This window comes from Streptomyces sp. a15, assembly GCF_059026085.1.
In genome coordinates this window covers 1-53,313 of sequence record NZ_JBWLKM010000061.1, presented here as the reverse complement: position 1 = coordinate 53,313, position 53,313 = coordinate 1, and the positions used below count along the sequence as shown (strand labels likewise).

The 53,313-nt window shown below is 71.4% G+C and carries 49 protein-coding genes and 1 pseudogene; 26 read left to right on the top strand and 24 right to left on the bottom strand.

The genetic code is table 11. The features are described 5' to 3' along the window. Positions 1–69: 69 nt before the first annotated feature. Positions 70–726, bottom strand: a complete 657-nt coding sequence (locus tag AC5P09_RS38270) for a M15 family metallopeptidase (RefSeq protein ID WP_493878303.1) — start codon at positions 724–726, stop codon at positions 70–72. A gap of 105 nt (positions 727–831) precedes the next feature. Between AC5P09_RS38270 and AC5P09_RS38265 the strand changes: the two genes are divergently transcribed. Continuing rightward, positions 832–1,860 carry an SDR family oxidoreductase gene (locus AC5P09_RS38265; RefSeq protein ID WP_493878302.1) on the top strand — a complete coding sequence of 343 codons (1,029 nt, stop codon included), beginning with the start codon at positions 832–834 and terminating at the stop codon, positions 1,858–1,860. 29 nt (positions 1,861–1,889) lie between these two features. On the opposite strand, the gene AC5P09_RS38260 is transcribed toward AC5P09_RS38265, so the two are convergent. The 3 genes and pseudogenes from AC5P09_RS38260 to AC5P09_RS38250 all read right to left on the bottom strand — a co-directional run bounded on the left by AC5P09_RS38260 (position 1,890) and on the right by AC5P09_RS38250 (position 4,039). Then, complete coding sequence (locus tag AC5P09_RS38260) at positions 1,890–2,219, bottom strand: hypothetical protein (protein ID WP_493878301.1); 330 nt, start codon at positions 2,217–2,219, stop codon at positions 1,890–1,892. Between the two features lie 279 nt (positions 2,220–2,498). Continuing rightward, positions 2,499–3,485 (bottom strand): annotated as a pseudogene (locus AC5P09_RS38255) (NAD(P)/FAD-dependent oxidoreductase); the annotation flags it as partial. A gap of 281 nt (positions 3,486–3,766) precedes the next feature. After that, the gene (locus tag AC5P09_RS38250) at positions 3,767–4,039 is read right to left on the bottom strand and encodes a hypothetical protein (RefSeq protein ID WP_493878300.1); all 273 of its coding nucleotides are present in this window, start codon (positions 4,037–4,039) and stop codon (positions 3,767–3,769) included. A gap of 287 nt (positions 4,040–4,326) precedes the next feature. Here AC5P09_RS38250 and AC5P09_RS38245 point away from each other — a divergent pair, with 287 nt between their 5' ends. Further along, a complete protein-coding gene (locus AC5P09_RS38245; RefSeq protein WP_493878299.1) occupies positions 4,327–4,704 on the top strand; it encodes a hypothetical protein in 378 nt (125 codons plus the stop codon). A 275-nt stretch (positions 4,705–4,979) separates the two neighbouring features. Here AC5P09_RS38245 and AC5P09_RS38240 read toward each other — a convergent pair whose 3' ends face one another. Next, the gene (locus AC5P09_RS38240) at positions 4,980–5,972 is read right to left on the bottom strand and encodes a phosphotransferase family protein (protein WP_493878298.1); all 993 of its coding nucleotides are present in this window, start codon (positions 5,970–5,972) and stop codon (positions 4,980–4,982) included. A gap of 284 nt (positions 5,973–6,256) precedes the next feature. Between AC5P09_RS38240 and AC5P09_RS38235 the strand changes: the two genes are divergently transcribed. From AC5P09_RS38235 to AC5P09_RS38220, 4 genes are all read left to right on the top strand, one after another. Beyond that, positions 6,257–6,751, top strand: a complete 495-nt coding sequence (locus tag AC5P09_RS38235) for an FBP domain-containing protein (RefSeq protein ID WP_493878297.1) — start codon at positions 6,257–6,259, stop codon at positions 6,749–6,751. A gap of 93 nt (positions 6,752–6,844) precedes the next feature. Continuing rightward, positions 6,845–8,107: an FUSC family protein gene (locus AC5P09_RS38230; RefSeq protein ID WP_493878296.1), complete on the top strand. Its 1,263-nt coding sequence runs from the start codon at positions 6,845–6,847 to the stop codon at positions 8,105–8,107. Positions 8,108–8,161: 54 nt separating this feature from the next. After that, the gene (locus AC5P09_RS38225) at positions 8,162–9,205 is read left to right on the top strand and encodes a hypothetical protein (protein WP_493878295.1); all 1,044 of its coding nucleotides are present in this window, start codon (positions 8,162–8,164) and stop codon (positions 9,203–9,205) included. 131 nt (positions 9,206–9,336) lie between these two features. Next, complete coding sequence (locus AC5P09_RS38220) at positions 9,337–10,545, top strand: lactonase family protein (RefSeq protein ID WP_493878294.1); 1,209 nt, start codon at positions 9,337–9,339, stop codon at positions 10,543–10,545. Here the strand turns inward: AC5P09_RS38220 and AC5P09_RS38215 are convergent. Both AC5P09_RS38215 and AC5P09_RS38210 read right to left on the bottom strand, forming a co-directional pair. Next, positions 10,513–11,238 (bottom strand): DUF2470 domain-containing protein, encoded by a 726-nt coding sequence (locus AC5P09_RS38215; RefSeq protein WP_493878293.1) that lies wholly within the window; start codon positions 11,236–11,238, stop codon positions 10,513–10,515. The two genes, AC5P09_RS38220 and AC5P09_RS38215, sit on opposite strands and share 33 nt — an antisense overlap. A 112-nt stretch (positions 11,239–11,350) precedes the next feature. Beyond that, entirely contained in the window at positions 11,351–11,953 is a 603-nt protein-coding gene (locus AC5P09_RS38210) for a TetR/AcrR family transcriptional regulator (RefSeq protein ID WP_493878292.1), read from the bottom strand. Between the two features lie 108 nt (positions 11,954–12,061). Between AC5P09_RS38210 and AC5P09_RS38205 the strand changes: the two genes are divergently transcribed. Further along, positions 12,062–13,582 carry a cytochrome P450 gene (locus tag AC5P09_RS38205; RefSeq protein ID WP_493878291.1) on the top strand — a complete coding sequence of 507 codons (1,521 nt, stop codon included), beginning with the start codon at positions 12,062–12,064 and terminating at the stop codon, positions 13,580–13,582. Here the strand turns inward: AC5P09_RS38205 and AC5P09_RS38200 are convergent. Beyond that, a complete protein-coding gene (locus AC5P09_RS38200; RefSeq protein ID WP_493878290.1) occupies positions 13,544–14,374 on the bottom strand; it encodes a pentapeptide repeat-containing protein in 831 nt (276 codons plus the stop codon). The genes AC5P09_RS38205 and AC5P09_RS38200 overlap by 39 nt on opposite strands. Positions 14,375–14,573: 199 nt before the next feature. Between AC5P09_RS38200 and AC5P09_RS38195 the strand changes: the two genes are divergently transcribed. Further along, the gene (locus AC5P09_RS38195) at positions 14,574–14,774 is read left to right on the top strand and encodes a DUF5999 family protein (protein ID WP_493878289.1); all 201 of its coding nucleotides are present in this window, start codon (positions 14,574–14,576) and stop codon (positions 14,772–14,774) included. Between the two features lies 1 nt (position 14,775). Here AC5P09_RS38195 and sigJ read toward each other — a convergent pair whose 3' ends face one another. The 10 genes from sigJ to AC5P09_RS38145 all read right to left on the bottom strand — a co-directional run bounded on the left by sigJ (position 14,776) and on the right by AC5P09_RS38145 (position 25,537). After that, the gene (gene sigJ / locus AC5P09_RS38190) at positions 14,776–15,669 is read right to left on the bottom strand and encodes an RNA polymerase sigma factor SigJ (protein ID WP_307678907.1); all 894 of its coding nucleotides are present in this window, start codon (positions 15,667–15,669) and stop codon (positions 14,776–14,778) included. A gap of 82 nt (positions 15,670–15,751) precedes the next feature. Next, a complete protein-coding gene (locus AC5P09_RS38185) occupies positions 15,752–16,366 on the bottom strand; it encodes an FxLYD domain-containing protein (protein WP_493878288.1) in 615 nt (204 codons plus the stop codon). An 80-nt stretch (positions 16,367–16,446) separates the two neighbouring features. Next, a complete protein-coding gene (locus AC5P09_RS38180) occupies positions 16,447–17,748 on the bottom strand; it encodes an alpha/beta fold hydrolase (protein ID WP_493878306.1) in 1,302 nt (433 codons plus the stop codon). Positions 17,749–17,858: 110 nt separating this feature from the next. Continuing rightward, positions 17,859–18,884 carry a LacI family DNA-binding transcriptional regulator gene (locus tag AC5P09_RS38175; RefSeq protein WP_493878287.1) on the bottom strand — a complete coding sequence of 342 codons (1,026 nt, stop codon included), beginning with the start codon at positions 18,882–18,884 and terminating at the stop codon, positions 17,859–17,861. An 89-nt stretch (positions 18,885–18,973) separates the two neighbouring features. Further along, entirely contained in the window at positions 18,974–20,398 is a 1,425-nt protein-coding gene (locus AC5P09_RS38170) for a BNR repeat-containing protein (protein WP_493878286.1), read from the bottom strand. 55 nt (positions 20,399–20,453) lie between these two features. Next, complete coding sequence (locus tag AC5P09_RS38165; protein WP_266451106.1) at positions 20,454–20,777, bottom strand: L-rhamnose mutarotase; 324 nt, start codon at positions 20,775–20,777, stop codon at positions 20,454–20,456. Between the two features lie 14 nt (positions 20,778–20,791). After that, positions 20,792–21,877, bottom strand: a complete 1,086-nt coding sequence (rhaS, locus tag AC5P09_RS38160; RefSeq protein ID WP_493878285.1) for a rhamnose ABC transporter substrate-binding protein — start codon at positions 21,875–21,877, stop codon at positions 20,792–20,794. Between the two features lie 13 nt (positions 21,878–21,890). After that, the gene (locus AC5P09_RS38155) at positions 21,891–22,916 is read right to left on the bottom strand and encodes an ABC transporter permease (protein ID WP_493878284.1); all 1,026 of its coding nucleotides are present in this window, start codon (positions 22,914–22,916) and stop codon (positions 21,891–21,893) included. After that, positions 22,909–23,991: an ABC transporter permease gene (locus AC5P09_RS38150; protein WP_493878283.1), complete on the bottom strand. Its 1,083-nt coding sequence runs from the start codon at positions 23,989–23,991 to the stop codon at positions 22,909–22,911. The genes AC5P09_RS38155 and AC5P09_RS38150 overlap by 8 nt, the downstream gene beginning before the upstream one ends. 28 nt (positions 23,992–24,019) lie before the next feature. Next, the gene (locus AC5P09_RS38145) at positions 24,020–25,537 is read right to left on the bottom strand and encodes a sugar ABC transporter ATP-binding protein (protein WP_493878282.1); all 1,518 of its coding nucleotides are present in this window, start codon (positions 25,535–25,537) and stop codon (positions 24,020–24,022) included. A 248-nt stretch (positions 25,538–25,785) separates the two neighbouring features. On the opposite strand from AC5P09_RS38145, the gene rhaI reads away from it, so the two are divergent. The 6 genes from rhaI (at position 25,786) to AC5P09_RS38115 (ending at position 33,501) form a co-directional block, all read left to right on the top strand. Further along, positions 25,786–26,955 (top strand): L-rhamnose isomerase, encoded by a 1,170-nt coding sequence (gene rhaI, locus AC5P09_RS38140; RefSeq protein ID WP_493878281.1) that lies wholly within the window; start codon positions 25,786–25,788, stop codon positions 26,953–26,955. Positions 26,956–27,064: 109 nt separating this feature from the next. After that, complete coding sequence (locus AC5P09_RS38135) at positions 27,065–29,104, top strand: bifunctional aldolase/short-chain dehydrogenase (RefSeq protein WP_493878280.1); 2,040 nt, start codon at positions 27,065–27,067, stop codon at positions 29,102–29,104. 8 nt (positions 29,105–29,112) lie between these two features. Next, positions 29,113–30,549 (top strand): rhamnulokinase, encoded by a 1,437-nt coding sequence (locus tag AC5P09_RS38130; protein WP_493878305.1) that lies wholly within the window; start codon positions 29,113–29,115, stop codon positions 30,547–30,549. 71 nt (positions 30,550–30,620) lie between these two features. Beyond that, positions 30,621–31,376, top strand: a complete 756-nt coding sequence (locus AC5P09_RS38125) for a (Fe-S)-binding protein (RefSeq protein WP_493878279.1) — start codon at positions 30,621–30,623, stop codon at positions 31,374–31,376. Continuing rightward, the gene (locus AC5P09_RS38120) at positions 31,373–32,860 is read left to right on the top strand and encodes a LutB/LldF family L-lactate oxidation iron-sulfur protein (RefSeq protein ID WP_493878278.1); all 1,488 of its coding nucleotides are present in this window, start codon (positions 31,373–31,375) and stop codon (positions 32,858–32,860) included. The genes AC5P09_RS38125 and AC5P09_RS38120 overlap by 4 nt, the downstream gene beginning before the upstream one ends. Next, complete coding sequence (locus AC5P09_RS38115; protein WP_493878277.1) at positions 32,857–33,501, top strand: LutC/YkgG family protein; 645 nt, start codon at positions 32,857–32,859, stop codon at positions 33,499–33,501. Before AC5P09_RS38120 ends, AC5P09_RS38115 begins: the two co-directional genes overlap by 4 nt. A gap of 149 nt (positions 33,502–33,650) precedes the next feature. Here AC5P09_RS38115 and AC5P09_RS38110 read toward each other — a convergent pair whose 3' ends face one another. Next, positions 33,651–34,229 carry a hypothetical protein gene (locus AC5P09_RS38110; protein WP_493878276.1) on the bottom strand — a complete coding sequence of 193 codons (579 nt, stop codon included), beginning with the start codon at positions 34,227–34,229 and terminating at the stop codon, positions 33,651–33,653. Between the two features lie 179 nt (positions 34,230–34,408). Between AC5P09_RS38110 and AC5P09_RS38105 the strand changes: the two genes are divergently transcribed. The 5 genes from AC5P09_RS38105 (at position 34,409) to AC5P09_RS38085 (ending at position 39,965) form a co-directional block, all read left to right on the top strand. Next, positions 34,409–35,194, top strand: coding sequence for an ABC transporter ATP-binding protein (locus AC5P09_RS38105; protein ID WP_493878275.1), 786 nt, complete (start codon positions 34,409–34,411; stop codon positions 35,192–35,194). A 3-nt stretch (positions 35,195–35,197) separates the two neighbouring features. Beyond that, the gene (locus tag AC5P09_RS38100) at positions 35,198–36,508 is read left to right on the top strand and encodes an FtsX-like permease family protein (protein ID WP_493878274.1); all 1,311 of its coding nucleotides are present in this window, start codon (positions 35,198–35,200) and stop codon (positions 36,506–36,508) included. Between the two features lie 137 nt (positions 36,509–36,645). Next, positions 36,646–37,503 (top strand): AAA family ATPase, encoded by an 858-nt coding sequence (locus tag AC5P09_RS38095; RefSeq protein WP_493878273.1) that lies wholly within the window; start codon positions 36,646–36,648, stop codon positions 37,501–37,503. Then, positions 37,500–38,858, top strand: coding sequence for a vWA domain-containing protein (locus AC5P09_RS38090; RefSeq protein WP_493878272.1), 1,359 nt, complete (start codon positions 37,500–37,502; stop codon positions 38,856–38,858). Before AC5P09_RS38095 ends, AC5P09_RS38090 begins: the two co-directional genes overlap by 4 nt. A gap of 132 nt (positions 38,859–38,990) precedes the next feature. Beyond that, positions 38,991–39,965, top strand: coding sequence for an NAD(P)-dependent alcohol dehydrogenase (locus AC5P09_RS38085; RefSeq protein ID WP_493878271.1), 975 nt, complete (start codon positions 38,991–38,993; stop codon positions 39,963–39,965). A gap of 21 nt (positions 39,966–39,986) precedes the next feature. Here the strand turns inward: AC5P09_RS38085 and AC5P09_RS38080 are convergent, their stop codons facing one another. The 3 genes from AC5P09_RS38080 to AC5P09_RS38070 all read right to left on the bottom strand — a co-directional run bounded on the left by AC5P09_RS38080 (position 39,987) and on the right by AC5P09_RS38070 (position 42,190). Next, on the bottom strand, positions 39,987–40,346 hold the full coding sequence (locus AC5P09_RS38080) for a cupin domain-containing protein (RefSeq protein WP_493878270.1): 360 nt from the start codon (positions 40,344–40,346) through the stop codon (positions 39,987–39,989). 150 nt (positions 40,347–40,496) lie between these two features. Further along, positions 40,497–41,474, bottom strand: coding sequence for a threo-3-hydroxy-L-aspartate ammonia-lyase (locus AC5P09_RS38075; protein ID WP_493878269.1), 978 nt, complete (start codon positions 41,472–41,474; stop codon positions 40,497–40,499). Beyond that, positions 41,471–42,190, bottom strand: coding sequence for a helix-turn-helix transcriptional regulator (locus AC5P09_RS38070; protein ID WP_493878268.1), 720 nt, complete (start codon positions 42,188–42,190; stop codon positions 41,471–41,473). The genes AC5P09_RS38075 and AC5P09_RS38070 overlap by 4 nt, the downstream gene beginning before the upstream one ends. Positions 42,191–42,390: 200 nt before the next feature. Here AC5P09_RS38070 and AC5P09_RS38065 point away from each other — a divergent pair, with 200 nt between their 5' ends. The 4 genes from AC5P09_RS38065 to AC5P09_RS38050 all read left to right on the top strand — a co-directional run bounded on the left by AC5P09_RS38065 (position 42,391) and on the right by AC5P09_RS38050 (position 48,947). Then, positions 42,391–43,560: an MFS transporter gene (locus AC5P09_RS38065; RefSeq protein WP_493878304.1), complete on the top strand. Its 1,170-nt coding sequence runs from the start codon at positions 42,391–42,393 to the stop codon at positions 43,558–43,560. 61 nt (positions 43,561–43,621) lie between these two features. Continuing rightward, positions 43,622–45,382: a glycoside hydrolase family 35 protein gene (locus AC5P09_RS38060; RefSeq protein ID WP_493878267.1), complete on the top strand. Its 1,761-nt coding sequence runs from the start codon at positions 43,622–43,624 to the stop codon at positions 45,380–45,382. Further along, positions 45,382–47,763, top strand: coding sequence for a beta-galactosidase (locus tag AC5P09_RS38055; protein ID WP_493878266.1), 2,382 nt, complete (start codon positions 45,382–45,384; stop codon positions 47,761–47,763). The genes AC5P09_RS38060 and AC5P09_RS38055 overlap by 1 nt, the downstream gene beginning before the upstream one ends. A 119-nt stretch (positions 47,764–47,882) precedes the next feature. Next, the gene (locus AC5P09_RS38050; protein ID WP_493878265.1) at positions 47,883–48,947 is read left to right on the top strand and encodes a LacI family DNA-binding transcriptional regulator; all 1,065 of its coding nucleotides are present in this window, start codon (positions 47,883–47,885) and stop codon (positions 48,945–48,947) included. Positions 48,948–48,963: 16 nt separating this feature from the next. Here AC5P09_RS38050 and AC5P09_RS38045 read toward each other — a convergent pair whose 3' ends face one another. Next, entirely contained in the window at positions 48,964–49,929 is a 966-nt protein-coding gene (locus tag AC5P09_RS38045; RefSeq protein ID WP_493878264.1) for a pirin family protein, read from the bottom strand. Positions 49,930–50,065: 136 nt separating this feature from the next. Here AC5P09_RS38045 and AC5P09_RS38040 point away from each other — a divergent pair, with 136 nt between their 5' ends. Both AC5P09_RS38040 and AC5P09_RS38035 read left to right on the top strand, forming a co-directional pair. Further along, positions 50,066–50,509, top strand: coding sequence for a MarR family winged helix-turn-helix transcriptional regulator (locus tag AC5P09_RS38040; RefSeq protein ID WP_493878263.1), 444 nt, complete (start codon positions 50,066–50,068; stop codon positions 50,507–50,509). 62 nt (positions 50,510–50,571) lie between these two features. Next, complete coding sequence (locus AC5P09_RS38035) at positions 50,572–50,919, top strand: tetratricopeptide repeat protein (RefSeq protein ID WP_493878262.1); 348 nt, start codon at positions 50,572–50,574, stop codon at positions 50,917–50,919. A 105-nt stretch (positions 50,920–51,024) separates the two neighbouring features. Here the strand turns inward: AC5P09_RS38035 and AC5P09_RS38030 are convergent, their stop codons facing one another. Beyond that, positions 51,025–52,446, bottom strand: coding sequence for a PepSY-associated TM helix domain-containing protein (locus AC5P09_RS38030; protein ID WP_493878261.1), 1,422 nt, complete (start codon positions 52,444–52,446; stop codon positions 51,025–51,027). 149 nt (positions 52,447–52,595) lie between these two features. Here AC5P09_RS38030 and AC5P09_RS38025 point away from each other — a divergent pair, with 149 nt between their 5' ends. After that, the gene (locus tag AC5P09_RS38025; protein WP_493878260.1) at positions 52,596–53,240 is read left to right on the top strand and encodes a peptide deformylase; all 645 of its coding nucleotides are present in this window, start codon (positions 52,596–52,598) and stop codon (positions 53,238–53,240) included. The last annotated feature ends 73 nt before the right edge of the window (positions 53,241–53,313 follow it).

Below are 53,313 nucleotides of genomic sequence, written 5' to 3'. Positions count from 1 at the left end.
CTTTCGGCCGGTGCGGCGAGAGTGCGTGCCGGGCGCCGTGGGTGCTGTGCGGGACTTTCGAAACACCCCCTAGGACGCGTCGAGTTCCCGGGGCCCGTAGAGCGCGGCCGGAGCGCCGGTCGCCAGGGCCCAGTAGCGGTCCCCGTACGACCAGTGCCACCACTCGGTCGGGTAGTTGACGAGCCCGGCCGCGCTCAGGGCCCCGCCGAGCACGGCGCGGTTGGCCCTGGCCTCGTCGGTGATGCCGTCGGCCGCGGTGTAGCAGGCGCCGGCGCTCTCTTCGGGGCTGGCGTTCATGGGGGTGCCGAGGTCTAGTTCGCGGCCGTCGGTGTCGGCGAGCGTGAGGTCGACGGCCGCGCCCGCGGTGTGCGGGGCGATCTCCGGCGGGGACACGTAGCGGCTGGCCGCCGAGCGGATCCGGTCGGCGGGCCAGTCCGGGTGCCCGGCGCGCAGTTCGTCCGCGTACTGCTCGAAGTAGGACCGCTGGAGGGCCGGCGGCCGGTATCCCTCGACGAAGAGCAGGCGCAGGCCCTCGGGCAGCAGGGCCTGCGCCCGCAGGAGCCGGTCGAGGACGCCCTGGCGCAGGTGGACCTCGGCGCCCTGGGAATCCTGGTGCTTGCGGTCGTCGACGAGAAGGGACCCCCTCACGTCCACGAGAGCGTCACCGCACTCGTCGACCGGAACGGCGGCGACCCTGGGGTCGGACATCAGGATGATCTCGCTCATGACGTGATCCTCTCCCGTCCGGAATCCGGGCCGTGCGCCGCGTGCATCACCGGTGGCCGGGTACTCGGGCAACCCCGTCGGACCCGCGGTCGAGAGGAGCCGAAGGTGAGCAGTGCAACGGGCAGCAGGATCGTGGTCACAGGAGCCACCGGGAACGTGGGCACCAGCCTGGTGCGCCTCCTCTCCGAGGACTCGAAGGTCGGGTCGGTGCGGGGGCTGGCCCGCCGGCTCCCCGACTGGGAGCTCTCGAAGACGGAGTGGTCGGCGGTCGACCTGGCGTCCGACCAGTCCGATCTGGTCAGGGAATTCGAGGGCGCCCATGCGGTCGTCCATCTCGCGTGGGCGTTCCAGCCGACGCACGACCCGGCGGCGACCTGGCGCACCAACGTGCTCGGCTCCATGAGGGTGTTCGACGCGGTGGCCACGGCGGCCGTGCCGACCCTGGTGCACGCGTCGTCCGTCGGCGCGTACTCGCCGGGGCCGAAGGATCACGCGGTGGACGAGAGCTGGCCGACGCACGGCTGGCCGGACGCCGCGTACTGCCGGGAGAAGGCGTATCTGGAGCGTGCCCTGGACACGTTCGAGCGGGTCCACCCCGACGTCAGGGTGGTGCGGATGCGGCCCGCCTTCCTGTTCAAGCGGGAGTCGGCGAGTGAGCAGCGCCGCATCTTCGGCGGCCGCTTCCTGCCGGGCCCGCTGGCGCGGCCCGACGTACTGCCCTTCCTCCCGGACATCCCGGGCCTGCGCGTCCAGGCGCTGCACACCGACGACGCGGCCGAGGCGTACCACCTCGCCCTGCGCACCAATGTCAACGGCGCTTTCAACCTGGCGGGCGAACCGCCCGTCGACGCCGAGCTGCTGGGCGAGATGCTCGGCGCCCGCCCCGTACGGCTGCCGCGCACCGCGGCCCGCTCGGCGATCGCCGCCGCGTGGGGCCTGCACCTGCTGCCCGCCTCCCCGCACCTCTTCGACGCGGTCCTCAGGCTCCCCCTGATGGACTGCACGCGCGCCCGCACGGAACTCGGCTGGCACCCGGAGCACACGGCCCCGGAGGTGCTGGAGGAGTTCCTGCTGGGCCTGCAGCAGGGGGCGGGGGCGAAGACGGAACCCCTGCAGGGCCGGAAGGTCGGCTGAGCTGAGCCAGGGGCGCGCCCCGAACCCTGTCAGGCTGAGGGTTCGTCCGGAACGGGGTGCTCCGGGTGCACGGCGCCCGATTGCGGCGCGCCCCGCCTGCCGGTGCCCGACTCGTCCGTGTCGGGGACGTCGGCGGCGGGCTCGTCGGACTCCTCGGTCTCGTCGGTCTCCCTGGCCTCATCGGCTTCGTCGGGCCTCCCGGCGGACTTGGCGGCCTCGTTGGTGTCGACGGTGTCCCCCTGCCCGCCACCGGCGCCGACCTCCCAGGGGTCCTCGCCGTCGTGGGCCTGCTGGTCCGGCAGGTCCCGGGGTACGGGCACCCCGTTCTCACCGGGTCCTTCGTCGCGGTGCGCGGCCACGGCGTACTCCCTTCGCCTGGTTCGGGCGCCACGCGAGTACCTCCGCCATGACCAGCGAAACGTCAGTGCGGCGCCCGCTCCTCCAGGGCCGTGCGCCAGGCCGGCGTACGGCGGGCAGGAACCGCGCGCCCAGCTGGAGTCCGGCCCAGCCGCCGCCGGTCAGAACCGTTCGAACCGGAACGCGGCCAGGGCTTCGCCCAGGTCCTCGCCGAGCACCTCGGCCGCGACCAGGTCGCCGGCGTGCACGCTCAGGGTGGCACCGCTGTGCGAGACGGCGAAATGGAAGTTGGGCAGCTCGACCGCGCGTCCCAGGACCGGTAGGCCGTCACCGGGGATGGGCCGTTCACCCACCCGCACGCCTTCCACGGCCGCGGCTCGGATCCCTGGGTACAGCGCACGGGCCGCCTCGAGCACGCTGGTCACCGCCGATCGCTCGACGCCGATCTCACCGGTGTCGGTCACGTATGCCGCACCATCGGTCTCAGGAGAGTGCAGCAGCAGCCGTCCGGCGCCGTCCGGGCGCAGGTGGACGTGCGGGGCGTGGATGACACGGGACACCGAGACCGCGACCGGCGAGGTGTGGATGAGCACACCGCGGGTGTTGCGCATCGGCAGAACCAGGCCGGCGAACTCGGCGATGCAGGCAGCCTGGGGCCCCGCACAGTTGACGACCGCGTCCGCCGCGAGCTGCCGCCCCGAGGCGAGCCGGACGGCGCGCACCAGACCGGCGGCCGACTCCAGGCCGGTGACGGGGTCGTCGCGTACCAGCTCGGCACCGCGGGAGACGGCACTGGAGAGCAGGTGGCCGATGAGGCGGGTCGGATCGATCCAGCCCTCGCGCGGGAAGTAGGCGATCCCGTCCGCCGGCAGTGCGGCGGGGTCGAGGTCCGGTTCGAGGCTCAGCGCCTCCGCCCGGCTGAGCCAACGCGCCTCGTATCCGTAGTCCAGGACGCCGGCGACCTTCTTGCGCAGTTCCTCGCGCGAGTCGTCGTCGGTCCACTCCAGGTTGCCGCCCTCGTGGTACCAGTCGCCGAAGGGCACTTCAGCCGCCAGTCGCCGGTGGGCTCGCATGCTCGCGACACTGAGATCGTGGTAGATCCGTGGCTGCTTGCCGCAGGAGTTGGTCCACGAGAACGTCGCACCAGAGGTGCCACTCGCCGGCGCGCCGGCGTCCACGACGGTGACGCGGGCACCCCGCCGCGTCAGCGAGGCAGTCACCGCCGCGCCGTAGACGCCCGCGCCGATGACGACCACGTGCTCGACCATGCTGTCCGCCTCCCTCTTGTTGTCGCGGGGTGGGTGGCCGGGTGGTGACGGCACAGTGCGCCCGGTTCGGCGGCGCCCCGGGCAGGGCGGGGTCGGCCACCCCCCGTGGGACACAACGGGTTACCAGCCGAGCACGCGCGATCCGTGCGGTCAACAGTCCCGGGCACACGACCGGTTTCCGGCACCCCCGCCGCTCTGCAACACGCGGCGGCCTCACGGCGTGTGCGGCTTCCAGGGCCCGATGGTGACACGGGCACTGCCGGTCTGCGGAGGTGTGCGGCTCAGTGCTCGCCCTTGCCGGCAGGCAGTGATCCGGAGCAGGTCGCGCGGCCGAACTCGCCCATGGCCAAGGCGCTTTGGACGTGCCTGCCCTGGATGGCCAGCGCGCAGCGGGCCTGCCCGCCCTTCTCGTTCAGGGTGATGCTGACGATCGGTTCCTGGCCGAGCGGCACCTTGACCGACTTCTCCCAGGGCAGCCGGACCCCGGTGGCGGTGGCGGCCTGCTCGGAGTTCCCGGCGTCGACGATGCCGGTGCCGGTGACCCTGTACGTCACCTCCGCGCTGGGGACGGCCTTCGGAACCGGCCTCTGCCACCGCACTGGCGGAGAAGTGCGGTGCGGGTGATGGACGGACCGCTACCGGACTGATCCAGGAATCACCAATCTCCTGGAACTCGACCGGAAGGCCAGGGTTTCGATGGAGGCAGGGAAGAAGTACAACGCGAACAACCTGCTTTCCGATTCCAACATCAATGCTGTCGGGAGGGCCCCCCGGCCGATGCCGCATCAAGGAAAGACTGCTGAACGTATCCCTTTGTCCGGTCGGTAATGTGAGGTGTGGCGTGTCGGAAATCAGACGACGGCAGATTCCTGGTCTGCTGCTGCGCATGGTGCCGGAGACCCGGGTTCTGCTGGAGGCTGCCGCTTCAGCGCCCGCGGGGCAGGCCGTGGTCGGCGAAATGGAGTGGTTCGACCTCTACGACTTTCTTTCCGATGTTTTCTTCCGCCGTGTACTGCGGCCGGCTCTCACGGAAGAAGAGCCGAACGAAGAGCTGTTGCGCAGGAGCTTCGATTTCACTGAAACGCTCCTCCGGAGCTCGAACGGATCCGTGAGTGGCGCGGCGCACTATTGGTCGCGGCGATTCCCTGATGCGGGAAGAAATCCCTCGCCTCACATTGAGCGAATTGGACCCGGGCCGGCTTTCGTCGGCGTCTCGTGACGTACTGGCCAATTCCCTGAAATGAACGCGTACATGCCGATCCGGCCCACCGACGGCCCCGGCGACGTGGGTAACGCGGTTCGCCAGGGCGGTCGGTGGATCAGTACAGGGCTGGGCAGGAGCACTTTGTGGTGCGGCGACATGAACTGACGGACGCGCAGTGATCAACGGCGTCCACGGCATCGACTCCGAGGAGTTCTACCGCCTGCTGGAAGGCCAGGTCATCGACGACGTCAACCGCTTCAACACCAAGCTGCAGGAGTGGGAGGACTACGCTAGACGGGGGCCAGCTCCTCGATCTCCTCCAGCGCCGCGACGAGTTCCGGAGCGACCGTCTCCTGGACCCATCGCTCCTTGTCGGCGTCGACCGCTCGCGGAACCGTCTCGGCCAGCATGATCAGGTAGAGGTAGGCGCGGTAGAGGGCGAGGCGGAGTCGGGCCGGGGCGTCGAATTCAAGCCGCCCACCGGCTTCCCGGTAGCCCGCGAGGAACGCCTCGTCCTTCTTGATGTCGCCCAGCAGCGCCAGGGAGACGAAGTCGGCGAGAGGGTCGCCCCAGAACATGCGCTCGCCGTCGATGAGCCCGCCGATGCGCGGCTGTTCCCCCACCGGGCGTTCCAGGAGGATGTTCCCGTCCCAGAGGTCGAAGTGGACCAGGCAGGGGGTGGTGACCTCGTCGAGCGCGGGGAGGGCGGCCTGTATGGTCCGGGCCACCTCGTCGGCAGGGCGGGGCAGTCGGGCCCGGTAGCGGCGGGCGTCGTCCAGGACCGCCTCGATCATGGCGCCGAAGGCGGTCCGCCAGTCGGGGACGAGCGCTCCGAGGGCTCCCGACGGATAGCCGAAGCCCGGTCCGGTCACGCGGTGCAGACGAGCCACCTGTCGGCCCAACTCCGTGCGCAGCGAGGCCCGTTCGGGCTCGGTCAGGGATCCGTTCCAGGGGTCGCCGGGGCAGGCCGTCATCAGCAGCTTCGGAACGGCGGTGTCTCCGCCGAACGCCACGACGTGCGGCGCCGTTACGCCGGCCTCGGCGGCCGCCCGGTAGAACTCCACCTCGGAGACCAGAAGGCGGCTCTCGTAGCGCAGACCCGGCTCGGTCGGCGCGGGGGCGACCTTCAGCACGTAACGGCTGCCGTCGGCGAGGAGGAGTTCCTCGACGGTGTTGTAGGTGCCCCCGGTCAGCGGGCGGACGTGGGTGAGAAGGTCGGCGGGCAGGCCCGCCTCTTCCAGGACCTGCCGGGCCCGCTCCCAGCTCTGCGTCGACTCCCCCACCCGCACCCGCCCCTTTCCCTCCGGTCGGCCGACCGCGTACACGTCCGTCCTCGACGTAACGCCCGGCCTCCACCAGTCCGTTGAGCCACCGTTCGCCGTGTGCTCCCGGTACAGCGTACGGAACGCGTCCGGCGCACACGGTGCCCATGGAGCAGCGCGGCCCTCACCCGCGCGCACTGACCCGACGCCCCGGAAATCCACTGGCCCCTCCCGCAACCGCCTGCCTACCCTGACCGCAACCTAATACCCCTAGGTTTCAGTGTGCGATCCCCCAGGAGGCCCCCATGAGAGCACTCTCCGAGCACGACATCCGCAGCTCGTTCGTCAACTGCTCGAAGGGCGAGGCCAAACGCCTGGCCGTCCCCCGCGACCTCGACCAACGCCCGTGGGACGACCTGGACTTCCTGGGCTGGCGCGATCCCGGAGCGCCCGATCGCAGCTACCTCGTCACCGAGCGGGAGGGCCGGGCGGTCGGCGTCACCCTGCGTTTCCCGTCCTCCCAGCGCGGCTTCCTGCACCGCAGCATGTGTTCGCTGTGCCTGACCACCCACCCGGGCGGCGGCGTCTCCCTGATGACCGCCCGAAAGGCGGGCACGGCGGGCCGCGAAGGCAACTCGGTGGGCATCTACATGTGCACCGACCTGGCCTGTTCCCTCTACCTGCGCGGCAAGAAGGCCCTGGAATCCGGGTCCCGCTTCGAGGAGAGCCTCACCCTGGAGGAGCAGATCGCCAGGACGACGGGGAACCTGACGGCGTTCCTCGACAAGCTGTACGTCTGACGTGGAGCGGAATCAGGGAGTACGTTTCCTTGCGGACAGTTACGGTCCTCAATGAGTACCTTCGGTACAACTGTGGAAGGGGACTGCCCAAGGATGCGAGACGTACGTGAGTGGACGGCGTCCCTGGTGCGCTTTGTGAAGCGGCACCGGGACCCGGTCGTCGTACAGGCGCTGCGGTCGTCGGCCGCGGCGACGATCGCGTATGTCATCGCGCTGCAGCTCAGCCCCGAGGCGGCCCCGCTGACCGCGCCGCTGACCGCGCTGCTGGTCGTCCAGGTCACCCTCTACTCCACGCTCACCACCGGTATCCGCCGGGTGAACTCCGTGGTGGCGGGGGTCCTGGTCGCCATCGCCTTCAGTCTGCTGGTGGGTCTGACCTGGTGGAGCCTCGGGCTGCTGATCGTGGCGGCGCTGGCCGTCGGGCACCTGGTCCGGGTCGACGAGTTCGTGCCCGAGGTGGCGATCAGCGCGATGCTGGTGCTCGGGGTCACGACCGTCGGGGACACCGCCTGGGCGCGGGTGCTGGAGACGCTGATCGGCGCGGTCGTCGGCCTCGGCTGCAATCTGCTGTTCGCCCCTCCGGTGTGGGTGGGCGAGGCCGGCGAGTCGATCGAGGGGCTGGCCCGCCGGATGCGGCAGTTGATGCTGAGCATGGGTGAGGAAGCGGCGGGCCGGACGCCCGTCGAGCACGCGACGGCCCGGCTGCACGAGGCGCGCCGGCTCGACCACGACATCGTCGAGGTGGACGCGGCCCTGCGGCAGGCCGAGGACAGCCTGCGGTTCAATCCGCGGGTGAAGGAGGGCCTGCTGCACCGAGTGGTGCTGCGCACCGGCCTGGACACGCTGGAGATCTGCACAGTCGTGCTGCGCGTACTCGCGCGCACCTTCACCGATCTCGCCAAGGAGCGCGAGTCCGAGCCCCTGCCACGCTCCTTCGCGTCGGAGACGGGCGCCACCGTGGAGCGGCTGCTGTCGGAGATCGCGGATGCCGTGGTCAGCTTCGCGGTCCTGGTCACCACCCCGGTGAGCCTGAACGCCGATGCGGCGGAGTCCCGGCTGACCGCCGAGTTGCGACAGGCCGCGGCCACCCGCGACAAGCTGGCCCAGCTGCTGCTGGAAGAGGTCCAGCGCGACGCCCGCCAGTGGCAACTGCTCGGTGCCGTCCTCACCGAGGTGAACCGGATCCTCGACGAGCTCGACACCGAGCACCGCTCGCGCCGCCTCCTGGAGGAGCTGGACCGCGTCTCCCGCGAGCAGCGCGAACGCATGCCGCGGCTCACCCGGCTGCGGGAGAACCTGCGCGTGCCCGCGCAGCTGCGCCGGAACCGCGCGACCGCCGAGAGACGTTCAAGGTGACGAGGTCACCTTGAGGCGGCAAGCCTTGGGGGCCGGGACGAAGGGGGCGGGCCGATGACCGACACCACCGTGCGGATCGACGGGAACACACTGCGGCTGCCGGGCGGTGCGGCGGTGCGGTTCGTCCGCACGCTGCGGCTGCCCGAGACGGGCACGCATCCGCTGCCGCCGGGGCTCGGCGAGTTCCCCGTCCGCCGGGTCTCCGACTACCCGGACACCGTCCCGGAGGGGTGGCGGGCGCGCGGCGGGGTGATGCTGCCGGTGTATCTGCGCGAGGCGATGTGGCTGAGCTTCTCGGGCACCAGGGAGCCGGCCGCGTTGCAGGTCGGGGTGGGCAAGGTGTGCGCGGTCTCGGGCCGGCCCTGGAGCGAGAGGCTCTCCCGTGATCCGCAGAACTACGTCGTCCTGCCGCGTCAGCCGTGGCTGGACGGCATCAACTCCGGGAAGGGCACGGTCCGCCAGTTCGTGGCGGTGCCGCTGGGGCTGGGCGCGACCGTCGAGGGGCAGGTCACGGGCGAGGAGGTCTGGGGCGGCGTACAACTGCAGTCGTTCCCGTTGAACGAGGGGCCGCTGGCCCGGTGGCGCGAGGAGGAGCGGCTTCGGGCCGAGCGGGCCAGGGCGATGCCTTCCCCGGGCAAGAGCTACGGGGCGGCGATGCCCATGGCGGCACCGGCGGCCCCTGCCGCGGCCCCCGCGGGAGGCCGGCCGCGGGCCGCGGCCGCCATGGGCCTCGGCGTGGGCGGCTCGATGCGTCAGGAGGTCTACCGGGACGACCGGCCACCGGCGGACTGGGCCGAGCAGCCCGCGGGCCGGGTGTTCGTGCACCTGGTGACGCCTCCGGAGTGGCGCCGCATCACCGGCGAGGCTCCGCCGCCGTCGCCCGTGGACCGCGCCGCGTACACCCGCGCCGGGCTGCCCTGGTTCGACTACTACGACCAGGACGCCGAGGACCTCATGGCCACGGACACCCTCCAGGACGTCAAGCCGGTCGGCGACTGGCTCGGGGACGACCACGAACCCTGGCAGGAGCCTTCGCCGCAGCAGGTGAAGCCGCTGAAGGACGCGCCGGGGAAGCCGGTCGAGGACGGCGACTGGTAGGTGACTGACAGGCGACAAGCCGACGGGGCTGTTGCGTCTTGCGCAACGCGGGATGCCGTTGTTGCACGTGACCGCTGATCCACGCCAAGGTGGCAGTCGCGACGGGAGAAGCGACGACCTGAGGTGTGCACATGGGCAGTGAGGGCTGGAGCAGGCGCCGATTCGTCGGCGCCCTGACCGGGGCGGGTGCCGCGGCCGTACTGCCCGCGTGCGACGACGCGCCGCCGCCCACCGATCCGACGGCCGCCGAGGGGAGTACGAGCGCCGCCGAGACGAGTCCGAGCGCTCCGGCCCAAAGCCCGGCGCCCTCCGGCCCCCGTCCGCTCTACCTCGGCACCTACACCTCCGTCGAGGGCGGCGGCACCGGCATTGGTCTGGCCACCTACGACGCCACGAGCGGCCGTGTCACCAAGACCGGCACGCTCACCGGCGTCGGCGACCCGTCGTACCTCGCGGTGCATCCGAACGGGCGCACGCTGTACGCGGTGAACGAGCGCGAGGCGGGTGCCGTGACCGCCGTGCGGCTGTCCGACCGCAGGGTTCTGGGGAGCCGGAGCACCGGCGGCGGGGGCCCCTGTCATCTGTCCGTGCATCCGGGCGGGCGCTGGCTGCTCAGCGCCAACTACGGCTCGGGCAGTGTGGCCGTGCACCCGATCGACGCCTCGGGCGCCCTCGGTGAACGCGCCGATCTGGTCACGCACTCCAGTCCGGCGCCCGGGCCGGGCCAGGAGGGGCCGCACGCCCATCAGTTCGTGACGAGTCCGGACGGCGGCCATGTGCTCGCCGTCGACCTGGGCACGGACACCGTGTACACCTACCGCCTGGACGAGCGGACCGGCCGGCTCGGCGAGGTCGCGCAGGCGCACACCCGGCCGGGCGCCGGGCCGCGGCACCTGACCTTCCACCCCGGGGGCCGGTACGCGTATCTGGCCAACGAGGTCGACAACACGGTCGCGGTCTGCGCCTACGATCCGGACGGCGGCCGGCTGACCGTAGGTGACGCCCAGTCGACGGGGACCGGCTCGGGGACCAACTACCCGGCACAGATCCTGGTGACGTCGAACGGCGCGTACGCCTATCTCGCCAACCGGGGCCACAACAGCCTCACGCGCTACGCGGTGGAGGCGGACGGCGCCCGGCTCAGGCTGCTCGACACGGTTCCGGTCTCCGGCGACTTCCCGCGGCAGATCGCCTTCTCGCCGGACGGGACGCTGCTGTTCGCGGCGAACCAGAAGTCCGGCACGGTGAGCGTCTTCCACGTGGACGAGGACAGCGGTGCACTGCGCCTCGCGGGCGAGCCGTTCGCGTCACCCGTCGCCGTCTGTGCGCTGCCGCTGTAGCGCCCGTGGGCAGGTTGCGGCACTGGCCTGGGTGAGCAGGACGTGCATGCGCTCCGTGAGCTGGGAGACGTCGTCGGCGGGCCGGTGGAACGCCAGCCGTACGTCGCCGTTGCCGCGGGCGCGCTCGATGCGCAGCGTCAGCCCGTGCCGGTCCACCGCGAGGGGCTGGACGCGGACCGCGCCGTGCAGGCTGTCGGAGTCGACGAGGCGGGTGAGCCGCTCGACCGCGTCGGCGTGGCAGTCGGCGAGGTGCGTGAGCAGCCGGGCCTCGGCGGTGGCCAGCGGGTCGGGTGCGGCGGCCGCGAACTCGTCGAGGTCGACGACCACCGCGCCGGACGGCCGGCGCAGCACCACCCGCGTGGGCCGGAACGCCAGGTGGCCGTCCTCGGGGACGAACCAGCCGGCCATCCACAGCCGGGCGCGGATCCGGTTGCGCACGGGGACGGGCGCGACGTCGGCGAACTCCAGGACGGCGGACGGCTCCCCGCGGGGCGCGCAGATCGCGGCCGCGAGCAGGGTGCTGTCCTCGGGCACATGCAGCAGCACCCGCCCGTCCTCGGCGACGGTGTGCGCGCCGACGAACTCCTCGCGTCCGCCCTCCGCGGTCACCGCGCAGGACCATGCGGCGGCAAGCACCGAACGGGCCCACTCCGCCGCGGAAGGAGCCGCCGTCCAGGTTTGGCTGTCACCCATCCCAAAACCTCCTTAGGTAAGCCTTGCCTAACCTATCGAAGATCGGGGCCGAAGCCAACCACGAGCGGACATGAATGTCCCGGGGACAGCTCGAACGGCCGGGCGGTCCCGGTCAGATGACGCCCAGCAGCGCCCTCGCGCACAGGTCCCGCACCTGCTCCCGGGACAGCTCCGAGCCGCGCAGCCACTCCAGGCAGACGGCGGTGGTGAACGCCAGCCAGCCCCGGACGGCCAGCCGGAGGTCGGGCCGCTCCTGTGCGGGCGGGCCGAACTCGGGGTCGGCGGCCAGGGCCGCGAGGATCTGCTGCTCCTGCGCGGCCAGCGCCGTCCGATAGACCTTGCGGACCGACTGGTCGCCCGCCGCGTCGGCCCGGTGGAAGGCGCGGTAGCCGTGCGCGTGCGCCCGGACGTACTCGAGATACGTGTCGAGGCCGGCGGCGAGCTGCTCGCGCACCGGCACGCCGGGCACGGCCGCCGTCATCCGCAGCATCCGCTCGCTCTCCCGTTCGACGACTGCCGCGAAGAAGTCCCGCTTGGTCGGGAAGTAGTGGTAGAGCAGCCCGCGCGAGACACCGGCGATCTCGGCGACCTGCTCGATCCACACCTCGTCGTACGGGCTCTCGGAGAACAGTCGCGCCCCCACCGACAGCAGCTGCTCCTGGCGCTCCTCGGTGCTGAGCCGACGGCGTGCGCGTTCGCCCTGGTTCGCGGCCATGGGCCGCACTTTACTTGACGTCGATTCAACAGCGGGACCAGACTGGAGCGCTTTGTTGAACCGACGTACAACACGCTCAACCTGCCGCCGCACCAAGGGAGACGGTCCATGGCGGACACGACGAACGGGACAACGCTCCCCAGCGGATTCCGCGGTGCCGAGCAGGGCTGGCCGGAGCTGCGCCGCATCCCGCATCCGCCGCACCGGCTCCCCCTGCTCGGTGACGTGATCGGCGTCGACCGGCACACCCCTCTCCAGGACACCGTCCGGTATGCCCGGCAGCTGGGGCCGATCTTCCGGCGCAGGGCCTTCGGCAGGGAGTTCGTGTTCACGTGGGGCGCGGACCTCGTGGCCGACCTGGCGGACGAGTCGCGGTTCGCCAAGCACGTGGGGCTCGGGGTCGCGAACCTGCGGCCGGTCGCCGGGGACGGGCTGTTCACGGCGTACAACCACGAGCCGAACTGGCAGCGGGCACACGACGTCCTCGCCCCGGGCTTCAGCCGGGAGGCCATGGCGGGCTACCACGCGAACATGCTGGCGGTTGCCGGGCGGCTCACCGACCACTGGGACCGCGAGCTGGTGGCGGGCCGGGCGGTGGACGTGCCCGGCGACATGACCAAACTGACCCTGGAGACGATCGCGCGGACCGGCTTCGGGCACGACTTCGGCTCCTTCGAACGCGACCGGCCGCACCCCTTCGTGACGGCGATGATCGGCACGCTCACCTACGCGCAGCGGCTGAACACGGTGCCGTTCCCGCTGCTGCTGCGCCGCGCCGCGCGTCGCAACGAGGCCGACATCGCCTACCTCAACCGCACGGTCGACGATCTGGTCCGCGCCCGGCGTACGGCGGGCGGGGACGGGGGCGGAGACCTGCTGGACCGGATGCTGGACACGGCGCACCCCAAGACCGGGGAGCGGCTGTCCGCGGAGAACGTCCGGCGCCAGGTCATCACCTTCCTGGTCGCGGGCCACGAGACCACCTCGGGCGCGCTGTCCTTCGCCCTCCACTACCTCGCCCGGCATCCGGACGTCGCCGCCCGGGCCCGCGCCGAGGTGGACCAGGTCTGGGGCGGCACGGCGCTGCCCGGCTACGACCAGGTGGCCAAGCTGCGGTACGTGCGCCGGGTGCTGGACGAGACCCTGCGGCTGTGGCCGACGGCGCCCGCGTACGCCCGGGAGGCCCGGCAGGACACGGTGCTCGCGGGGACGCATCCGATGCGGCGGGGCGCGTGGACGCTGGTGATCACGCCGATGCTGCACCGCGAGCGGGCGGTCTGGGGTGCCGACGCCGAGGAGTTCGACCCGGGCCGCTTCGAGGCGAAGGCCGTACGGTCCCGTCCCCCGCACACCTTCAAGCCGTTCGGGACCGGGGCGCGGGCCTGCATAGGGCGGCAGTTCGCGCTGCACGAGGCCACGCTGGTCCTCGGCCTGCTGCTGCGCCGCTACGAGCTGCGGCCCGACCCGGACTACCGGCTGCGGGTGACCGAGCGGCTCACACTGATGCCGGAGGGGTTGCGGCTGCACCTGGAGCGGCGGGCGGGCACCACCGCGGGCCCGGCCGCCCCGACCGCCGTCGACGAGGCTCCCTCAGAGCTGCGCTGTCCAGTGCACGGGACGGGTGACTGACCCCGGCAGCCAGGTGCCCGCGCTGCCCCGGGCCGCGTTCAGCTGCGGCTGGGTGAGGAAGAAGGCATCGGTCAGGTCCGCGTCCGTGAGGTCGGCGTCGCGCAGGTCGGCGCCGATCAGATCCGCGCCGCGCAGGTCGGCCCCGGTGAGGTCGGCGGCTATGAGGTAGGCACCGCGCAGATTGGCGCCCCGCAGGTCGGCGCCCTTGAGACGGGCGCCCATCAGGTCCGCGCCGCGGCGGTTCTTCTTCTTGCCGCGGACGCCCGCCCGGGCGAGCTCGCTGGTCTTCAGGAGGAGCACGTTGACCTCCTGTCGGTGTGCGCCGACGTCCAACGCGCCGATTTCCTCCGGGGTTTGACGGGTGAGCGCCTCGGTCCGCTCCAGCGCCCGGCCGAGGTCGGCGTGGATCGGGCGGGCGGCCGGCAGGGTGAGTGCCTCGGTGAGGTACCAGAGCAGTTCGTGGAGCTGGCGGACGACCGGGAAGACCTCGACCATGCGCCGGGCGTCCTCGGGCGGGCCCGTGCGCCGGTCCCGGCCGCCGAAGGTGATCTGCGAGACCTTCTGCCCGGCGCCGAAGCAGTCGTACACCGTGCAGCCGTTGAAGCCCTTCGTCCGCAGCTCGGCGTGGATGCCGCAGCGGTGGTCGCCCCGGAGGTTCGGGCAGGGCGTGCCGGCCGGCTTGTCGATGGCGAAGTCCGCCGAGGCGGCGAAGGGCAGGGCGACGCAGCACAGGCCGAAGCACCGCTCGCAGTCGCCGCGCAGCTCGGCCCGGTCGGTCATATGGTCTGGCATGACCTCCAGCCTACTTTCCCGCAGGTCATGCCCTGGGTCCGCGTCCGTCGGCAGGGGCGGACGCGGCCGCGGCCCGGAACCTCACCGATGAGTTCCCGGCGTTGTGGGAGTCCCGATACTCAGCCGACAACAAGCTCGGCTATCACTGGAGCATGAGCGGACCGAGGTAGGAGTCGTACCCGGATCGAGGAGAGACGTCATGTGCAGCCACCGGCCTGCGTGCCCGACCGCAGACAGTCCCGACCACCACACCGCCGTGATCGTGTCGGCCCATCCCGAACAGGGCTGGAGCCTGCTGTGCAACGGCACCATCGTCTTCGACGACACGGGTGAACTCCTGCCCGACGGACGGGTCGTGAGCCCGCACCGCAGCCTCGGCGCGCCGGCTCTCGCCGCCTGACTCAGCCCAACGCGCCGGGCAGTTCGAGACCGGCGAGGCGGTCGGGATCGGCCAGGATGTACATCTCGGTGATCCGGCCGTCGACGACGGTGACGCCCATGACCGACTGCAGCTGTCCGTCGGGGGCGTTGAGCAGGCCGATCTCGCCGTTGACGAGAGCGACTTGGGCGAGCGGCGCGAACTGCCGGAACATCAAAGCCTGTTCGGCCACCGCCTTCGCGCCGCGCACCAGCTTCGAGGCGGCCGCACCGGCGACCAGCGCCCCGGAGTCGACCCGCAGCACGATGTCGGGATGCAGGACGGCGAGCAGCGCCTCGAAGTCCCCGGCGCGGCTGGCGGCCAGGAAGGCGTCGACGACCTGGCGTTGCCTGCCGAGGTCGGGTTCGGCCGAGGGCGTGGCGCCCTGGACCCGGCGCCGGGCCCGGCTGGCCAGTTGGCGGGTCGCGGCCGGACTGCGCTCCAGGATCGACGCGATGTCGTCGAACGGCACCGCGAACATGTCGTGCAGCACGAACGCGAGCCGCTCGGCGGGTTCCAGTGTCTCCAGGACCACCAGGAGGGCGAGACCGACCGAGTCGGCCTGGAGGACCTCCTGTTCCGGGTCGGTCCGCGTGAGCGGCCGGATCACCGGGTCGGGGACGAACGTGTCGTCGAGGGGGTCCTCGCGGCGCACGGTGCGCGAGCGCAGCAGGTCGAGGCAGACCCGGCCGACGACGGTGGTCAGCCAGCCGCCGAGGTTGTGGATGTCGCCCGCGTCGGTGCGGCTCAGCTTCAGCCAGGTCTCCTGGACGGCGTCCTCCGCCTCGGCCAGCGAGCCGAGCATGCGGTAGGCCACCGCCCGCAGGTGCCCGCGGTGTTCTTCGAAGCGGTCCGCCAGCAGTTCCGTCTCGTTCATGCCGTCCCCCCAAGACGATCCCGGTGCCGTGTGAAGGCGTGTTGATCCAACCACGCCCGCGCCGGGCTGTGAACGTATCGCCTCAATAGCGCTGTGCCTTGGCCAGTTTCGGTGTGAGGACCGGTTCGACGGGCTTGCGGCTGACGGCGAGGGGCTGGGCCTTCTCGCCGGGTTCGAGGTCCTCCGCGCCGACGTACCGGGTCTCGACGGCCTTGCCGGAGTCGTCGAGGAAGTCGACCTGGACGGCGTACGACGCGGTCCGGTCGGTCTTGTTGGTGATGGTGACGACGACGGCGAGCAGGCCGCCCGTCTCGGAGCGCGGTTTGCCGGTCATGGCGACGTCGGACATCGCGTTGCCCGGTCCGTCGACGTCCTTGAGCTCGGCCGCGGCGGCCTGGTTCGCCCGCTCCACCTCGGCCGACACCGAGGCCTCGAAGGAGGCCGCGGCGGCCGACGCGGAGGAGGCCGCCGCGGAGGCCGCCGCGCGCGCCGACTCGACGGCGGAGGCGGCCTTGGACTCCAGCGCGGTGGGCGGTGTCCCGGAGAAGGAGGCCGTGTCGGGGGCGGTCGGCCGCGCGGTGTTCGGCGTGCCGGTGTCGTCGTCCGTGCCGCACGACACCAGCGCGAGCCCGGCGGCCACCACCAGCGCGACGGCGGCCGAACGGGACCGGACGAGAGGGACGATGGGTTCGGGCATCCGAGCCTCCTGAGCCGCCGAGCCAACCAAACGCACCATATGCCGGAATTTCCGGCCGGGCATGTCGGCTCGGCGTGGCCTCAGGCCTCGTCGCGGGTGAGTGCCAGCAGCCGGTCCAGGACGCGCGGTCCGCCCGCTCGTACACCGTCGTGTTCGAACTCGTCGGTCACCCAGGTGCGCAGGCCGCGGACGGCGTTGGCCGTCCGAAGGGCGTGGGAGGTGTCGACGTACATGTCGTCGTGGTAGACGGCCGCCGCCACCGGCACCTCGTTGGCGGCGAGGCGGGCCGGGTCGTACAGGGGGGTCCAGTCGGTGCGGGCGGCGAGGAGTTCGGCGGTCTCGCGCAGGGGGCTCAGTGCCGGGTCGCAGTCGAACATCCAGGGGTGGACCGACTCGCCGGTGAACAGCAGCGGTCCGTCGCCGGCGAGGGCCTTGGCGGCGTCGAACCGGGGGAACTCGGCGCGGACACGTTCGGCCGACCAGTCGGTGGGACGCCGGTCCTGGCCGTAGATCGCCTCGTGGACCAGGGCGTACAGGGGGTGGCTCGCGTACGACAGGAGGGCCTGGGCCTCTTCCTGGAACGCGTCGGACAGGGCGGGGCCCTGCGGGGTGCGCACGAAGGCGTGTTCCAGGAAGAAGTGCAGGCGGTGGCTGCCCTCGCTGCCGCCGAGGACGCGACCGAGGGACTGGAAGGCCTCGGCGGTGAGCCGGTAGCCGTTCGGCAGGACCGGCTCGTGCTGCAGGACGTACTCGGCGATCTGCCGGGCGCGGTCGACGTCCTGCGGGTAGCGCTCGTAGTGCGCGGTGACCTTGCGCTCGATGCGCGGGTAGGCGGCCCGGTAGACGTCGTCGGCGTGGGCGTCGAGCGAGGGCAGGCCGCCGGTGACGACGGCGGCACGCAGGCCCTCGGGGGCGGTGGACAGGTAGGTCACCGTGCAGAAGCCGCCGAAGCTCTGGCCGAGGACGGTCCAGGGGGCGCCGCCCGTGACGGCCGGGCGGATGGCCTCGCAGTCGCGGACGATGGAGTCGGCGCGGAAGCGGGCCAGGTAGTCGGCCTGTTCGGCGGGGCCGCCGCGCAGCGGGAGGGTCTGGCGGTTGGCGGGGGTGGAGTGGCCGGTGCCGCGCTGGTCCAGGAGCAGGACGCGGTACTCCTTCAGGGCGCGGCCGAGCCAGGCCGGCTTGCCGACGAAGCGGTTCGCCCCGAAGCCGGGGCCGCCCTGGAGATAGACCAGCCACGGCAGGTCCTGGCCCGCCTTGTCGCTCGCGACGACCTCGCGGGCGTAGAGCTCGATGCTCTCCCCCGCCGGGTCGTCGTGGTCGAGGGGCACGGTGAAGCGGCGGTCGGTGAGGACGACGCCGGGCTGGCGGTAGGTGAGGGACAACAGGGCTCCCGGGACGGACGGATTGCGGACCGCGTCCCAGTTCAGCACATGTTCCTCCGGCCACCACCCCTCGGGATCATGAAATCGTACTGACCCTGGAGTCAGCTGAGTCAGCGTGCCGAGAGGCTGGAGCGGCGCACCACGAGTTCCGGCTGGAGCACGACCCTTCGGTGCGTGTGACCGCGCGGCGAGGTCTCCTCCTCCGTCTCCTCCAGGAGGAGCTCGGCGGCCAGGGCGCCCATGGTGACGGCGGGCTGGCGGACCGAGGTGAGCGGGACGGCCGCCGCGGCGGCGAACTCGATGTCGTCGTAGCCGACGATCGCCAGTTCGTCGGGGACGCCGACGCCGGCCGCGTACATGGCCTGCAGGACGCCCAGGGCGAGCAGGTCGTTGGCGCAGAACACGGCGGTCGGGCGGTCGCCGAGACCGAGCAGCCGGGCGCCGGCGTCCCGGCCGGCGGCCACGTCGAGCCGTTCGGTGGGCAGTTCGCGGAGGGCTTCGGGGCCGAGGCCGGCCTCGGCGAGGGCGTTCAGGGCGCCCGTACGGCGGTCACGGACCTGGTTGAGGCCGGGCGGGCCGCTGACGTACGCGAGGGAGCGGTGTCCGGCGTCGACGAGGTGGCGTACGGCGAGCGCGCCGCCCGCCACGTCGTCGACGGAGACCGAGCACTCGGTGGTGCCCTCGGCGACCCGGTCGACGAGGACGAAGGGGATGCCGTGGCGCCGGAAGGACTCGATGTTGCGGCCGGTCGCGTCCGCGGGGGTCAGCAGGACGCCCCGGACCCGCTGCTCGGCGAAGAGCGAGAGGTAGTCGGCCTCCTCGCCGGGGTTCTGGGCGCTGTTGCAGACCATCACGCCGAGGCCGGCCTCGCGCGCGGCCCGTTCGGCGCCGCGCGCCACGTCGACGAAGAAGGGGTTGCCCATGTCGAGGACGAGCAGGCCCATGATGCGGCTGCGGCCCGCGCGGAGCTGGCGCGCGGACTCGCTGCGGACGTAGCCGAGCCGGTCTATCGCGGACAGCACCCGCGCCCGGGTCTCGATCGCGACCGTGTCCGGACGGTTGATGACGTTCGAAACGGTGCCGACGGAAACTCCGGCGGCACGGGCGACGTCCTTGATACCCACCGACTGGGCCATCTGGCGGGGACCTCCAGGAGAACGAGAAGGAACGAGTGCGGCGGGAAGGCCTTCACATTACAGTCACCCCGCCGCACTCCGGACCGGGGTCAGGCGGGCAGCCGGAAGTCGACGACGTGGAGCGCCGAGGGGGTCGTACCGCTCGACTTCTCCTGGTAGAGCACCGACAGGACGTTGTCCTGCGCGATGCGCGTCTCGTCGATGACGACCTCGCCGAAGGCGTTGAGACCGCTGCCGTCGAAGAGCACCGTCCAGTCGGTGTACCCGGAGGCCGCCGAGGCTCCGGCGATCCGGCCGAACGGGAAGATCGCGTACGCGTTGTCGTACTTGTCCAGGGCCAGCTTGGTGCGCTGGCTGGAGTTCAGCGGGACCGGTATCTCGGTCTTCTGCCAGGTGCCGGAGGCGTTCTTGCGGACGTGGAAGACACGGCCGTTCGCGGTGCGGTTGGCCACGTAGTTGGTGGTGCACTGCCCGAAGCGGCCCGGTACGTAGCTGATGAGGGCGTGCGGCCGGCCCGCCGAGTCGGTGAACTGGCTCTCCTGGTTCATCAGGGAGTGGTCCGGGTTGAGCGGGTCCACGACGAGCCCGGCGTCGGTGACCGCCACCTTGTCGGAGGCGCCGGTGGTGCCGACCACGGTGCCCGCGTTGTTGCGCCAGGTGCGGCCGCGGTCGTCGGAGTAGACGTAGCCGGTGTCGTGGTTGGTGATGCCGCCGCCGTTGCACATCACGGCGCCGTTCTGCTCACGCCAGGTGAAGAAGGAGTGCAGCCGGCCGTTGCGGTCGTAGTCGATGCCGTGCAGGTACATGTTGCGGGCCGTGCTGGAGCCGTGCTCGCTGGTGTAGGTGCCGGTGGAGCTGGACCACTCGCCGAGGTTCGTCCACTGGGTGCCGTCGTACTCCGCGAGGGCGTTGCGGCCGTTGCCGGAGATGGCGACGCGGTAGCTGAGCTGGAGCTTGCCGTCGGGGGTGGAGACGAACTGGGGGTACGTGAACTGCGAGGTGAGCGCCAGCCCGTCCAGGGTGGACTGGGGTGCGCCGAAACGGCTCGCGGTCCAGCTCAGCCCCGCCGGGTTGTCCATGAGCCCGGCCACCGACTTGACGTAGGTGAAGCCGTCGCTGTGGGAGTCCATGTTGAGGTGGAGGCGGCCGTCGACCTTGGAGACGCCCATGGAGATGACGTTGTGGGAGTCGTTGTAGCGCAGCGTGTGGCCGACCTTGACGGTGGACCAGGTGCTGCCGCCGAGGACGCGGCGGCCGACGACGGCGTTGCGGTCGGCGGTGTACCAGACGGCGTACTGGTAGCCCTTGTAGGTCAGCAGACCGTTCTTCTGGAAGGAGTTGTTGTTGACCAGGCCGTCGTAGGACACGAAGAAGATGGCCTGGCTGTCGAGGGTCGTGGTGCCGGTCCGGGTGACCGAGGGGCCGGGGTCGGCGGCCCGGGCGGTTCCGGCGGCGAATGCGGGGGTCATCACGGCTCCGGCGAGGGCGGCGCCCAGCAGCGTACGTCTGTTCATCTCGGGGACTCCATTGTCGGCGAGGTGGGGCGGGAGGGGGAGGGGGACGGGGATTTCAGGCGAGGTGGAACACTTCCGTGAGCGGTTTCATGGCCTCGTCGGGCCGGGCGCCGTCCAACGACTCGAAGAACGGCGCCATCTCCGCCTGCCAGCGGGCGTTGACCTCGGTGGCCTCCATGCCGGCCTGGGCGGCGGCGAAGTCCTCGGTCTCCAGGTAGCCGACGAGCAGGCCGTCGTCCCGTAGGAAGAGCGAGTAGTTGTGCCAGCCGGTGGCCGAGAGTGCCTGAAGCATCTCCGGCCACACAGCGGCGTGCCGCTCTCGGTACTCGTCGAGGCGGTCCGCCCGGACCTTCAGCAAAAAGCACACACGCTGCGTCAACGCCACTCCAGTGACTAGAAGTTGAACTGGTCGATGTTCTTCGCGTCGAACACGGTCGGCTTGCCGAGGCTGATCACGCCGTCCTTGCCGATGGTGTACTCGCCCATGTCGCCGGCCTTGAAGGTCTCGCCCTCCTTGCCGGTGATCTGACCCGACACCAGCGCGACGGCGGTGCGGGCGGCCAGCTCGCCGAGCTTCGACGGGTCCCACAGCTCGAAGCCCTCGACGGTGCCGTTCTTGACGTACTTGCGCATGTCGTTGGGGGTGCCGAGGCCGGTCAGCTTGACCTTGCCCTTGTACTTGGAGCCCGACAGGTACTGGGCGGCTGCCTTGATGCCGACGGTGGTCGGGGAGATGATCCCCTTCAGGTTCGGGTACTCCTGGAGCAGGCCCTGGGTCTGCTGGAAGGACTGCTGGGCGTCGTCGTTGCCGTACGCGACCTTGACCAGCTTCATGTCCTTGTACTTCGGGTCCTTGAGTTCGTCCTTCATGAACTCGATCCAGGTGTTCTGGTTGGTCGCGGTCTGCGCGGCGGACAGGATCGCGATCTCGCCCTTGTAGCCGATCTGTTCGGCGAGCAGCTGCACCTCGGTGCGGCCGAGGTCCTCGGCGCTGGCCTGCGAGACGAAGGCGTTGCGGCACTCGGGGTTGGTGTCCGAGTCGTAGGTGACAACCTTGATGTCGTTGCTCATGGCCTGCTTGAGCGCGGTGCACAGGGCGCCCGGGTCCTGCGCGGACACGGCCATCGCGTCGACCTGCTGCTGGGTGAGCGTGTTGACGTAGGAGACCTGGCCGGAGGTGTCGGTGGCGCTGGAGGGGCCGACCTCCTTGTAGCTGGAGCCCAGCTCCTTCAGGGCCGCCTCGCCGCCCTTGTCGGCGGAGGTGAAGTACGGGTTGTTGACCTGCTTCGGCAGGAAGCCGACGGTCAGGCCCTTCTTCAGTTCGGCGTTGGGATCGGCCTTGCCGGCGGAGGCGGCGGAGCCGGTGCTGTCGCTCTTCACGTCCTCCTTGGTGGTGCCACCGCAGGCGGTGGCGGCGAGGGCGAGGGAGGTGACGGCGGCGAAGGCCACACAGGTGCGGCGGAGGGTCGACTTGCGCATGGCGAAGGTTCCTTTACGAGGGTGAACTGAGGGACGAGGTCGGGGCCGAGGCGGCTCGGCGCCCCGCCCTCGCGACGGCGATCTGCCGTGCGACCCGGGGGCCGAGCACGGAGAGGACGAGCAGAACGCCGGTGACGACGATCTGCGACTGGGCGGAGACGTCCTGGAGGCTCATCACGTTCTGCAGCGCGCCGAGCAGGAAGACTCCCGCGATCGCGCCGCCGAGCGTGCCCTTGCCGCCGTCGAAGTCGATGCCGCCGAGCAACACGGCCGCCACGACGGACAGTTCGAGTCCGGTGGCGTTGTCGTAGCGGGCGCTGGCGTAGTGCAGCGCCCAGAAGATGCCGGTGAGTGAGGCCATCAGGCCGGTCACCGTGAACAGGATCAGCTTCTGCCGCTTGACGCGGATTCCGGCGAACCGGGCCGCCTCCTCGTTCGCGCCGATCGCGAACAGCGACCGCCCGAACGGCGTGGCGTGCAGGGCGACCACGGCGATCGCGAGCAGCACCAGGAAGGGCAGGAAGGCCTGCGGGATGAAGGTGTCCCCGACGCGCCCGGCCGCGAAGTCCAGGTACTGGGTGGGGAAGTCGGTCACCGCGTCTGAGCCGAGGACGATCTGTGCGATGCCCCGGTAGGCGGCGAGGGTGCCGATGGTGACGGCGAGGGACGGCAGTCCGAGCCGGGTGACCAGCAGGCCGTTGATCAGCCCGCAGACGACACCGAGCAGCAGACAGATCGGGATGATCGCCTCGATCGTCATGCCCTGGTTCCACAGGGCACCCATCACCGCGCCGGACAGTCCGGCCGTGGAGGCCACCGAGAGGTCGATCTCGCCGGAGACCACGAGAAGTGTCATCGGCAGGGCGATCAGCGCGATGGGCAGGGTGTTGCCGATCAGGAACGACAGGTTGAGAGCGTTGCCGAAGCCGTCCACGGTGGAGAAGGACAGCAGCAACAGGACGATGAGGAGGGCGCCGACGGCCCCGTCCCACCTCAATGAGGCGGACCAGCGGACGGCGCGGGTGAGCGACTCAGGCATGGCCGGCGTCTCCCTTCTTCACAGGTGCAGCGGTGGTCCTGGCCGCGGCCGACTTCTTCTTCAGGGCCGAGGCCACGCGCAGGGCGACGATCCGGTCGACCGCGATGGCGAGGATGAGCAGGATGCCGTTGATGGCGAGCACCCACACGGAGCTGACGCCGAGGGCGGGCAGCACGCTGTTGATGGAGGTGAGGAGCAGGGCGCCGAGAGCGGCCCCGTAGACGCTGCCGGAGCCGCCGGTGAAGACCACTCCGCCGACCACGACCGCGCTGACGACGGTGAGTTCGTAGCCGTTGCCGGTCCCGGAGTCGACGTTGCCGAACCGGGCCAGGTACATGGCGCCCGCGAGGCCGGCGAGGCCCCCGCAGAAGGTGTACGCGACCAGGATCCGCTTGCGGACGGGGATGCCGGCGAGGCGGGCGGCCTCGGGGTTGGAGCCGAGGGCGTACATCTCGCGGCCGCTGCCGTAGTGCTTGAGGTAGTACGCGGTCGCCACCAGCACGACGAGGGCGATCATCGCCAGCCACGGCACGGCCGAGAGGCCGCCGGAGCCGAAGTCCACGAACCCGCCGGGCAGGTCGGCCGCGGTGATCTGGCGGGAGCCGACCCAGATGGAGTCGATGCCGCGGATGATGTAGAGGGTGCCGAGGGTGACGACGAGGGCGGGCACCTGGCCGAGGCTGACGAGCAGGCCGTTCAGCAGGCCGAAGCCGATGCCGAGCAGCACCGCCAGGACGACGGCGACGACCGGGTTGCCGCCGCCCTGGAGGTAGAGGCCGGTGGCGAAGGCGCTGATACCCAGGGTGGAGCCGACGGACAGGTCCACGTTGCGGGTGATGACGACCATGGCCTGGCCGGTGGCGACCAGCACCAGGATGGTCGCGTTCAGCAGGAGGTCCTTGATGCCCTGCTCGGACAGGAACTCGCTGTTGCCCGCCTGGGTGATGGCGATCATCACCAGGAAGACGGCCAGGATGGCGAGCTCGCGCATCTTGAAGACGCGGTCGACCAGCCGGGTGCCGCTGGACTTGGGCACCTCGGTGACGGGCGCGTGGTCGGGGGCGGTGACCGTCATGCGGCGGCCCTCCAGAAAGTTGTCGGCATCATGCGGCGGCCCTCCCGGTGGCCGCGGCCATCACGGTTTCCTCGGTGGCTTCGGAGCGCGGGATCTCGGCGGCGAGGCGTCCTTCGTGCATCACGAGCACGCGGTCGGCCATGCCGAGGATCTCGGGCAGGTCGGAGGAGATCATCAGAACGGCGACGCCGTCGGCGGCCAGCTGGCTGAGCAGCCGGTGCACCTCGGCCTTGGTGCCGACGTCGATGCCACGTGTCGGCTCGTCGACGATCAGCACCCTGGGGCCGGTGGCGAGCCACTTGGCCAGGACGACCTTCTGCTGGTTGCCGCCGGACAGGGTGTTGACGGTGTCGGCGATCCGGGCGTACTTCACCTGGAGCTTGACGGCCCAGTCGAGGGAGCGGCTGCGTTCGGCGCCGCGGTCGACAAGACCGGCCTTGACGGTCGTACGGAGTCCGGTGAGCCCGATGTTGCGCTCGATGGACATGTCCATCACCAGGCCCTGGGCGCGCCGGTCCTCCGGGACCAGGGCGAGACCCGCGGCCATCGCGGTGGAGGGGGCGCCGTTGGTCAGCGTGCGGCCGTCCACGGTGACCTCGCCCGCGTCCCAGCGGTCGATGCCGAAGACGGCCCGCGCCACCTCCGTGCGGCCGGCGCCGACGAGTCCGGCGAGGCCGACGATCTCGCCACGCCGTACGTCGAAGGACACGTCGGTGAAGACGCCTTCCCGGGTCAACCGCCGTACGCTCAGGGCGATTTCACCCGGCTTTACGTCCTGCTTCGGGTAGAGCTCGTCGAGGTCGCGCCCGACCATGCGGCGTACGAGGTCGTCCTCGGTCATGCCCTCGATCGGCTCGCTGGCGATCCAGGCGCCGTCGCGCAGGGTGGTCACCCGCCGGCAGATCCGGAAGATCTCCTCGAGGCGGTGCGAGATGAAGAGAACGGCGGCGCCCTGCTCGCGCAGGGTGCGGACGACTCCGAAGAGACGGGCCACCTCGCTGCCCGTGAGAGCCGCGGTCGGCTCGTCCATGATCAGGACGCGGGCGTCGAAGGAGAGGGCCTTGGCGATCTCGACGATCTGCTGGTCGGCGATCGAAAGGCCGCGGGCGGGACGGTCGGGGTCGAGTTCGACGCCGAGGCGCTGCATCAGGGCCAGGGTCGCGTCGTGCGTGGCCTTGTGGTCGATACGGCCGAGAGCGCGCCGCGGGCGGCGGCCCATGAAGATGTTCTCGGCGATCGACAGGTCGGGGAAGAGCGTGGGCTCCTGGTAGATCACGGCGATACCGGCGTCGCGGGCGTCGCCGGGTCCGTGGAAGAGGACGGGCTCGCCGTCGAGGAGCACCTGGCCGGCGTCCGGTCGGTGCACCCCCGCAAGGGTCTTGATGAGGGTCGACTTGCCCGCGCCGTTCTCACCGGCGAGCGCGTGCACCTCACCGGGGAACAGTTCCAGGGACACGTCCCGCAGGGCGCGCACCGCTCCGAAGGACTTGGAGACGTCCTTGAGCGACAGCACCGGGGCCGGACCCGCTTCGGACGGGTGGGTCATGAGGGGCTCCTCGACAACGCCGGCGGAAGCCGTCACAGCGTCATGAAAGGTTTCAACTTGGTTGCCGGGACGTTAGGCGTGCCAGACATGTCACGTCAATGGGTCCGGGTCGAAAAACTTTCGATAGCCAAAGGTCACGGTCAGGCACGGTCAGCGGGGTTTGCCGGAACTCTTGACACCCCTACGGGGGAGCCATAGCTTCGCGCTTTGAATCGATTCATACGGAACGGCTTACAGAGGAGCCCCAAGTGACCGATCTGGCTGCGGTGAAGGCCGCTCTCAAGACCCAGGCAGTCGAGACGCCGTCGTGGGCGTACGGGAACTCGGGGACGCGTTTCAAGGTGTTCGCGCAGCCCGGTGTCCCCCGCGATCCCTGGGAGAAGCTCGCGGACGCGGCGAAGGTCCACGAGTTCACGGGCGTGGCGCCGACGGTCGCCCTGCACATCCCCTGGGACAAGGTCGACGGCCCCGACGGATACGCAGCCCTGGCGAAGTACGCCGAGGAGCGAGGCGTGAAACTGGGCGCGATCAACTCGAACACGTTCCAGGACGACGCCTACAAGCTTGGCAGCATCTGTCACCCGGATGCGGCGGTGCGGCGCAAGGCGGTCGATCACCTGCTGGAGTGCGTCGACATCATGGATGCGACGGGTTCGCGTGATCTGAAGCTGTGGTTCGCGGACGGCACGAATTACCCCGGGCAGGACGACATCCGGGAGCGGCAGGACCGGCTGGCCGAAGGGCTGGCCGAGGTGTACGGGCGGCTCGGCGACGACCAGCGGATGCTGCTCGAGTACAAGTTCTTCGAGCCCGCCTTCTACCACACCGATGTGCCGGACTGGGGGACGGCGTACGCCCACTGCCTCAAGCTCGGCGAGAAGGCCCAGGTCGTGGTCGACACCGGGCACCACGCTCCGGGGACCAACATCGAGTTCATCGTCGCCACGCTGCTGCGGGAGGGGAAGCTCGGGGCGTTCGACTTCAACTCGCGGTTCTATGCGGATGACGACCTGATGGTGGGGGCCGCGGATCCCTTCCAGTTGTTCCGGATCATGTACGAGGTGATCCGGGGTGGCGGGTTCTCCCCCGACGTGGCGTTCATGCTCGACCAGTGCCACAACATCGAGGCGAAGATCCCGGCGATCATCCGGTCCGTGATGAACGTCCAGGAGGCTACGGCGAAGGCGCTGCTCGTGGACCGGGAGGCGCTGGATGTGGCGCAGCGGTCGGGAGATGTGCTGGAGGCGAACGCGGTGATCATGGACGCGTACAACACGGATGTGCGGCCGCTGCTCCGTTCGCTTCGCGAGGACATGGGGATCGATCCCGACCCGATGGCCGCGTATCGGCGGTCCGGGTGGGCCGAGAAGATCGTTGCTGAACGCGTTGGGGGACAGCAGGCCGGGTGGGGCGCGTAAGCGTCTGCCAGGTTCTGTTTCCTGCGGGCTGCGGGCCGTTTGTGGCTGGTCGCGCAGTTCCCCGCGCCCCTGAGTTCACTCACCTCTTTCTAGTAAGGACTGGAAGTTCATGGCTCCGCACCCCGAAGCTGCCGCTCTCCTCGCTCGTTCTCATCGGCTCGGCGCCGATCCCCGTAACACCAACTACGCCGGCGGCAACACGTCCGCCAAGGGCACCGATACCGACCCCGTCACCGGCGGCGATGTCGAGCTGATGTGGGTGAAGGGGTCCGGTGGTGACCTCGGGACGCTCACCGAGGGCGGGCTGGCCGCGTTGCGGCTGGACCGGATGCGGGCGCTCGTCGATGTCTACCCCGGTGTCGAGCGCGAGGACGAGATGGTCGCCGCGTTCGACTACTGCCTGCATGGGAAGGGTGGTGCCGCTCCCTCCATCGACACCGCCATGCACGGGCTGGTCGGGGCCGCGCACGTGGACCATCTGCACCCGGACTCCGGGATCGCGCTGGCCTGTGCGGCCGACGGGGAGAAGCTGACGGCCGAGTGCTTCGGCGCCACCGTGGTGTGGGTGCCGTGGCGGCGGCCCGGGTTCCAGCTCGGGCTGGACATCGCGGCGGTGAAGGAGGCCAACCCGCAGGCGATCGGCTGCGTGCTCGGCGGGCACGGGATCACGGCGTGGGGTGACACGTCCGAGGAGTGCGAGCGCAACTCGCTGCACATCATCCGGACCGCGGAGGCCTTCCTCGCCGAGCGGGGGAGGCCGGAGCCGTTCGGTCCGGTGATCGAGGGCTACGAGGCGCTGCCCGAGGGCGAGCGGCGGGAGCGGGCCGCGGCCCTGGCGCCGTACGTCCGTGCCGTCGCCTCCCAGGACAGGCCGCAGGTCGGACACTTCACCGACACCGGGGTCGTCCTCGACTTCCTCGCCGCCGCCGAGCACCCGCGGCTCGCCGCGCTCGGCACCTCCTGCCCCGACCACTTCCTGCGGACCAAGGTCCGGCCGCTGGTCCTGGACCTGCCGCCGACGGCTCCGCTCGACGAGGCGATCGCCCGGCTGAAGGAGCTGCACGCGGAGTACCGCGAGGAGTACGCCGCCTACTACCAGCGGCACGCCGAGCCCGACTCCCCCGCGATGCGGGGCGCCGACCCGGCGATCGTGCTGGTCCCGGGCGTGGGCATGTTCTCCTTCGGCAAGGACAAGCAGACCGCACGGGTGGCCGGCGAGTTCTACGTCAACGCGATCAACGTAATGCGCGGGGCCGAGGCGGTCTCGACGTACGCGCCGATCGAGGAGTCGGAGAAGTTCCGTATCGAGTACTGGGCCCTTGAGGAGGCCAAGCTCCAGCGGATGCCGAAGCCCAAGCCGCTCGCGACCCGCGTGGCGCTGGTGACCGGCGCCGGCAGTGGCATCGGGAAGGCGATCGCCGAGCGGCTGGTCGCCGAGGGCGCCTGTGTGGTGATCGCGGACCTCGACGCCGGGAACGCCTCTCAGGTCGCCGGCGAGCTGGGCGGGCCGGACAAGGCCGTCGCCGTGACCGTCGACGTCACGTCCGAGGAGCAGATCGCCGAGGCCTTCAAGGCCGCGGTGCTCGCCTTCGGCGGTGTGGACCTGGTGGTCAACAACGCCGGGATCTCCATCTCCAAGCCGCTGCTGGATACGTCGGCGAAGGACTGGGACCTCCAGCACGACATCATGGCGCGCGGCTCCTTCCTCGTCTCGCGCGAGGCGGCCCGGATGATGATCGCCCAGGAGCTGGGCGGCGACATCGTCTACATCGCCTCGAAGAACGCCGTGTTCGCCGGACCCAACAACATCGCCTACTCCGCGACCAAGGCCGACCAGGCCCACCAGGTGCGGCTGCTGGCCGCCGAGCTGGGCGAGCACGGCATCCGCGTCAACGGCGTCAACCCGGACGGGGTCGTGCGCGGCTCCGGGATCTTCGCGGGCGGCTGGGGCGCGAAGCGGGCGGCAGTGTACGGCGTACCGGAGGAGAAGCTGGGCGAGTACTACGCCCAGCGGACCATCCTCAAGCGGGAGGTCCTGCCCGAGCACGTCGCGAACGCGGTCTTCGCGCTGACCGGCGGCGAGCTGACCCACACCACGGGACTGCACGTCCCGGTCGACGCCGGCGTCGCGGCCGCCTTCCTGCGATGAGCGCGCACGTGAAGTCGTACGCCGCGGTCGACCTCGGCGCGTCCAGCGGACGTGTCATGGTCGGCCGCGTCGGGCCCGACAGCCTGGAGCTGACCGAGGCGCACCGCTTCCCCAACCGGCCGGTCCGGGTGCCTGAAGGGCTGCGCTGGGACATCCTCGCGCTGTACGGGGGCGTCCTCGACGGGCTGCGGGCGGCCGGCCGGGTCGACTCCGTCGGCATCGACAGCTGGGCCGTGGACTACGGCCTGCTCGACGCCGACGGGGCGCTGCTCGGCAACCCGGTGCACTACCGGGACGCGCGGACCGAGGGCGTCGCGGAAAAGGTGTGGGCGACCGTGCCCGCCGAGGAGCTGTACGCGGCGACCGGCTTGCAGTATGCCCCTTTCAACACCCTCTACCAGTTGACCGCGGCGCGTTCCTCCGACCAACTGCCCCATGCCAGGCGGCTGTTGCTCATCCCCGACCTGCTCACCTACTGGCTCACCGGCGAGCAGGGCACCGAACTGACCAACGCGTCGACCACCCAGCTGATCGATCCCCGCACGCGCGAGTGGTCGTACGACGTCGCCTCCCGGCTCGGCATCGACCTCGGACTGTTCGCGCCGCTGCGGCAGCCCGGCGATGCGGCGGGCGTGCTGCGGCCGCAGGTGCTGGAGGAGACCGGGCTGAGCGGTCCGGTGCCGGTGACGGCGGTCGGGTCGCACGACACCGCGTCCGCGGTGGCGGCCGTCCCGGCGAGCGGCGAGCGGTTCGCGTACATCTGCACCGGCACCTGGTCCCTGGCGGGCCTGGAGCTGGACGCGCCGGTGCTCACGGAGGAGAGCCGCCTCGCCAACTTCACCAACGAGCTGGGGCTGGACGGCACGGTCCGCTACCTGCGCAACATCATGGGCTTGTGGCTACTCCAGGAGTGCGTACGGGCCTGGGGCGACCCCGATCTGGGAGCGCTGCTCCTCGACGCGGCCAAGGTGCCGGCGCTGCGGTCGGTCGTGGACGCGGGGGACGCCGTGTTCCTGGCGCCGGGCCGGATGCCGGAGCGGATCGCCGAGGCATGCCGGGTCTCGGGACAGCCGGTGCCCGAGACCCCGGCCGAGATCACGCGCTGCATCCTCGACTCCCTCGCCCTGGCCCATCGCCGGGCCGTGGCGGACGCGCAGCGGCTGGCCGACCACCCGGTGGACGTCGTGTACGTCGTCGGCGGCGGCACGCGCAACGCCCTGCTGTGCCAGCTGACCGCCGACGCCTGCGGGCTGCCGGTGGTGGCGGGTCCGACAGAGGCGGCGGCCTTCGGGAACGTGCTGGTCCAGGCCCGGGCCCACGGGCTCGTCGGTGACCTGGCGGGCATGCGGCGACTGCTCACCCGTACCCAGCCGCTCACCCGGTACGAACCTCAGGGCGACCCGGGGCGGTGGCGCGAGGCGCAGGACCGGCTCGCCATGAGGTGACGGGGACTCCCCCGGGCCGCCCGGCCCGGACTACGCTTCACTCATCCGATGATCGATCACAAGGAGCCGCGATGCGTGTCGCCCTGTTCCTGACCTGTGTCAACGACACGCTCTATCCGGACACCGGGCGCGCCGTGGTGAAACTGCTGACCAGGCTGGGCGTCGAGGTCGACTTCCCGATGGCGCAGACCTGCTGCGGGCAGGCGCACTACAACACCGGGTACCGGCATGAGGCCGAACCGCTGGCCCGGCATTTCTCCGATGTCTTCCGGGATTACGAGGCGATCGTGACGCCCTCCGGTTCGTGCGGGGCGATGGTGCGGGAACTGTATCCGAGGATGGGTGAGCGGGCCCGGGCCGAGGGGCGCGGGGACACCCTCGCGGCCACCGTGGCGCCGGTGGTGCCGAAGACGTACGAGCTGACCGAGTTTCTGGTGGACGTGCTCGGGGTGACGGACGTCGGCGCGTGCTACCCGCACACGGTGACCTACCACCCGACCTGTCACGGGCTGCGCAGCCTCGGGCTGGGCGACCGGCCCCGGCGGCTGCTCCAGGCCGTGAAGGGGCTGGAGCTGGTCGAACTGCCGGGCGCCGACGAGTGCTGCGGCTTCGGCGGCACCTTCGCCCTGAAGAACGCCGATGTCTCGGCGGCGATGGGCACCGACAAGGTGCGCAACGCCGAGTCGACCGGCGCCGAGGTGCTGTGCGCTGCCGACAACTCCTGTCTGATGCACATCGGCGGGACGATGACCCGGCTCAGGACGGGTATGCGGCCCGTGCACATCGCGGAGATCCTGGCGAGCACGGAGGAGGAACCGGCGGCATGAGCGGCACGTTCGTAGGAATGCCGGCCTTCCCGAAGGCCGCGCACGAGGCGGTGCACAACCAGACCCTGCGCGGCAATCTGCGGCATGCCACGCACACCATTCGCGGCAAGCGGGAGAAAGCCGTCGCGGAGATGTCCGACTGGGCGGAACTGCGGGAGGCCGGCAAGCAGATCAAGGACCACACGCTCCGTCACCTGGACCGCTATCTCGTACAGGTGGAGGAGTCGGTCACGGCCGCGGGCGGCATCGTCCACTGGGCCGCCGACGCCGACGAGGCCAACCGGATCGTCGCCCGACTGGTCAAGGAGACGGGCGAGTCGGAGGTCGTCAAGGTCAAGTCGATGGCCACGCAGGAGATCGGGCTCAACGAGGCCCTCGAAGCCGAGGGGATCCACGCCTACGAGACCGATCTCGCCGAGCTGATCGTGCAGTTGGGCAAGGACCGGCCCTCGCACATCCTCGTCCCGGCGATCCATCGCAACCGGGGCGAGATCCGCGACATCTTCGCGCGTGAGATGAGCGAATGGGGCCGCCCGGCCCCCGAGGGCCTCACTGACACGCCCGCCGAACTCGCCGACGCGGCCCGGCTGCACCTGCGGGAGAAGTTCCTGCGCGCCAAGGTCGGCATCTCCGGCGCCAACTTCATGGTCGCCGAGACGGGCACGCTGGTGGTCGTGGAGTCCGAGGGCAACGGGCGGATGTGCCTGACCCTGCCCGAGACCCTCATCTCGGTCGTCGGCATCGAGAAGATCGTGCCGACCTGGCGGGACCTGGAGGTGTTCCTGCAGACCCTCCCCCGCTCCTCGACGGCCGAGCGTATGAACCCGTACACGTCGATGTGGACCGGTACGACGGATGAGGACGGGCCGCGGAACTTCCATCTGGTCCTGCTCGACAACGGCCGCACCGACACCCTCGCCGACGAGGTCGGCCGCCAGGCCCTGCGCTGCATCCGCTGCTCCGCCTGCCTGAACGTCTGCCCGGTGTACGAGCGGGCCGGCGGGCACGCCTACGGCTCGGTCTACCCGGGCCCGATCGGCGCCATCCTCAGCCCTCAACTCCGGGGCACGGCGAGCGAGATCGACGCCTCCCTGCCCTACGCCTCGTCGCTGTGCGGGGCCTGCTACGAGGTCTGCCCGGTCGCCATCGACATCCCCGAGGTGCTGGTGCATCTGCGGGAGCGGGTCGTGGAGGGCGGCCCGGTGACGCGGGAGGGCAACAAGGTGATCCTGAAGCCGGCGAAGGGGCATGCCGCCGAGCGGGCGGCGATGCGCGCGGCGCGCTGGGCGTTCGCGAGCCCAGCGGCGCTGCGCGCCGGCCAGCGGCTCGCCTCGCGGACCCGTCGCTTCCATCCGCGCACGCTGCCGGGCCCCGGCAGCGCGTGGAGCACGACGCGGGATCTGCCGCCGGTTCCGGCGGAGCCGTTCCGCGACTGGTGGCAGCGTACGCAGGGCGGAAAAAGCGACAAGGGGGCCGCGAAGTGAGCAGCAGGGACCGGATTCTGGGCCGGGTGCGGCGCGCGCTGGCGGACGTGGGACAGGACGACATGCCGTACGAGCAGGCGGTTTCCCGGGACTATCTGCGCGTACACGGTGACCGGGGTGTCGAGCAGACGGTGGAGCTGCTGGCCGAGAACCTGGCGGACTACCGGGCGATCGTGCACCACTGCACCACCGCGGACCTGGCGGCGACGCTCGCCGGAATGCTGGCCGCGCGGGGCTCGAGGACCGTGGTCGCACCGCCCGGTCTGGACCCCGAGTGGCTGTCGGCGGCGGAGGCCGAGCTGGTCCTCGACCGGGCGGAGAGCACCCCGTACGAACTGGACCGGGTCGACAGTGTGGTGACCGCGTGCGCGGTGGCCGTCGCCGAGACCGGCACGATCGTCCTGGACGGCAGCCCCGACCAGGGCCGCCGTCGCATCACACTCGTCCCCGACCACCACATCTGTGTCGTACGGGTCCCCGAGCAGGTCGTGGCCTCCGTGCCGCAGTCCCTCGAACGACTCGATCCGACGCGCCCGTTGACCTGGATCTCCGGGCCGTCGGCCACCAGTGACATCGAGCTGGACCGGGTGGAGGGAGTGCACGGCCCGCGCACCCTGGAGGTCGTCCTGGTGACCGCCTGAGCCGCCTTCGGAAGGACGGATGCCGCCGCCGAGCCGGCTGCCGAGCGGCTGCGGACGGAGGGCGCGCGCCGGGCCGTGGTCCTCAACACGTCGGGTGACCTGCACCGATGGGCGCGCAGGTGGAGTCCGACTCGGTGGCGGAGACGGGATCAGGAGTACGACAGGGGCACCCCGCAGCGCAGTGAGTGCTGGGCGGCACGGAGATACAGCGCCGCGTAGAAGGCCGAGTTGAGGTCCTCGCTCCACGGTCCCGGCCGGGTGGCGGCCAGGTCCTTGGCCTGTCCGTCCAGGAACCACATCGTCAGGCCGAGGTTCGGGAACACGTCCGGCACCTCGGGCGGCAGCCCGATCGCCGACGCCAGCCGCTCGGCGGCGGCGAGTACCTGAGGCGCCCCGGCCACCACCGTCATGACCGTGTAGGCACCGCCGACGGGCAGCGTGATCTCCTCGTCGAGAGAGATCGGCACCATCTCCGACCAGCCACAGAGGGTTTCTTCCTCCTCGGGCGTCAGATGCGCACGACACAACGCGCTGAACCCGGTCATGGGAAGGCTCAGCTTCTCCTCGAACCACAGGGCCGGGCCCAGCTCCGGGACGGATTCGTACGGCGGCAGACCGCGCAGTCTCAACTCCTCGTTGAACGCCGAGGCGATCGCGCCCTTCCCGCCTACACCCTCCTCGTCACTGAACCATTCCTGCCGACCGACACTGACCAGATACATCCCCATGTACGCAACGTACAAGGCGCCACTGACAATTCGCCGTTCCATATGGGGCGGTGGGTGTCACTGAGTAGGTGTCACTGAGTACACCTCCCCATACGGGTCCTGCGCCCAATGTGCTCCGCCCGCCGTCTCCGTAGCTTCTTGAGCGAGGCACACGGCGTGCCGGACGGAGAGTGATGACGATGTTTCGCACAGGTTCGCGACGTACGCACGACACGGGACCCGCCGCCGAAGCACTGCGGCTGGTCAAGGTCACCAAGACGTATGGGGCGGACGAGAGTGCCGTGACCGCCCTGGACGGCGTCACCCTCACTCTCGGACGCGGCACCTTCACCGCGGTGATGGGACCGTCGGGCTCCGGCAAGTCGACTCTGTTGCAGTGCGCGGCCGGCCTCGACCGGCCGGACAGCGGCATCGTGCGGGTGGACGGCACGGAGCTGACCGGGGGCGGCGAGGCCGAGCTCACGAAGTTCCGGCGGGGCCGGATCGGGTTCGTGTTCCAGCAGTACAACCTGCTGGACACGCTGACCGTCGCCCAGAACACGGTGCTGCCGCTCAGGCTCGCCGGGCGGCGCGTGGACCGCGCGAGGGCCCGCGAGGTGCTGACGTCCGTCGGCCTGGGCGACCGGCTGGGCCACCGTCCGGACCAGTTGTCCGGCGGCCAGCGCCAGCGCGTGGCGATCGCCCGCGCGCTGGTCACCGAACCCCGGGTGATCTTCGCGGACGAACCCACCGGCGCCCTGGACACACGCAGCGCGCGGGACGTGCTGCGGCTGCTCCAGCAGGCGGTGGGCGTGCACGGCCGGACCGTGGTGATGGTGACGCACGACCCGGTCGCCGCCTCGTACGCCGACTCCGTGCTGTTCCTCGCCGACGGCCGGCTGGCCGGGCGGATGGACGCCCCTACGGCGGACGCGGTCGCGGAACGGCTGGCGCACTTGGGCGACGACATGACGGCGGGGGTGTGAGCGATGTTCATGCTGGCGATGCGGTCGATCCGGCAGCGGCCCGGGCGGTTCCTGGCGACGCTGCTGTCCGCCTTCCTGGGCGCGGCGATCATCATGACGTTCAACTCGATGCACGACACGGCGGCGCAGAGCGGCGTCGACTCGGTGAGCGCTCAGACGCTGACCACCGCGGCGAGCGTGGTCGGCGGCTACGGCACCCTCCTGGTGTTCTTCGCCGTCGCCTCGACGCTCACGGTCAACGTCCGTCAGCGTGCGGCCGAGTTGGAGCTGCTGCGCTGCTCGGGGGCGACTCCGGCGCAGCTCAAGCGGATGGTGGTGGGTGAGGCGGTGGCCGTGGCCCTGGTGGGGGCGGTGCTGGCGATCGGCCCGGCGATGCTCGGCGGGCAGGCGCTGCTGGAGGTGTTCCAGGACAGCGGGCAGGTCGCGCGGTCCGTCGACCACTCCTTCGGTGCGATCGCGCTGCTGTCGGGTGTCGACATCACGCTGCTCGCGGCGGCGGGCGCCGCGTTCCTCGCCGTACGGCGGGCGACGCGCGGACACGAACGGCGGGGCAGGGGACGGACGTTCTTCGCGTACGCCGCCCTCGCCACCGGCGTCGCGGCGGTGTGCTCCACCTTCGCGATCCCGGCGACGGACGCGGCGCTGATGGCGGCGCCCGCGTACGGGGCGATCCTGCTGTCGGTGGGCTTCGCCCTGCTGTCGCCGCGGCTGCTGAAGGGCGTGCTGGACCGGCTGCCGCTGACCGGTGCGAGCGGCTGGCTGGCGGTGCGCAACCTGCGCCGCCGGGCGGACCACCTCGCCGGGATCCTGATGTCGCTGATCCTGTTCACGGCGGTCGCCACGGCCACGCTGTACATGCAGGCGGTGGAGAGCGACGCGGTCGAGGCCTCGGGGCTGACCAAGTCGGTCGACGCCAAGAACCTGGAAACGCTGAACTTCACCGTGGTCGGCATCATCGTGGTGTTCGTCTGCGTGATGCTGGTCAACTCGCTGTACGCGGCGACCACTTACCGCCGCCGGGAGTTCGGGCAGCAGCGCCTCGCGGGGGCGACTCCGGGGCAGGTGCTCGGCACGGTGGGCATGGAGGGGCTGATCCTGACGGTCACGGGTCTGTTCTTCGGCACGGTGGCCGCGCTGGCCGGGATCATCCCGTTCACCGTGGTCCGCACCGACTCGGTCCTGCCGCATCAGGGCCTCGGCATCTGGCTGGCGGTCGTGTCGGTCGCGGCGGCGGCCACGCTGGGCACGAGCCTGGCGACGGCCCGGCGGGTGCTGCGCACTCCGGCCGTGGGGGCGGTCGCGGTGGCTGCGTGAGCACGTTCGACAGCGGGCGGCCCTCTCGACGGCCGCCCGCTGTTTTCGGATCACCGGATTCCTGGTGACACGAGCGCTGAACAAGCGCTTAGATAGTGTGCTGGTCCAGGTACTCGCCGCCGAGCTGGAGGCTCCCGTTGTTCACTTCCGTCGACGACGTCTCCGCACGTCTGGCCGAAACCGGCTACCTCGCCTCGCCCGCCGTCGCCACGACGGTCTTCCTCGCCGACCGTCTCGGCAAGCCGCTGCTCGTGGAGGGCCCCGCCGGAGTCGGCAAGACGGAGCTCGCGAAGGCCGTGGCACAGGTCGCGGGGGCACGGCTGGTGCGCTTGCAGTGCTACGAGGGCGTCGACGAGTCCCGGGCGCTGTACGAGTGGAACCACGCCAAGCAGTTGCTGCGCATCAGCGCCGGCCGGGACGAGACGTGGGACGAGGCCCGCACGGACATCTTCAGCGAGGAGTTCCTGCTCCCCCGTCCGCTGCTGACCGCGATCCGCGGCGACGAGCCCAAGGTGCTGCTGATCGACGAGACCGACAAGGCGGACGTGGAGGTCGAGGGTCTGCTCCTCGAAGTGCTCAGCGACTTCCAGGTCACCGTCCCCGAACTGGGCACGATCACCGCGACCCGGCGCCCCTTCGTCGTCCTCACCTCGAACGCGAGCCGTGAGCTGTCCGAGGCACTGCGCCGACGCTGTCTGTTCCTCCACATCGGGTTCCCGGAGGAGGAGTTGGAGCGTCGGATCGTACGGCTGAAGGTGCCGGGCCTCGACGAGGCGCTGGCCGAGTCGGTGGTCCGGGTGGTCGGCGCGCTGCGGGCCATGGACCTGCGGAAGGCGCCTTCGGTCGCCGAGACCATCGACTGGGCGCGCACGCTTCTCGCGCTGGGCGCCGGCACGCTCGACGAGACCGTCGTACGCGACACCCTCGGCGTGCTGCTCAAGCACCAGGACGACGTCCTCAAGGCCGGTGCCAAGCTGGACCTGGGAGCTCTGTGAGCACGCCGGCCGGTGTCGCGGAGCGGCTGACGTCCCTGGTCGGCGCGCTGCGTGCGCACGGCATCCGCGTCGGCACCGGCGAGACCGTGGACGCGGCACAGGCGGTGGCGGCCCTGGGGTTCGCGGATCGCGAGCTGCTGCGGGAGGGGCTGGCGGCGACGCTCCTGCACGGCACGGCCCAACGACCCGTGTTCGACCCGGTCTTCGACCTGTACTTCCCGCGGGGCGTGGGAGCGCCGGAGACGGAGGCCACGGACCGGGACGACCTGCGCGAGCGGCTCGCGGCCGCGCTCGCCGCCAACGACCAGGCACTGATGGCCAGATTGGCGGCCGAGGCGGTCGACGGCTTCGGCGGATACGGGTCCTCGCCGGCCTCGGACGGCTGGTCGTCGTACCAGGCACTCGACCGGATCCGCCCGCATACGCTGCTCGCCCGCGTCCGCGACGACGTCCGGGCGCAGGGCGGCGGTCCGGGGTTCACGGACCGGCTGCTGGAGGACGAGATCCGGCGACGCATCGAGGCGTTCCGCCGGATGGTGGGCGCGGAGGCGCGGCGTCGGGTCGCCGAGCGGCGGGGCCGGGACGAGATCGCGCGGCGGGCGGTGGCCCCGACCGCCGACCGGGTGGACTTCCTGTTCGCCGGGAAGGACCGGCTGGCCGAGCTGCGCAGGACGGTGCAGCCGCTGGCCCGCAAGCTCGCCACCCGGCTCGCCGCGCGCCGCCGCCGGGCCGCGCGCGGCAGCATCGATCTGCGGCGCACCCTGCGCGGGTCGCTGTCGACGGGCGGGGTGCCGATGCGGCCCGTGCTGCGCCGGCGCCGTCCCGCCCGGCCCGAACTGGTGCTGCTGTGCGATGTGTCGGGGTCGGTGTCCGGGTTCTCGGACTTCACGATGCTGCTGGTGCAGGCGCTGCACGACCAGTTCAGCAAGGTGCGGGTGTTCGCCTTCGTCAACCGGATCGACGAGGTGACCCGGCTTCTCGTGCACGGCGCGGCCGACGCGGAAGGCCTCGGCGCCCGCATCCGGGCCGAGGCGACGCTCACCGGCTGGCACGGCAGCAGCGACTACGGCGTCGCGCTGGGCGAGTTCGCGGAGCGGTACGGCGACGCGGTCGGCCCGCGCACCACGGTGTTCGTCCTCGGTGACGCCCGTACGAACATGAGCGACCCCAACCTGCCCGCCGTACGCCGGATCGCCCGACAAGCCCGCCGCGTCTACTGGTTGAACCCGGAGGCGCGCTCCCAGTGGGGCACGGGCGACTCCGCCGCCCCCGACTACGCCGAGGTCGTAGAGATGCACGAGTGCCGCAACGCCCGGCAGCTCAGCGCCCTGGTGGAGCGCCTGCTGCCGGTCTGACCGAGCGCTGCGGCCGCCCCAGCACCGCTGCGGCCGCCCCGGGCGTCGGCTCATCCCGGAGACGTAGGGCTTGTCCCCGATGTCCTTCCCGTCTTCACGCCCTTACGCTCCGCAGCAACGGAGGGGGAACCCATGAAGGCAGTGGTCCAGGACAGGTACGGCTCGGCGGACACCCTGGAGGTCAGGGAGGTCGATCCGCCCGTGCCCGCCGCCGGCGAGGTGCTGGTGCGGGTGCACGCGGCGGCGCTCAACGCCTACGACTGGCATTTCATGCGCGGCGACCCGAAGATCGCCCGTCTGATGATGGGGCTGCGCGCGCCGAAGCAGAGGATCCGGGGCCGGGACTTCGCCGGGCGGGTCGAGGCGGTGGGCGCCGGGGTCGAGGGACTGAGCCCCGGCGACGAGGTGTACGGCGAGGCCGACGGCGCCTTCGCGGAGTTCGTGTGCGCCGCCGCCGACGCGGTGGGCCAAAAGCCGGCCGGCCTCGGCTTCGAGCAGGCGGCCGCGATCCCCCTGGCCGCGAACACCGCGCTCATCGGCCTGCGGGACGTGGCCGGGGTGCGGGCGGGCCAAACGGTGCTGGTGAACGGGGCGTCGGGCGGGGTCGGCACGTTCGCGGTGCAGATCGCCAAGGCGTACGGCGCTGAGGTGACCGGCGTGTGCAGCACCCGCAATGTCGACCTCGTCCGGTCGCTCGGCGCGGACCATGTCCTCGACTACACGCGGGAGGACTTCACCCGCGCCGGACGTCAGTACGAGGTCGTCCTGGACCTGGTGGGCAACCACTCCCTCGGCGCGTTCCGGCGCACCGTGACCCCCACCGGGACGCTCGTCCTGTCCGGCGGGGGTGTGTTCGAGGGCGGGAGCCTGGTCGGCCCGATGGGGCTCTTCTTCAAGCGGCGCCTGATGTCGCCCTTCGTCCGCCAACGCCTGCTCGAACTCCCGGCCAAACCCAGCAGGGCGAACCTCGCGGCACTGCGGGAGCTCGTCGAGTCCGGGAAGATCGCCCCGGTCGTCGACCGCACGTATCCGCTGGGCGAGGTGTCCGAGGCGATGCGGTACCTGGAGGTCGAGCACGCGCGCGCCAAGGTGGTCGTCACCGTGTGAGGCGCGCGCCCTCGACCGGTGTCAGTCGGCCTTCGCGTACTCCTTCGCCATGCCTCCGGCGAAGTCGTACACCACGCACTGTTCGTCACCCACGACCCAGGCGTCGTGTCCGGGCGGGCACACGAAGGTGTCGTGGGGACCCACTTCGGCCTCGCCGCCGTCCTCCATGCGGATGCGCATACGCCCCTGGACGACGTAGCCGTTGTGGTGGATCTGACAGCTGTCCGTGCCCGCGATCGGGGCCACGGATTCCGACCAGCGCCAGCCCGGTTCGAAGGTGGCCACGGCGAAGTCGAGTCCACTGAGGTGGACGGCTTCGAGATGGCCCCGGGGGAAATCGCGGCGCTCGTCCGGCTTGTCGAGCGTCTTCACCTCGATCATGACGGCTCTCCCTTCCGGCCGGGCTCTATACGGCCGGGGCCGGTCTCCGCCTCCCGCCCACCGCGAGCGGCAACGACGGGGGCCGCGCCCCACCACTCCATGGTCCGCCCGCCGACCGGGAACCGCCATTCGGGTGACGGCCCTTCCGTGTCAGTCCGTGCCCCCGCACAGGCGGGCGAAGCGCTCGGCGTCGACGTTCCCCCCGGAGATGATCACCCCGACCCGGCGGGGCGGGCTGCCCATCCGGCCCGCGAGCAGGGCGGCCAGCGGTGTGGCGCCGCTCGGTTCGACGACGATCTTCAGGCGCTCGAAGGCGAATCGCATCGCCTCCCGGATCTCGTCGTCCGAGACCAGCTCGATCGCGTCGACGAGCAGCCGGTTGACGGAGAAGGTGAGTTCGCCGGGCGTGTGCAGCGCCTGGCCGTCGGCGATGGTGTGCGGCACGGGGATCTCGATGCGCCGGCCCGCCTCCAGGGACCGCTTGGTGTCGTCCCCGGCCTCCGGCTCGACGCCGATCATCCGCAGGTTCGCGTAATGGCCCTTGGCCGCCGTGGCACTCCCCGCGATCAGTCCGCCACCGCCGACCGGAGTCATCAGCGCGTCCAACTCCCCTACCTCCTCAAGGAGTTCGAGCGCCGCCGTGCCCTGCCCGGCGATGACATGGGGGTGTTCGTACGGCGGGATGACCGCGAGGCCCCGTTCGGCCGCCAGGGCCTCGGCGATGGCGACGCGGTCGCCGGTGTAGCGGTCGTACGTCACGATCTCGGCGCCGTATCCCGCGGTGGCGTCCCGCTTCGAGGCCGGGGCGTCGTGCGGCATCACGATCACCGCGGTGGTGCCTAGTTCGCGGGCGGCGAGGGCGACGGCCTGGGCGTGGTTGCCGGAGGAGTAGGTGGCGATGCCCCGGGCGAGCTGGTCCGGGGTCAGCCGCGAGGCCGCGTTGTAGGCGCCGCGGAACTTGAAGGCCCCGACGCGCTGGAAGTTCTCGCACTTGAGGAAGACCTCGGCACCGACGAGCGCGTCGAGGGTGCGGGAGCGCAGCACGGGGGTGCGGTGCGCGACGCCCTTGAGACGGGCGGCCGCGTCACGGATGTCGTCGAGGGTGACCGGCGGGGTGGTGGTCGTCACGCGTGTCCTCCGGGAGAGTTGCTGGAGCCGCTGGAGTCGCTGGAGTCCGGGGTCGCCTCCGTCGCGGCCCGGGCCTGGGAGAGGTAGCTGTACGCGGAGGCGCGGGAGATGCCGAGCCGGCCGGCGACCTGTTCGACCGAGCGGCGCACCGCGAACACCCCGCGCTCGTCGAGGCTGCGGAAGAGCTCAAGGCGGGCCGCGCGGTCGAGGCCCGCCCACGCCCGGTCCTGTCTCAGGTGGTGGTCGTCGAGGATGACGTCGACGACGGAGTCGATGTCGTTGCCGAAGGTGGTGACCGGTAGTTCGGCGGGCGGGCGGCCGATGCCGGTCAGCGCTCCGAGCACGGTGTGGGCCTCGGTGAGCGTGGTGACGTCCAGGTTCACGCACAGCGCGCCGAACACCGCGCCTGTGGAGTCCCGCAGCACCATCGTGGACGACTTGAGGGTCTGGCCGGTCCGGGTCCGGGTGACGTAGTTCAGCTCGTCGGCCGCCTCCTCGCCCCGGGCGACGATCCGCATGCCGATCTCGCTCATCGCGCCGCCCACCGCGCGCCCTGTCACGGAGCCGGCGATGGCGACCACCGACTGCTCCGGGCGCCGGTAGTCATGGAGCACCACCTCGCACACCGGGCCGAACGTCGCCGCGATCCCGTCGATCACCGGGACCAGGGCGGCGATGACCGCGTCCCGCTCGGCCTCCACACTCGTCTCGCCCACCGACGCCCGCCCTTCCTGCCGCAACCAGGGATTCCAGACTACACGTCCAACGCCTGGACTGACAGTCCAATTCACCCCTCGCACCGATCCCTGTCCGGGATCTTGACGGGCGTGATGTTACCGGTAACATCACAACGGTCGAAGCCAACGAGAGGTGTGCTGTGCCGGGGGAAGAACGAGTTGTCGACAGCAGCAGACCGATCCCGTCCACCCACGTACGGCCGGACACCCCGGTCTTCAGCCCCGCCGCCGTGGTGGCCTCCTGCGTGGGCTTCGTCCTCATCGGCGCGCTCCAGGCGCTGTACGGGCCGGCCATCCCGGCGTTCCGCGAGGAGTTCGGGCTGTCCCCCTCGGCCGCGGGGCTGGGGCTGAGCGCCCACTTCGTCGGCGGGGTGGCCGGTGTGCTGCTCTTCGACCGGCTCTACGGCCGCCTCGGCAACCGGCAGATCCTCGGCGCCTCGTACCTGCTCATGGCGGTCGGCGCGGCGGGCTTCGCGCTCGCTCCGAACTGGCCGGCCGCACTGGTCATGGCGCTGCTGGCGGGGCTCGGTTTCGGCGGCATCGACTACGGCCTCAACCAGCTGTTCGCGGTCGGATTCGGGCGCCGTTCGACCGCGATGCTGAACATCCTGAACGCGCACTTCGGCATCGGCGCGATCCTCGGCCCGGCGCTGATCGGCATGATCGGCGCCGAGCACTACCCGGCGGTCTTCCTCGCTTTCGCGCTCGCCAACCTGCCGTTGCTGCTGTGCCTGAAGGGCGTACACGACCGCGCGCCCGGGCCGACCGGCGGTCCCGAGACCGGTGACCGGCGGGTCCTGGGCCGCAGCCTGGGCTCGGTGCTCGCCGTGTTCGTCGCGCTGTATGTACTGCACGTGGGCATCGAGGCGGGCGTCGGCGGCTGGGAGCCGACCCATCTGGAGACCGTGGGATACGGCGCCGGGGTCGCCGCGACCGCGACCTCCGTGTACTGGCTGATGATGACCGTCGGCCGGTTCCTGGTCGCACCGATCGCCCTGCGCTTCTCCGCCCAGGCCATCATCACGGTCTCCTGCACGGGCATGACGCTCTGTCTGCTGCTGGCGTCGATCCCGGCGCTCGCACCGTACGCGTACGCCGGTGTCGGTCTGTTCATCGCCCCGATCTTCCCCACCGGCCTGCCCTGGCTGCACCGGGCGGCCCCGAGCGCCCGACGGGCCGGAGCCCTGGTCATCGCCGCGTCCATGGTCGGCGGGGTCGCGGCGGGACCGGCGCTCGGCAAGGCGATCGAGGAGGCCGGCATCCGATCGGTGCCGCTGCTGCTCGGCGGTGTCTCGGCGCTGTGCCTGGCCGCCACGCTCTGGCTGATCCGCAGCACCCGCACCCAGTGAACCGGGACCGGCACCGGCGCTGTCGCACCCGAACCGAAGCGAACCGAAGGGAAGCACCCGTATGCCCGCTCTGACGACCTCGTCCGACGGTTTCCTCCTGCACGGCGAGCCGTTCCGGATCATCTCCGGGGCCCTGCACTACTTCCGCGTCCATCCCGACCAGTGGACCGACCGGCTGCGCAAGGCACGCCTCATGGGCCTCAACACGGTCGAGACGTACCTGCCGTGGAACCTGCACGAGCCCGTACCCGGCACCCTCGTCCTCGACGGCCTGCTCGACCTGCCCCGCTTCCTGCGGCTGGCGCGGGCGGAGGGCCTGCAGGTGCTGCTGCGCCCCGGGCCGTACATCTGCGCCGAGTGGGACGACGGCGGACTGCCCGCGTGGCTGGTCTCGGACCCCGACATCCGGCTGCGTACCAGCGACCCGCGCTTCACCGACGCCTTCGACCGCTATCTCGACCAGCTCCTGCCGCCGCTGCTGCCGCACCTCGCCGCGAACGGCGGGCCGGTGATCGCCGTACAGGTGGAGAACGAGTACGGGGCGTACGGCGACGACACCGCGTACCTCAAGCACGTCGAACAGGCGCTGCGTTCCCGGGGTGTCGACGAGCTGCTGTTCACCTGCGACCAGGCGGGCGCCGATCACCTGGCCGCCGGGAGCCTGCCCGGCCTGCTCGCCACGGCGACCTTCGGCAGCCGGGTCGAGGAGAATCTGGGCGCATTGCGCACCCACCAGCCCGAAGGCCCCCTGATGTGCGCCGAGTTCTGGATCGGCTGGTTCGACTACTGGGGCGGGCCGCACCACACCCGGTCGGCGGCCGACGCCGCGTCCGACCTGGACCGGCTGCTGTCCGCCGGCGCCTCCGTCAACATCTACATGTTCCACGGCGGCACCAACTTCGGCTTCACCAACGGCGCCAACCACAAGCACGCCTACGAGCCCACCGTCACGTCGTACGACTACGACGCCCCGCTCACCGAGAGCGGCGCCCCGGGGCCCAAGTACCACGCCTTCCGGGAGGTCATCGCCCGGCACGCCCCGGTCCCCGACGAGCCCGCCCCGGCGCCGGGCCCCAAACTCCCGCCCACTGCCGTGCGGTTGGAGCGCCGGGCGCCGCTGCTGCCGTACCTGCGGACGCTCGACGGTGCCGTGCGCACCGAGGACCCGGTGACGATGGACGAACTCGGCGTGCACGGCGGGTACGTGCTCTACCGCACGACCGTTCCCGCCTCCGGCGACGGGCTGCTGCACTTCGCGGGCGGTGTCGGCGACCGCGCCCAGGTCTTCGTGGACGGAGCCTCCGTCGGCGTACTGGAGCGCGAACGCCACGACGAGACGCTGCCCGTGCGGGTGCCGGCGCCCGGTGCCGTCCTCGAGGTGCTGGTGGAGAACCAGGGCGGGGTCAACTACGGGCCGCGCATCGGCGCACCCAAGGGGCTGCTCGGCCCGGTGTCCTTCCAGGGCCTGGCCCTGCACGGCTGGGAGTGCCGGGCCGTTCCGCCGGCCGACCTGGGCGCGGTGCCGTTCGTGCCGTCCGACGCGTCCACGGACGCGGTACCCGCGTTCCACCAGGGGACGTTCGAGGTGGACACCCCCGCGGACACCTTCCTCGCCCTGCCCGGCTGGACCAAGGGCCAGGCCTGGGTCAACGGCTTCCACCTCGGCCGCTACTGGAACCGCGGTCCGCAGCGCACGCTGTACGTCCCCGGCCCGGTCCTGCGTCCGGGCGCCAACGAACTGGTCCTGCTGGAGCTGCACGCCACCACCGGCACCCGCGCCCAGCTCACCGACACTCCCGACCTCGGACCGGAGAACGACTGATGGCCCACCCGCACCGCCTGCGCGTCCCCTCCCCCGCCGGGCCACCGGCGGCCGGACATCTGCCCTTCTCCGACGCCCCGGGCGTGCCCGATCCGATCGAGGTCAACAGTCGTTGGCTCTCGCGCGGCGGGCGTCCCTGGTTCCCGGTCTCCGGCGAGTTCCACTACTCCCGCTACCCGGCCGGCGAGTGGGAGGAGGAGCTGTTGAAGATGAAGGCGGGCGGCGTCACGGCCGTCGCCAGTTACATCATCTGGATCCACCACGAGGAGATCGAGGGCCGCGTCCGCTTCGACGGCGACCGCGACCTGCGCCGCTTCGCCGAGCTGTGCGCCCGCCACGGCCTGGACTTCATCCCGCGCATCGGCCCCTGGTCGCACGCGGAGGTCCGGGGCGGCGGCCTGCCCGACTGGCTGCTGGCCCGCGACTGCACTCCGCGCACCGACGACCCCGCCTATCTGGAGCCCGTACGCACCTGGTTCGCGGCGATCGCCGAGCAGCTGCGCGGCCTGGACCGCGCGCACGGCGGCCCGATCGTGGCGATCCAGGTCGAGAACGAGCTCTACGACCAGCCCGGCCACCTCCTCACACTGAAGCTCATGGCCCAAGAGGCCGGAATGAGCGCCCCGCTGTGGACGTCGACCGCCTGGGGCGGGGTCCAGCTCCCGCCCGACGAGCTGCTTCCGCTGTACGGCGGCTACACCGAGACCTTCTGGACCGAGGCGGACGGCGGCTGGCCCGACACCTGCCGCAAGCACTTCTTCTTCACCCACCAGCGCGACGACGAGGGCATCGGCGCCGACCTCAGGCCCACCACCGTGCGCGGCGGCGAGCCGGACGCCTTCGCGGACCGATTCCCCTGGGCCACCTGCGAGTTGGGCGGCGGCATGGCGGTGTCGTACCACCGCAGGCCGCGCGTGGACCCCGACGACATCGGCGCGCTCGGCCTCACCAAGATCGGCTGCGGTTCGGTCTGGCAGGGCTTCTACATGTTCCACGGCGGCACCAACCCCGCCGGTGAACTCACCACGCTCCAGGAGTCCCACGCCACCGGCTACCCCAACGACCTGCCCGTGCTGACGTACGACTTCCAGGCCCCGCTCGGCGAGTACGGCCAGTACCGGCGGACGTACCACGAACTGCGGCTGCAGCACCTGATGCTGGCGGACTTCGGGCATGCCGTCGCGCCGATGGAATCCGTACTGCCCGAGCGGCAGCCGGCCGCTCAGGACGACCGGGAGACCCTGCGCTGGGCCGTGCGCAGCGACGGCACCTCGGGGTTCCTGTTCGTCAACAACCACCAGCCGCACGAGCCGCTGCCGGACCACCCGGACACGTCATTCACCATCGAATTCCCGGACGGCTCCGACGACTTGACCCTGCCCAGTGTCCCTGTCACCGTTCCGCGCGGCGCCTACTTCTGCTGGCCGCTGCGGCTCGACGTGGCGGGGCTGCGGCTGGAGTGGGCCACCGCCCAGCCGGTGTGCACGGTCCAGGCGGACGGCCGTACGGTCCTGGTGCTGGCCGCGACCGAGGGCATCGCTCCCGAACTCGCCCTGGACGCGTCGACGGTGGCGTCGGTCGGCTCCCCGACCGGGGAGGTCACGCCCGTCGGCGGCCGGTTGCTCGTCACCGGGCTGCGGCCCGGCACCGACGCCCTGGTCGAGGTGGAGACGGCGGACGGCCGACGGGTCGGCCTGCTGGTCCTGGACGCGGCGACGGCTCGTACCGCCTACCGGGGCCAGGCGTGGGGTGCCGAGCGGCTGGTGCTGTGCGGGGACGGGGTCGTCTTCGACCACGAGGAGGTACGGCTGCACGGCTCGCAGGCGCCCTTGTCGTTCGCGGTGCTGCCCGCGCCGGAGCGGGCGCCGGTGGTGGACGGGGTGACGGTGAGCCCGGAGGCGGACGGGGTGTTCACCCGTTACCCGGTCCCGTCGCGCGGAGGCGAAGGGGACGTCCCTCAGGTCACCCTGGTCCGGCCCGCCGGTCCGGCGCCCGAGACCACGACCGGTGTGCAGGGCCGGGCGAGCGCCCCCGCGGACAAGTACTTCGACACCGTCGCCGCCGAGTACCGCGTCGACGTGCCGGACGATCTGCCGCCGGGGACCCTGCTGCGCCTGCACTGGACCGGTGACGTGGGGCGGGCGTACGTGGGGGACGTGCTCGTCGCCGACCAGTTCTTCTCGGGGCGGGTCTGGGACATCGGCCTCGACCGGCTGCCCGCCGACACCCTGCGCGCGGACGGTCTGCGGCTGAGGCTGCTGCCCCTGCACGCGGACGCCCCGGTGTACGTACCGGAGGAGGCGGGCGGCACCGGGGAGACGGCGGCCGTGGTGCGCGCCGAGTGGGTCACCGCCCGCACCCGGACCGTCCGGGCCGGCTGACCGCCCGGCCGTACCGCCCGGGGGTCCGGCGCCGCCGGGCCCCCGGGACTCCCCCGCCTATGCTGTGGTCCTGCCGGGCGGGACCACACCGCCGTAACGATGTCGAGGAAACCGCCACCATGACCCGAAGCGCCGCCGACGGGGCCGTTCCGAAGGGGCGCAGCAGACGGAACTTCGCGGGCTCGCGTCCCGTGATGGACGACGTGGCCCGGCTGGCCGGTGTCTCCAAGCAGACCGTCTCCCGCGTGCTGAACGACCACCCCTCCGTCCGCCCGGAGACGCGCGAGGGGGTCCTGGTGGCCATGCGTACGCTCGGCTACCGGCCCAGCCGCAGCGCCAGATCCCTCGCCAGCGGCCGGACCCGGATGCTCGGGGTCATCTCCTTCGACGCCGCCCGCTACGGGCCCGCCGCCATCCTCACCGCGATCAACACCGCCGCCCAGGAGGCCGGTTACCTGATCAGCTCCATCGCCCTCGACACGGCCGACCACGACACGGTCGTCGAGGCCGTGAACCGGCTGTCGGCCGAGGGCGCGGACGGCGTGATCGCCATCGCCCCGCAGCTGTGGGTGGGCCGCGCCCTGGCCGACACCCATCTCGACACACCGCTGGTGGTGCTGGAGAACGGCCTCGACGACAGCACCGAGCTGGTCACCGGCGACTCCCGGACCGGGGCCCGCAAGGCCATCGAGCACCTCCTCGGGCTCGGCCACGCGACCGTGTGGCACATCGCCGGCCCGACCGGCTGGACCTCCGCCGACCACCGCCTGGGCAGCTGGCGGTCGACCCTCGCCGCGGCCGGTGCCGAGATCCCCGAGCCGCTCGTCGGCGACTGGAGCGCCGACTCCGGGTACGAACTGGGCCGCCGGCTCGCCGCGCGCCCCGACGTCACGGCCGTGTTCGCCTCCAACGACCAGATGGCGCTCGGCGTCCTGCACGCCCTGCACGAGGCCGGCCGCTCGGTGCCCGGCGACGTCAGTGTCGTCGGCTACGACGACATCCCGGAGGCCGCGCATCTGCTGCCGCCGCTGACCACCGTCCGCACCGACTTCGCGGAGATCGGCACCCGCTCCCTGCGCCTCCTGCTCAACCGCATCGACGGCCCCGCCCAACCCGCGCAGCCCGAGTCGCTCGTCCCGGTCGACCTCGTCGTCCGCGGCAGCAGCGGGCCGGCGCCGCGCTGAGGTATCGGCTGCCGGGTCAGCGCACTCTGCCCCGCGGCTTCAACGCCACCGGCGGCAGTTCGGGAGCGGGCAGCGGATCCCCGTCGTACCCCTTCACCTCACCGAAGCGCGATCCGGTCATCCAGTCGGCGCGGGCCTGTTCGATCTCCTCCTGGGTGCGCCCGATCCAGTTCCAGAACATGATCAGCTCCTCGTCGAACGGCTCACCGCCCAGGAGCATCAGGTCCGCGTCGGACTCGGCGCGCAGCGGGAGTTCGGTGCGGCCGCAGCCGAGGTAGAGCATCGAGCCGGGGAGCATCGGCACCCCGTCCACGTGTGCCTCGCCGGACATGGACAGCACGGCGTACTCGAAGTCGGGTTCCAGCGGCAGGCGTACGTCCGTGCCACGGGCGAGGGCGAGGTCGGCGCCGACGATCGGGGTGTATGTCGTGCCGGGCGAGGTCGCGCCGTCGAGGGTGCCGAGGATGAGCGTGGCCGTCAGGCCCGGTGCCGTGACGAGGGGCAGCTCGGCGTGGTGTTCGAAGTGCGGGTCGGTGTGGCGGTGGCCGTCCGGGAGGGCGACCCACAGCTGGGCGCCGTGCAGGAACCGGGCGTGGGACTTGGGGCTCTCCTCGGAGTGGCTGATCGCTCGGCCGGAGGTCATGAGGCCCAGTTCGCGCGGGCGGATCGTCTGGAGGCTGCCGGTGGAGTCGCGGTGCAGTACCTCGCCCTGGTGCAGCCAGCTGACGGTCTGCAGGCCCATGTGGGGGTGCGGCGGCACCTGCATGCCGGATTCGTCGGCGATGTCGTCGGGGCCGTAGTGATCGACGAAGCACCAGGCGCCGACCATGCGGCGGCCCAGGTTGGGCAGCAGGCGGCGGACCTCGGTGGACTCGCCGAGCTTGACGTGACGAGGGCTGAGGAGTTCCCGGACGGGCTCGGCCACCACGAAGCCGCGGCCGCCGCACAGGGCGGGAACCGCCTCGCGATCAAGATTGCTCATGGCGCTCAACCTAGCTCTGCGCAGGCTCCCGCGTCAGGCCAACCAGCCCCCGTTCATTAGTAGCCATGGATATAGTATCCATGTACTGTATTCATCGAGCCGAGGGGCTTGAACCAAAAGGAGAAGAGGAGCAGTCATGGCCACCACCGCACCCACCGTCGACGGCCGCGTGATCGCGCTGGCCCACTACGCCGGACGCGCGGTCCTGGAGAGCGTCCTGGCCCGCCACGGCATGACGTTCCAGCAGTCGGTGACCCTCAGGCCCGTCGCGGTCGCCGACGCCGCCGTCGAGCGCGACGGACTCGTGGCGCAGATCGTCGACGCACTCAAGATCGAGGCGGCGGACGTGCAGGGCGTCGTCGAGGAGCTGGCCGCCAAGCAGCTGATCACCACCGAGGGGCCGAAGGTGCTGATCACCGACGCGGGACGGGAGCTGTACACCGAGGTGAGCACTGAGACCGGGAAGATCTCCGGCCGGATCTACGACGGCATCTCCACGCAGGATCTGGCGACCGCGGGGCGGGTGCTCGCGCTGGTCACCGAGCGGGCGAACGCGGAACTGGCCGCGCTCGCCGAGTAGCTGCAGAAGTAGTGGAATGTTTGACAACCTCGCGCGGTTGAAGGCGGCGAAGGAGGTCAGCAGTGGAAACGACGTACTACGACCACGGAACGCCGGCCGAGCGCTGGGAGCGGGCGGGGCTGTTCTTCGACGCGAAGGACTACGCCGCCGCGGCGCGGGTCCTGGGCGGGCTGGTCGAGGAGGTGCCGGAGCAGACCGGACCGCGGCTGCTACTGGCCCGCGCCTACTACCACTCGGCCCAACTGCGGCGCGCGGAGAGCGAGTTGCGCGTGATCGTCGAGCGGGACCCGGTGGAGCACTACGCGCGGCTGATGCTGGGCCGCACGTTGCAGCGGCAGGGCCGGCACGAGGAGGCGGAGCCGCACCTGCGCCTCGCCTCGGCGCTCACGGGCGACTTCGAGCAGCTCTGATCCGAACGGACTGTGGCTCGGGCCCGGATCCCTGTGGGGAACCGGGCCCGAGCCATGTGTCCCGCCGCCCTCGGTTGCGCAGGTCCCCTCGGTTGCGCAGGTCCCCTACGTCGCGTCGGCGCCGCTCGCCTGTGTACCCCGCCCCCGCCGATGGGCGATCTCGCCGAGCACCACGTCCACGGCGATGAACGCGGCCAGCGGAATGCCGAGCAGCGGGACGAAGTAGCCGAGCACGGCGATCACGGCCACGCACGGGAGCAGGACCAGCGGGGACACCCGCTGCCAGGCGCCGCGCGGGATCGGCCGCCCGAAGGAGGAGCCGCGGCCACGCTGCCACCACATGCGGTACCCCAGCACGATCAGCAGGATCAGCGAGAGCGCGAGGAGCATCAGCGCGATCTGGTTGACCAGACCGAAGAGCACGCCGGTGTGCAGGTCGATGCCCCAGCGGGTCAGCTTGGCCAGCACCGGGTAGTCGGCGAACCGCAGGACGTCGGTGACCTCGCCGGTGGTCGGGTCGATCGCGACCGAGTCCTGCTTCTCGGGCCAGCTGCGCTGGACCTGCCTCACCACGTAAGCCGACGAGGCGTCCGCGGGCGGCACGATCTCCACGGGGTCCCCGAGCCCCTCCGTGCGGGCGGCGGCCAGGATCTTGTCGAGGCCGACGCCGTGATCCGCGTCCCCGGCCGAGGCGGACGCGCCGTGGCCCGAGTGCTCGCCGCCCGCGGTCGCCGTGACCGACGGGGTGGAGTGGCCGAGCGAGGTGCGCAGTTCGTCGATGTTCGCGCCGGCGTAGGTCGACCAGGTCAGGCCGGTCGCCGACAGGAAGATGAAGCCGGCCGCGGCCCAGACGCCGACGGTGCCGTGCAGGCCGAGCGTGCGGCGGCGCCCGGCGGTGCCGCGTACCTTGCGCAGGGCGCGGCGGCGGGAGAGCCACAGGACGAGGCCGCCGGCCGCGATCACCCACAGCCAGCTGGCGGCGAGTTCGCTGTAGAGGCGGCCGTTCTCACCCAGGTGCAGGTCGCGGTGGAACTCGTCGATCCAGGTGCGCAGCGGCAGCGCGCCGGTCGAGCCGTACTGCTCCAGCGCGCCCCGCACCTTCGCGGTGTACGGGTCGACGAACACCGCGAGGGTGTGGTCCGGGTCGACACCCTGGACGCCGGACAGCAGCACCCTGGTGGTGGCGTCGTCCTCGGGCGAGGGGCGTACGGCCGAGACCGTGCCCTCGGGGTGTGCCTCGCGGGCGGCGGCCACCTGCTCGGAGATCGGCAGCTTGGCGTCGCCGACGGCCGAGACGGTCATCTCGTCGGCGTAGACGATCTTCTCGGCCTGGAACGCGCCGGCGTACAGGAAGCCGGTGACGGCGGCGACGAACAGGAACGGTGCGACGAACACGCCTGCGTAGAAGTGCAGACGAAGGATCAGCGGGCGCAGGGGGGTCCATCTGCTGGGGGACGACGGCGACGGCGACGGCGCGGCGGCGGGTTGCGGGGCCTCGTCCGTGGTGGTCGAGGGAGCGGTGGACATCGGCGGGCTTCTCCCGGGGCAGGGGATGTTTCTCGGCTGTAGCGGTCCAGAAGTCGGGGAGAAGGGGCGCCTAGTTCCCGGGGGTGCGTGTGGCGTGCGTCACGCCGGACGGTGAGAGGTGCTCGGAGGCCTCGTGGCATCCTGGCGCGATGGCTTCTTCCCGTGCTCGCGCGCCCCTGGCGGAACTGGTCGAGGAACTCCTGGCCACCGACGGCCCGTTGCCCATCGTCGCCGCCGGTGATCCGGTGCTGCGGCGCGGCACCGAGCGCTTCGAGGGACAGCTGGAGCCCTCGCTGCTGGCCCGTTTCGTCGAGGCCCTGCGGGTCACGATGCACGCGGCGCCGGGCGTGGGCCTCGCCGCGCCTCAGGTGGGCGTGCCGTTGCGGCTCGCCGTCATCGAGGATCCCGCGCCGGTGCCGGAGGAGGTACGGCTGGTGCGCGGCCGGGTGCCGCAGCCGTTCCGGGTCCTGGTCAATCCCTTGTACGAGCCCGTCGGCACCGCCCGTGCCGCGTTCTTCGAGGGGTGTCTGAGCGTGCCGGGCTGGCAGGCGGTGGTGGCCCGGCCCGCCGAGGTGCGGCTGACCGGCCAGGACGAGGCGGGCCGCCCGGTGGACGAGGTGTTCACCGGCTGGCCCGCACGGATCGTCCAGCACGAGACGGACCACCTCGACGGGACGCTGTACCTGGACCGTGCGGAACTGCGCTCGCTGTCCTCCAGCCAGGCGATGGCGGAGCGGTGGACGCAGCCGTCACCTCAGGAGGCCGCCGCGTCCCTCGGGTTCCGGCTGCCCTAGGGCCTGTCCGGCGGATCAGGTCGCAGGGAATCGGCGGTGCCTGATCGACGCGGGTGAGCGGGGCATGGTGCGT

Coding starts and splice junctions, on each gene's coding strand:
- AC5P09_RS38270 (WP_493878303.1), bottom strand. CDS start 726: ATGAGCGAGATCATCCTGATGTCCGACCCCAGGGTCGCCGCCGTTCCG.
- AC5P09_RS38235 (WP_493878297.1), top strand. CDS start 6,257: ATGAGAGCACTCTCCGAGCACGACATCCGCAGCTCGTTCGTCAACTGC.
- AC5P09_RS38230 (WP_493878296.1), top strand. CDS start 6,845: ATGCGAGACGTACGTGAGTGGACGGCGTCCCTGGTGCGCTTTGTGAAG.
- AC5P09_RS38225 (WP_493878295.1), top strand. CDS start 8,162: ATGACCGACACCACCGTGCGGATCGACGGGAACACACTGCGGCTGCCG.
- AC5P09_RS38220 (WP_493878294.1), top strand. CDS start 9,337: ATGGGCAGTGAGGGCTGGAGCAGGCGCCGATTCGTCGGCGCCCTGACC.
- AC5P09_RS38215 (WP_493878293.1), bottom strand. CDS start 11,238: ATGGGTGACAGCCAAACCTGGACGGCGGCTCCTTCCGCGGCGGAGTGG.
- AC5P09_RS38210 (WP_493878292.1), bottom strand. CDS start 11,953: ATGGCCGCGAACCAGGGCGAACGCGCACGCCGTCGGCTCAGCACCGAG.
- AC5P09_RS38205 (WP_493878291.1), top strand. CDS start 12,062: ATGGCGGACACGACGAACGGGACAACGCTCCCCAGCGGATTCCGCGGT.
- AC5P09_RS38200 (WP_493878290.1), bottom strand. CDS start 14,374: ATGCCAGACCATATGACCGACCGGGCCGAGCTGCGCGGCGACTGCGAG.
- AC5P09_RS38195 (WP_493878289.1), top strand. CDS start 14,574: ATGTGCAGCCACCGGCCTGCGTGCCCGACCGCAGACAGTCCCGACCAC.
- sigJ (WP_307678907.1), bottom strand. CDS start 15,669: ATGAACGAGACGGAACTGCTGGCGGACCGCTTCGAAGAACACCGCGGG.
- AC5P09_RS38185 (WP_493878288.1), bottom strand. CDS start 16,366: ATGCCCGAACCCATCGTCCCTCTCGTCCGGTCCCGTTCGGCCGCCGTC.
- AC5P09_RS38175 (WP_493878287.1), bottom strand. CDS start 18,884: ATGGCCCAGTCGGTGGGTATCAAGGACGTCGCCCGTGCCGCCGGAGTT.
- AC5P09_RS38170 (WP_493878286.1), bottom strand. CDS start 20,398: ATGAACAGACGTACGCTGCTGGGCGCCGCCCTCGCCGGAGCCGTGATG.
- rhaS (WP_493878285.1), bottom strand. CDS start 21,877: ATGCGCAAGTCGACCCTCCGCCGCACCTGTGTGGCCTTCGCCGCCGTC.
- AC5P09_RS38155 (WP_493878284.1), bottom strand. CDS start 22,916: ATGCCTGAGTCGCTCACCCGCGCCGTCCGCTGGTCCGCCTCATTGAGG.
- AC5P09_RS38150 (WP_493878283.1), bottom strand. CDS start 23,991: ATGACGGTCACCGCCCCCGACCACGCGCCCGTCACCGAGGTGCCCAAG.
- AC5P09_RS38145 (WP_493878282.1), bottom strand. CDS start 25,537: ATGACCCACCCGTCCGAAGCGGGTCCGGCCCCGGTGCTGTCGCTCAAG.
- AC5P09_RS38135 (WP_493878280.1), top strand. CDS start 27,065: ATGGCTCCGCACCCCGAAGCTGCCGCTCTCCTCGCTCGTTCTCATCGG.
- AC5P09_RS38125 (WP_493878279.1), top strand. CDS start 30,621: ATGCGTGTCGCCCTGTTCCTGACCTGTGTCAACGACACGCTCTATCCG.
- AC5P09_RS38120 (WP_493878278.1), top strand. CDS start 31,373: ATGAGCGGCACGTTCGTAGGAATGCCGGCCTTCCCGAAGGCCGCGCAC.
- AC5P09_RS38110 (WP_493878276.1), bottom strand. CDS start 34,229: ATGGGGATGTATCTGGTCAGTGTCGGTCGGCAGGAATGGTTCAGTGAC.
- AC5P09_RS38105 (WP_493878275.1), top strand. CDS start 34,409: ATGTTTCGCACAGGTTCGCGACGTACGCACGACACGGGACCCGCCGCC.
- AC5P09_RS38100 (WP_493878274.1), top strand. CDS start 35,198: ATGTTCATGCTGGCGATGCGGTCGATCCGGCAGCGGCCCGGGCGGTTC.
- AC5P09_RS38085 (WP_493878271.1), top strand. CDS start 38,991: ATGAAGGCAGTGGTCCAGGACAGGTACGGCTCGGCGGACACCCTGGAG.
- AC5P09_RS38080 (WP_493878270.1), bottom strand. CDS start 40,346: ATGATCGAGGTGAAGACGCTCGACAAGCCGGACGAGCGCCGCGATTTC.
- AC5P09_RS38060 (WP_493878267.1), top strand. CDS start 43,622: ATGCCCGCTCTGACGACCTCGTCCGACGGTTTCCTCCTGCACGGCGAG.
- AC5P09_RS38055 (WP_493878266.1), top strand. CDS start 45,382: ATGGCCCACCCGCACCGCCTGCGCGTCCCCTCCCCCGCCGGGCCACCG.
- AC5P09_RS38050 (WP_493878265.1), top strand. CDS start 47,883: ATGACCCGAAGCGCCGCCGACGGGGCCGTTCCGAAGGGGCGCAGCAGA.
- AC5P09_RS38045 (WP_493878264.1), bottom strand. CDS start 49,929: ATGAGCAATCTTGATCGCGAGGCGGTTCCCGCCCTGTGCGGCGGCCGC.
- AC5P09_RS38040 (WP_493878263.1), top strand. CDS start 50,066: ATGGCCACCACCGCACCCACCGTCGACGGCCGCGTGATCGCGCTGGCC.
- AC5P09_RS38030 (WP_493878261.1), bottom strand. CDS start 52,446: ATGTCCACCGCTCCCTCGACCACCACGGACGAGGCCCCGCAACCCGCC.
- AC5P09_RS38025 (WP_493878260.1), top strand. CDS start 52,596: ATGGCTTCTTCCCGTGCTCGCGCGCCCCTGGCGGAACTGGTCGAGGAA.